The following is a 44,604-nucleotide window of genomic DNA, read 5'->3' on the forward strand; positions in this document are numbered from 1 at the left end:
AATGCCCTGGCTCGATAGGATGGCAAACTGTTCGCGATGTCCTCGCACACCTGTTCGCGATGTCCCCAGTCCAAACAGCCTTGTGGGAGAAGGTGGCCTCGCGAAGCGAGGTCGGATGAGGGGTGCTGGAAGGATCGTTGAATAGAAGCATAGAAGATGTAAGCGCTTCAAATCGTTTTATATTTGCGCGCCGCGTTTCTTCCAGCACCCCTCATCCGTCTCGGCGCTACGCGCCGATCCACCTTCTCCCACAAGGGGAGAAGGTCAAGCCCGACCTCAGTTCCGCGGAAAGTGGCCCGAAACCTCGGCGCCCGCCGTCGGCGGCAGCGCCAAAAAGCGGAACGAGGCCGCGAGCCCGATAGCGCCGATCGCCAGGAAGGCGAGGCGGAAGTCGAAGAGGTCGAGCACCGGCCCGCTTCTCGCGATCTGCGACAAGTTGAGCAGCGCCGCGGCGACCGCTACGCCGAACAGCATCGCCACTTGCTGCAGCATGCTGGACAACGTCGCTGCCGAGCTCCGCTGCGGTGAGGCCACATCGGCGAAGGCCAGCGTGTTGAGCGCGGTGAACTGCATCGAACGCGACAGCCCGGCAATCAGCATCAGCGCCACCACCAGCGCTTGCGGGGTCTGCGGCGATATCGCCGCACAGGCCATGATCGACAGCGATGCGATCACCCCGTTGACGACCAGCACCGAACGGAAACCGAAGCGCTTCAGCGTCGGTGTCGTCACCGTCTTCATGCCGAGATTGCCCAGAAAATAGGCCAGGATCAGCATGCCGGCATCGACGGGTCTCAGGCCGAATCCGACCTGGAACAGCAGCGGCAGCAGAAACGGCGTGGCGTTGATGGCGACCCGGAAAATGGTGCCGGCCGACAGCGTCGAGATGGCGAAAGTCTGTACCTTGAATGCCGTGAGGTCGAGCAGCGGATTTTTTGCGCGCGCCAGATGCCGCACGGCCAGCCAGCCGACCAAGGTGCCGGCGACAAGCAGCGCTACGGTCGGCATGGCGCCGTCTTCCGGATGGGCGATGCGCTCGAGGCCGTAGAGCATTGACGCGAGCCCGACCGAGGTCAGAAGGAAGCCCGGCCAGTCGAGCGGCCTGGTTTCGGAGTCGCGGTCGCCGGGAATGAAGCGGGCGACCAGCGCTAGTCCCGCTGCGCCGAGCGGAATGTTGATGAAGAAATTCCAGTGCCAGGAGAGATACGTGGTGATAAAGCCGCCAAGCACCGGCCCGATCACCGGCGCGAACAGCGCCGGCCAGGTGATCAGCGCGGTGGCGTTGAGCAGCTCGGACTTCGAGGCGTTGCGCAGCACCAGGATTCGGCCGACTGGCGTCATCAGCGCACTACCCAGGCCCTGCACGGCACGCGCGGCGACGAACTGAGTCAGGTTCTGCGAGATGCCGCAGGCGATCGAGGCCAGCGTGAACAGCGCGATCGCCACGAGGAAGATGTTGCGCGCGCCGAAACGGTCGGCGAGCCAGCCCGACAGCGGCACGAACACCGCCATGGTCAGCATATAGACGGTGATGCCGATGCTCATCGCCACCGCCGGCACGCCGAAGGATTCTCCCATCTGCGGCAGCGATGTCGAGATGATCGTCGAATCCAGAAGCTGCATGAAGAAGGCGACGGCGACGATCAGCGCCACGCGCCGCGCCTGCCGCGCCGTCGTCGCGGTCTCGACCAAGGCTTTGTTTTCGGGAATGGCGGTCATGCGCAGAACTGTACGAAAGTTTTTCCCGCGCCACTGGGAACCAGGCAATTGTCCGGCAAATCGATGACGCACCGGTTTGAACAGCATTTGGGCGGCGCCGTCCAGACATGGACCAACAAACTTTCGTGTCGTATCGCAACCTGTTATGCGATGACTGAACCTCGCCATCGAACTTTGACGCTTCGCGATTTCGTTTCGGCTCTTCTGACTAGGAACGCCCCCTTCATCAGGACCAATCTGCGCATGAAGCCCATCTACATCGATTATCTCAACGCCCTCGACATCGAAGCGCTTGATATGACCGATGCCGAAATCATCGAAGCGGTCGAGGCCGGCCTGATGGCGCAGGGCAACGGCCAGACGGTGATCGAGCCGCGCGTCCATCTCGAGCCGGACCCGTCCTTCAACGGCCATTTCAATGTCCTGCGCGGCTACGTCGCGCCGCTCGATGCGGCCGGCGTCAAGATTGTCGGTGACTATGTCGACAATTACCTGCACGGCCTGCCATCAGAATTCGGCATCCTCAATCTCTTCGATCCGCGCACCGGCACGCCGCGCGGTATTCTCGACGCCACTGGGATCACCGACATGCGCACCGGTGCCGTCACTGCCATCGGCGCAAAACATCTGGCGAAAAAGACGTCGAAGATCCTCGGCCATATCGGCGCGCGCGGCACCGCCTACTGGAACGTGCGCCTCCTCGACCACCTTTTCGACTTTGACGAGATCCGCGTGCATTCGCGCCGGCCGGAAAGCCGTGACGGCTTTGCCGCCAAGCTGTCCACCGATCTCGGCAAGAAGGTCACGGCGGTCGCCGACTGGCGCGCTTGCGTCGAGGGCGCCGACATCGTCGTCGAGGCCTCGCGGCTGCCGGAACCGCAGCCGCTGCTGAAGACCGAATGGATCAGGCCCGGCGCGCTGGTGATGCCCTACGGGACGATGAGCGCGGTGGAGCTGTCGTTGACCGACATCATGCAAAAGATCGTCGTCGACGACTGGGGCCAGTGCAAGGCCGGCAAATTCGGCTCGCTGCGCGCCCATGTCGAGACCGGACGCCTGAGCGAACAGACGCTGCACGCCGAACTTGGCCAGATCGCCGCCGGTCTAAAGCCAGGACGCCAGAGCGACGACGAGACGATCCTGTTCTGGCATCGCGGCCTGTCGCTCTCCGATATCGCGCTGGGCAAGGCGATGCTGGCCAAGGCGCAGGCCCAAGGCATCGGCCAGCGGCTGCGCTTCGCATGAGTGCGCTCGTCCTCACCGGGGCCGGCATTCGCGTCGAGGATGTCGCGGCGGTTGCCCGCGACGGACGCAGGGTGGAAGTAGCCCCCGCGGTCATGGAGAGGCTGGACAGGGCGCGAAAAGTGCTCGACCGCGCCGCCGCTTCTGGGCAGCCAATCTATGGGGTCAACACCGGTCTCGGCGCCAATCTCGGCACGTCGGTCAGCGGCGACGCCAGCGCCTTCCAGCGCCAGTTGCTCGAAGGGCGCAGCGGCGCGGTGGGTGACGCGCTGCCGCAAGACATCGTGCGCGCGACGATGCTTGCCCGTGCGGCGATGCTTTCGGCCGGTGGGTCGGGCATTTCGTCAGAGGTTTTCGTCGCACTCATCGACGCGCTCAATGCCGGCGTGCATCCGGTGATGCCGTCGCTGGGCTCGATCGGCGACAGCGACCTGCTGCTGATGGCAACGCTCGGTCGCATGCTGACCGGCGACGGCGAAGCCGACTTTCAGGGCCGGCGCATGCCGGCGGCCAGGGCGCTGGCATTGGCGCGCCTTGCGCCTGTCAGCCTCGCCCCCAAGGACGGGCTGTCGCTTATAAGCGCCTCGGCGGTGTCCGCCGGCAGCGGCGCGCTGGCGGTGGCCGACGCACTGACCGCCTTCGCGCAACAACAGCAGGCGGGCGCGCTGACCATGGAAGGCATCGGCGCCAACCAGACGATCCTCGACCCACGCTTGCAGGCGGCGCGACCAGCAACCGGCCAGCAGCAGGCGGCAAAAGGCTTGCGCGATCTGCTGGCACGCGACAAGGCGCCGTCACCGACGACCTTGCAGGACCCGCTGTCGATCCGCTGCATGCCGTCGATCCATGGTGCGCTGCTGCAGGCAATCGATCAGGCCAGGCAAGCCGTCGAGATCGAGCTCAACGCCGCCGCCGACAACCCGCTGGTGCTGGGCGACGAAGACATGGTGCTGTCGACCGGCAATTTCCACACCCCTTCGCTGTCGCTGGCCTTCGAGACGCTTGGCCTTGCCATAGCTCAATGTGCGGCTGCCTGTGCCGCCCGCTTCATCCAGCTCACCGGCTCAGGCCGCAACGGCCTGCCCAAATATCTGTCGCCGGTCGGCGGCGCTTCGGCCGGCTTCGTGCCGCTGCAAAAGACAGTGAGCGCGATTCTCGCCGCCATCCGCCACAAGGCAAACCCGGTGATGCTCGACTTCCTAGCCGTCTCGGAAGGCGTCGAGGACCATGCGACCCAGGCACCACTGGCCGTCTCGAAATGCGCCGACATGATCGAGCTGTGGCAGCGGCTGATTGCCTTCGAGCTGATAGCGGCCGCACAGGCCGTCGACCTGCGCGATGGGCTGACGCTGGCGCCGGCGACCGCCGCGATTCATGCCGCGGTGCGCGCGCTCGTCCTGCCGCTCAGGGAGGACAGGCCCCAGGGCATCGACGCCGAGGCGCTCTACGCCGCACTCGCTGGTGGAAGCTGGCAGGCCTAGCTAGTTTGCGCCGCCCTGCTCAAGCCGCGCTGTCGACCCTTTTCATGAACAGACCGAGTTGGTCCGGGTCCATGTGCACCACATGCTTGTCTTCGGGATAGGCCAGGCTGTTCACGTCGGCGACATATTCGGAAAAGGCGGCAACGCGTTCCGCCTGCAGGCGGTCATATTCGGCGGCAAAATTGCGGTAGACCTTGGAATGGCGGGGCATGTGGCCGCGGTTCTGCCCAAGGATATCGTCGGCGAATAGATATTGCGCGTCACAGCCGGTGCCCGCCCCCATCGACAGCATGATCAGCGAGGTCCGTTCCGAAATTGCCTTGGCCACCTCGACCGGCACGACTTCGATCTCGGCACCGATCGCGCCGGCGGCCTCGTACTGTTTGACCGCTTCGAAAATCTGCATGGCGCTGTCGGCGGTTTTGCCGACGGCCTTGAAGCCGCCGGTCCAGGTGGCGCGCGATGGGATCAGGCCGACATGGCCGATCACCGGGATCGCGTCGTCGGCAAGGCGCTTGACGGTGGCGAAGCCGGCGCTGCAATAGACCGCGTCGGCGCTTGCCTTGTAAAGCCGGAATGCCCAGCGCACGAAATCGTCGGCTGTGCCGATCTCATAGAAATTGTCGCCCGGCATGGTGAACAGGCTGGGTGCGGCATCGCGGTATTGCGGGTTGAGCACGAGCTCCGGCGGTACCGAGACGATGTCCACCCCGGCTCTTTCGGCGGCCTCGGCCTCGTCCATCGTCAACACGCGCAGCATGGTCAGCTGCCGCTTGCCCTTCATGGCGCGCAGGTCGGCGATCGTGGGTCTTTTACGGCTCATCGATTTTGGTTCCTTGTTGCGTATACGGCAGGCCAGTCAGGATTCAATTTGCATGATATTTCCGAAAACCGGGTCCCACTTTTCGGGATCATGCTTTAGATCTGGATCATCACCTTGCCAGCTTCGACCTTGACCGGATAGGTCTGCAGATTGACACAGACGGGAGCCCCTTTGGCCTGGCCGGTCTTGTAATTGAAGCGGCCATTGTGCTTGGGGCATTCGATGATGTCGTCCATGACAAGCCCGTCGGCCAGGTGGGCCTTCTCATGCGTGCAAAACCCGTCGGTGGCAAAGAATTCGTCATCAGGGGAACGATAGATCGCGAAGGTGCGGCCGCCATGGTCGAAGCGGATGACATCCTCTTCGTCGACGTCGTCCGCGGCGCACGCTTCGACCCAATCGGCCATCTCTGTTTCTCCCGAAATTCCTGCATTGCGGCGGCGCGCGGTGCCTATTCAGCTGCTGCCGACATGTTCACTTCGTGGAACTCGCCGCGATAGGGCCGTGCCGTCGGAGGCAGTTCGCGCTTGAGGAAATAGTCCTCGTATTTGAGTTGCCTGAGCAGGACCGGCCAGACCTCGCGATAGGCATGCCACATCGACGGGTTCGGCTCCGGCAAATCGTGCTTGATCAGTTCGTGCAGCCTGGGCAGCGCGTGATAGGGCACCATCGGGAACATGTGATGCTCGACGTGGTAGTTCATATTCCAATAGATGAACCGGCTGATCCGATTCATGTAGACGGTCCGGCTGTTGAGCCGATGATCGACCACATTGTCGGCGAGACCGATGTGCTGCAGCAGCCCTGTCAGCACCATGTGCCAGGTGCCGTAGAGGCGCGGTACGCCGATGAGCACCAGCGGCACCCATGACCGCATAGTGAGGGCGAGCGCAATCGTGGCGACGTAGATGGCGACATGCCAGCGCGCGGCGATGACGGCCTTGTGCTGTTCCATCTCGGGAACGTAGCTTTTCTCGTCGGGCGTCAGCTTGCCGAACGCTTGACGTACCAGCGCCGGAAGCGAATAGCGAAAATCAAGGATGCCGGTGAAAGCGAGCGCCGCACGCAAAAGGTCCGGCGGGCGCATCACGGCGATCTCGGCATCGCGTCCGACGATGATGGTGTCGGTGTGGTGGCGGGCATGGCTCCAGCGCCAGGTCACCGGATTGCGCATCAGCATGAAGCTGGCGATTTGGTAGACCACATCATTCATCCAGCGCGTCCGGAAGGCGGTGCCATGGCCGCATTCGTGCCAGCGCGAGTCGCTGGAGGAGCCGTAGAGCACGCCATAGACGAAGAAGAACGGCACGCACCACCAGGTGCCCCAGAAATAAACGCCGCCGGCAGCGGAACCCAGGATGGCGGCGATCCAGATGATCGTGTCGCGGATCGCCGGGCCGTCGGAACGTTGCATCAACTCCTTGATGACCTTGCGCGGGACGTCGGTATGGTACCATTCGGCCGAGGCCAGTCCCGTCTCGATCGCCCTGCGCGTGCTTTCGCCAACCAGGCTGTAGTCGCGCTTCATTGTGCCAGCCATTGTGACCTCCAATTCCTGGTGGGCCGCGAACCCTCCCCGCTCCAACCGGAGCGAGCCTCCCAACTGGTGCTTCGCGTCGTCCTCGCCATCATCACGATCTGCCTCCGAGCACCGGAAAATTGCCTGACGGCCGCGGATAATCCTGCTGCGGCTGCCTGGCGATGTCAGCGATCCGGCTTTCAGCGGCGGCGATGTCGCCGGCGCCGTCGAGAACCCGGAACACCGCATTGTAGGAGCGGCTTTCGCCATGCTCCAGCCAGATCATCTCGCCGCGCTCGCGCGCCGACAGATTGCCGAGCACGTGATGCGTCGACGGCTCTATGCCCAGCGCATACTGTCCCGCCTGGAAATTCTGCCATTCATAGGCGCAAGGCAGTTGGTCTTTGCGCGTGACGACTTCCAGGCCAAGGCCAAGACGGTCGTTGACCACGGCCACCGGCACCTCACCCTTGGCGTCGGCGCCGAGTTCGTGCTGCCAGACCTGTTCCATGAAACCCAGTTGCGGCGCCGGCACTGTGCGATAGCCGACCTTTTGCGCCTCGTAGCGCTCGCCGGCATGGCCCGCCCAGACAACGTCGCGAATCGGCGCCAGATAGCGCGAGCCTTCGTCGAGCACCGGATGGCTGACGTTGATGTGATAAAAGTACATATGCGGCGTGCGGTTGAAGCCGTGATTGACGACACGGTCCGACAGCCGGATCTCGTTGCCGCCGACATCGGCCTCGATCCGCCGCAGCAGATGCAGATCCTCGCCGAACACCGTCGATTGCTGGACGATCGCCTCGGCCCACAGCACACAGCGGTCGCTGTCCCACGCTTCGCCGTAGCCGACCAACCGCGCCGGGATGGTGCTGACGCGGCCATGCAGCGAATGGCGCACCGTCTTTTTCGGCGGATAGTTGTAGCTGTCGGCCGGAACCTCGTCCATGAACAGGATATGGTCGAGGCCGCAGGTCAGCAGCAGGCCCGAAAACGACCGTGCCCAGGCCAGCCCCTCCTCGCCTTCATACTCGTGCAGGCCGGGATGGCGAAAGCCGCTCGGCGAATGCCAGCCGATCGCCTGGCCCTTGAAGTCGCAATCGGCGACATCAAGCGCCCGGTCGACCAGCGCGGTGAAACGCAGGCCGGAGCCGGTGCGGAATTCGAGCATCCGTATGCCGCGCTCCACCCCGTCGCCAAGCGTCATCAGCCGCACGCCGGCGAATTGCGACAGCATGCCGGACCGCTCCGAGACCTGCCGGCGCGAAAGCGTCTTGCCGTAAAGCTCTACCATGTGACGGCCAGTTCCTTCACTTTGCTCTCGTCTCCTTGAGCAGGGCCGACATGTCGGCGCCGGTGATGATGCTCTCCACCGTCAGCAGGTCGGTATCGGCGACCGTCTGCTCGGCGACGATCTCGCCGCGGCGCATGACGATGATGCGGTCGGCGACCTGAAAGACGTGATGGATGTTGTGGGTGATCAAAAGCACGGAATGACCGGCGGCGCGCACCTCCTTGACGAAGCGCAGCACGCCGTGTGTTTCCTCGACGCCGAGATTGTTGGTCGGCTCGTCGAGGATGATGACCTTGGCGGCGAACTGCATGGCGCGCGAAATGGCAATCGACTGGCGTTCACCACCCGACAGCGTGCTGACCAGCGCATCGGCATCGAGCTTTTTCGAGATGCCGACGCGCTTCAAAAGTGCCGCGGCGGCATCGCGCAGCTTGGCGAGGTCGAGCGGCGCGAACACGCCCAGCCATTTCAAGTTGACCGGCTCGCGACCGAGAAAGAGATTGCGCGCGATGCTGAGGTCCGGCGCCAGCGACGTATCCTGGTGAATGGTCTCGATGCCGAGATCCATGGCGTCGCGCGTCGAGCGGATCGAGACTTTTTGGCCGCGCACATAGATGTCGCCGCGGTCGACGGGAAACACGCCGGAGATCGCCTTGATCAGCGTGGATTTGCCGGCGCCATTGTCGCCGAGCAAGGCCACCACTTCGCCCTCATTAAGTGTGAAGGAGGCGCTCTTCAGGGCGCGGACGCTGCCGAAGGACTTTTGCAGGTTCTGAAGCCGAAGCACTTCCATGGTCAGCTCCTGGCGGCGTTCTTCTGCAGCAACGCGTGCAGGATGAGCATGGCGAGGATGATGACGCCGACGAAGATGTTGTAGGCGAGCCCGGGCACGCCGATCAGCACGATGCCGTTGCGGATGCTGCGCAGCATCAGCGCACCGACGATCGTGCCCAGGATGGTGCCGCGCCCGCCGGTCAGCGCCGTGCCGCCAACCACCACCATTGCGATCACTTCGAGCTCGTAGCCGGTGCCGGCCACCGGCGAGGCGGCAGAGATGCGGAAGGCGCTGATCATGCCGGCCAGACCAGCCAGCACCGAGGTCAGGATGAACAGCCAGATCTTGACCGCATCGGCCGGCACGCCGCGCGCCACCGCGGCGTTGCGGTTGGAGCCGATGGCGCTGATCCAGTTGCCGAGCTTGGCGTAGTGCAGCACGTAGATCGCCAGCAGCGACAGGGCGATGAACCACCACAAGGACGTATAGAAACGGAACGTTCCGATATTGAAGCTGCCGGCCAGCAGCGTCACGAAAAAGCCTGGCTGGTCCCAGGATTTTAGCGGAAAGCCTTGCGTGATGTAGAGCGCAGCACCCCGCACGACGAGCAGCATCGACAGCGTCACCAGGAAGGAGGAGATGCCAATCTTGGTGACGATCAGCCCGTTGATGGCGCCGATCGCCACGCACAGCAGCAGCCCGGCAAGCAGCGCCACACCGATATCAACCTGGCCGCTCTGCACCAGCAGCATGACGATGACCGGCGCCAGCCCGAAAACGGCGCCGACCGAAAGGTCGAACTCGCCTGCTGTCAAAAGCAGCGTCATGCCGAGCGCGATGATGCCGAGCTCGGGCAGGAAGGCCATCATGTTGGAGATGTTGAGCGGCGACAGGAAGTTGGCGTCGGCGATGGCGAACACCGCCAGCAGCACCATAAGGATGACGAGCGAGGAGAATTGCGGTGAGCGAATCAGGCTCGACCTGCGTTTCACGTCAGGCATTTCCTCTTCTGCGGCAATTGTCATGACGGATCGGACCATACTTCAAGGCGGCGCCCGCCGCCTGCGCGGCGGGCGTCAGTTTCCATCACTTGTCGTAGAGTTTCAGGATCGGCTCGACGCTTGTCGCGTCGTAGAGGCTGAAGGTGTGAATGTCGTAGCCGATCGGTTCACCCGAGGCGGCAAGCCCGAGCAGCGCCACCGGCATGAAGCCTTGCGCCGACGGGAACTGCCAGGCAGCCGCGTTGACGAAGCCGGCCTTGACGGCTTCGGCGGTTTCCCGGGAATTCCCCCAGCCGACGACCGGGATCTTGCCGGCCGGCACGCCGGCGCCGTCGAACACCCGCTTGATGCTGGCCGCGACGGAATCGCCGAGCGCGATGATCGCCGGCGGATTGTTGGCGACCATATAGTCGGTCATCTTGGCGATGATGCCGGCCGGATCGGTGCCGCAATCGACCACATCATATTTGATGCCGAGCGGATCGAAGACGCTGGCGATGCCTCCGGTCTCGAGCTGCTGGTAGCTGGCTCCAGGCACTTCCACCGGCAGGAACACCTTGTCGCCCTGCTTCACCATCTTGTGGTCGACCAGGTACTTGGCCCAGATGGCACCGGCCTCCTTGAGATCGGCGCCGACATAGGCCTGCCTCCCGGTTGCCGGATCGTCGGTGTTGAAGAACACGATCGGGATGCCGGCAGCCTTGGCTGCCTTCACCTCTTCCGTCCACAGCCCGGGCTGCGCCGAAGTGGTGGCGATACCGTCCGGCTTGGCGGCGAGTGCTGAGCTGAAAGCTTCCTTCTGCGCCGCCATGTCGCCGCCGCTGAAGGAGATCTTGCAGGTCACCTTGAGCTGGTCGCAGGCCTTGGTGGCACCGGCATTCCAGTCGAGCCAGAATGCATCCGACGGGCCGCCATGCGACAGCAGATAGAACGTCTTCTCCTGCGCCAATGCCTGCGAGCTGAATGCGAGACCGGCGAGCACCGTCGCGGCCGCCGCCAGTTTCAATCCGAATTTCAACATTTCTCTTCCTCCATTATATTTCCTCCCGGCGGAAAGCGCCGCCGCGGCGACGCAGGACTCCTGTCAGAGCCCGTTGGCGCGGAACTTGCCGTCGAGGAATTTCTTGGCCCGCGGCACGTCATCTTCCGAGAGATGCTCGATGATGACCGGGATGTTCGGGTGCTTTTCGGCAAGCCGCTTGAGATAGAGATCGTAGTTCAGCGAACCGAGGCCGGGCGCCGGCAGCTCGATCTCGCCTACACCGCGGAAAGTGTGGCTCTCCAGCGCGTCCTCGTCGCCGATGTCGGCGTGCTTCTCCGACTTATCACCGCCCGAGCGCTTGACGTCCTTGGCGTGGGCTATTTTGATTTTGTCGGTCAGCGTGTCGAACACCTGGTTGAGGATCTGGTCCATCCTGTCGATGTTGTGCGTCTCGAAATAGTTGGTCGGGTCCATCAAAAGGCCGAGGCCCGGATGGTCGACCTGCGCGAACATCTTCACCGTCTCCTCGACCGAGCCGACGACGTTGTTGACATAGGTTTCGAGCAGGAAGACCGCGCCGTGGTCGTAGGCCGTCTGGGCAAGGTCGGCGATGACCTTGCGGCATTGCTCGAAACCTTCCTCGGTCTTGTTCTTCGGATGGTGCACCCAGTCGGACTCGGTGTTGTAGGTGCCGGTTTCCGAGATCACGTAAGGCGTGCCGAAATGGCGCGCATTGCGGATGATCTCCTTCAGATAGCCGACGCGCCTCTCGCGCTCGCCCATGTCGGGATGGATGATGTTGGTGTAACCCGACACACAGCAGATCGGCAGATTGTGGTCGCGGAAGGTGTCGCGAACCGTCGTGGCCTTGTCCTTGGTGATCTGCCCGGCCGACAGGTCAACATCCTTAAAATGCAGATCGAGCTGCACCGTGTTGAAATCGAGCGCGCGGATCTTTTGCGCGGTTTCCTTGAGGCCGTACGGGAAATAGCCCGTGAAGATACCTGCCTGCATCATGATGTGAAGTCCTCCCTGTAAGCGATTCAGTTGATTGAGTTTGTCGAGATTTCGGAAAGCTTGACCGTGCGACCCTCATCGATCGAGCGATAGCCCGCTTCGATCAGCGCCATGGTCTTGACGTTGTCGGCGACGGAAAGTGCGGGCGGCTCACCCGTCTTCACTGCGTGCTGGAGCTGCTCCATCACGCCGATGAAGGCATGCGGGAACCACATTGTCTCCCAGCTGGGTGTCACCCATTCGCCGCCGGTGGTCGCGGTCGAGGCATAGGTCAGCGTCGAGGCAGAACCCGTCGGCCAGCCGATCGTGCCCTTGGCGACGCCCTTGGTGCCGTCGACGCGCCAGTTGATGTGCTGGTCGTCCTTGTAACCCTCCTGGCGCGGGCCGGACCAGACATCCTCCAGCGACACTGCGAGCACCCCGGACGGAAACCGCAGCGTCGAAACGGTGATGCCGTCGGAATGGTCGAACTTCGTGCGCGGATCCTTACGCGTCAGCGTCGTAATCTCGTCGGGATCACCGAACAGGAAGCGCAGCACGTCGAGATGGTGGACGCTCATATTGGCAAGCGTCAGCCGGTCATAGTCCTCGAGGAATGTCTGCCAGTGCGGGATCGCATGCATGTCGATCTGCGCGAAGACGATGTCACCGAGCGCGCCGCTATCCATGATCTGCTTCAGCACGCGCATCGACTGGTCGTAGCGCATGTTCTGGTTGACCGAGAGGATCTTGCCAGCCCTGGCCGCCTCGTCGCGCAACTCGATCGCATCCTTGAGCGACAGCGCCAGCGGCTTCTGCGCCAGGATCGCCTTGATGTGCGTCTGCTTCAGCGCATGGCGGATCAGCGCCGGCTGCTGGTCGGGCGGAAACGCAAGGTCGATGATCTCGACATTTTCGTCCTCGATAAGCTGTTCCGGCGTATCGTGGACGGTCGGGATCTCCCAGCGCTTGGCGACCTTCTCAGCACTGGCCTTGGTCCGCGAGGCGATCGCCACCACGGGAAACCCAGCTTCGTGATAGGCGGCAAGATGGCACTCGGCCATGATCATGCCGGCGCCGACGCAGCCGATCCTGAATTCCCTGGTGCGGACTTTAACGTCCGGCTCGAAGCCGTTTCCCGCTATTTCTTCGCTTGCCATATGTTCCTCCCGAAGCTCGTTCCTTGCAGCCGCCGTCATCTTGCCAGCGCTCCCCCGCTTTGCCCGAAATAATGCACCCTGCCCGGCTCGCAGGATATCGCCACCATGGCATCCGGCCTGATGTCCGGCTGGCCGCGCAGCAGCGCCCTCAGGCGCGCCTGCCCGGCAGCGAGTGTCACGACGGTATAGCCGCCGAGCGGCTCGACCTCGAACACTCGCGCCGGGCGGCCCGCGCGCCCATCCGATGTTCCATCCCGATCCAGCCAGGGCCGGACCTTGATGTCTTCAGGCCTGAGCCCGATCTCGACGGCATCGGCCGGCGCGGCCTTATCTGCGATGCGGATCGTGCCTTCGGCTGCCTCGACGCCGCCCTCGCCGCGTAGCAACTTCAAGATGTTCATCATCGGCGAACCGAGCAGCCGCGCCACATAGGTGCTGGCCGGCCGGTCATAGATCTCGGCCGGCGCGCCGATCTGCCTGATCTTGCCATTCTCCAGGATGGCAATACGGTCGGCGACCGACATCGCCTCTTCCTGGTCGTGCGTGACATAGATCAGCGTCTTGCCGAGCTCACGCTGGATACGTTTCAGCTCGACGCGCGTCTCCTCGCGCAGCCTGGCGTCGAGCGCCGAGATTGGATCGTCCATTAGATAGGCATGGGGGTCGCGCACCAGCGCCCGAGCGATCGCCACGCGCTGCCGCTCGCCGCCCGAAAGCTGCGCCGGCGGCTTATGCAGGATGTGGCCGATATGCAGCTTGGCCGCGACGTCTGCGACACGCTTTTCGATTTCGGCCTCGGCGACCCGGCGTTCGACCAGGGGAAAGCGGACATTGTCGCGCGCGCTCATATGCGGAAACAGCGCCAGGTTCTGGAACACCATGGCGACATTGCGTTCGGCCGGCGACACCGTGTTGACCGGTCTGCCGCCGATCAGGATTTCGCCGGCGTCCGGCGTCTCCAGCCCGAGCACCAGACGCAGCACCGTCGACTTGCCCGACAGCGGCGGGCCGAAGAAGCAGAAGAACTCATTGTCGTTGACAGTGAACGAGGCGTCGTCGACGGCGAGCGTGTCGCCATAGCGTTTCGTCACATTGCGGAAGACGATATCGGCCATGGTCTCAGCCCGCCTTCATGGCAAGGCCGGTGGCGGCGTCGAACACACGCACGGACGCCTGGGCCGGCGCGACAACCGCTGTCTGCCCGATCGCCAGCCCGACGTCATTGTCGAACATCGCCTTCACCGTGCTCTCGCCCTGGCCGAAATGGACGATGGTGCGCGCGCCGATGCGCTCGATGAACGTTACCGGCATCGACAGGCCGCGGTCTGAGAGAATCACCTGCTCAGGCCGAAAGCCGTAGAGCACATCTTCGCGCGCGGCCCTCACCGCCGGGGCGAGATTGTCCGGCAGCGGCGGCGTGACACCGAGCGGCCCGAGATCGATGACCAGGCCACGGTCGCTTTCCGCCGGCCTGCCCTTGAGCAGGTTCATGCCCGGCGCACCGATGAAGCGGGCGACAAAGACATTGGCCGGATCGTTGTAGACCTCGAGCGGCGTGCCGACCTGCTGCAGCACGCCATGGTCCATCACCGCGATGCGATCAGCCATGGTCATCGCTTCGAGCTGGTCGTGGGTGACATAGACCATGGTCTGCCGGAACTGACGCTGCAGCTGTTTCAGTTCGGTCCGCATCACCGCCCGGAAGGCGGCGTCGACATTGGACAGCGGCTCGTCGAGCAGGAAAATCGCCGGCTCCGTGATCGCCGAACGGCCGATCGCCACGCGCTGCAATATGTTGACCGACAGCCTGTCGGCCTTGCGGTCGAGCAGCGGAGTCAACTGCAGCATCTCGGCAATCGCGCCGACGCGGCGGTCGATCTCGGCCTTTGGCGCGCCACGCATTTTTGGGCCGTAGGCAAGGTTCTGTCGCACGCTCATATGGGTGAAGATCGCATAGTTCTGGAAGACGAAGCCGACGCCGCGCCGTCCCATCGGCACGCCGGCCATGTCGCGCTCGCCGAACAGTATCTTGCCGCTGGTCGGCTCTTCCATACCGGCGATCATGTTCATCGTCGTCGACTTGCCGCAGCCCGACGGCCCGAGCAGCGCCATGAACTCGCCGTCGGCGATGGCGAGATCCATCGTCTTCAAGGCGGTGGAGTCGCCAAACTTCTTGACCAGGTTCTGCAGATGGATCGCGCTCATGCCGGCACCTCGCGTACCCGGGCCATGCGCTTCATCGCAAACACCGCGGCGATGGACAGCACGATCAGGATGGCCAGCGCGATCGCCGCGACATAGCCCCAGATCAGGTCCTGGGTGGTGAGCTTGTAGATGTAGACGGAGATGGTCTCGGTGGCGACGCCGGGACCGCCGCCCGTCATGATGTAGAGCGTGTCGAAGATCTTGAAGTTCTCGATGATCCTGATTGCCAGTGCGATGATGATGATCGTCTTCATCTTCGGCAGCACGATGGTGACGAAGCGCTGCCAGGGATTGGCGCCAAGCAGCGTCGCCGCTTTGATCTGGTCCTCGGGCACGCCGACCAGGCCGGCAAGCAGGATGAGGAACATCAGCGGCGTCCATTGCCAGATGTCGGCGAGCATGACGGCGATGAGCGCCAACGTCGGGTCCGACAGCCAGGCGATGGTGACGGGAAAGCCTGATAGCGCCGACAGGATGTCGTTGACCGGTCCGCCTGACTGGAACAGCATGAAGAACATGTAGCCGGCCACCGCCGGCACCACCATCATCGGCATCAGCAGGATCGAATAGAAGATCCGCTTGCCCGGGAACTCGTCGGCAAACAGCGTGGCGAGTGCCAAGCCGAGCAGGAATTCCGCTGGCACGCAGACGATCATGACGATGGCCGTTCTCTTGAGCGCGCTCCAGAAGCGCGCGTCGGCGGCAAGGTCGGTGTAGTTGGCGAAGTTGTTCCACAGCGACCAGGCGCTCCACCAGCCGAGGCCGGACAGCGGCGACCAGTCGGTCAGGCTGATATAGAGCTGCATCAACAGCGGAAACACCGCGATGAACAGCACCAGGATCTGCGCCGGCAGTGTCAGCCGGAAACCGAGCTTTACCCCTTCGTCCCGAAGGGTCGGCTTTGCCTGGACGGTTTTCATCACGTCCTCCGGAATCGTGGCAGTGACCGCGCTCATTGCTTGAGCGCCCCGAAGGTCAGCCCGCGCACCAGATGGCGCTGGATCGCGATGCCCATGATGACAGGCGGCACCGCCGCGATCAGGCCGAGTGCCGCCTTGGCACCGTAGAGCTGGCCGGTCATCGAAGACGACAGCGAGGCCATGTAGACCGGCACCGTCACCCATTCGCGTGTCGTCAAAAGCAGCGCGATCAGATAGTCCGACCAGTTGAGGATGAAGACGAACAGCGCGGCACTGGCCAGCGGCGCGCGCATCATCGGCAGCGTGATGCGGGTGAAGACGCGCAATCGCGAGCAGCCCTCGACCAGCGCCGCTTCCTCGATCTCGCGCGGCATGTCGTCGAAGAACGTCTTCATCAGCCAGAACGCAAAGGGCAGCGTGACGATGCCGTAGATCAGCGACAGCCCCCACCAGCTGTCGGTAAAGTTGAGAAAGGCCCACATGATCATCACCGGGGTCATCACCGCCATCGGCGGAAACAGGCGGAGCTGGATCAGCGCCAGCGGCAGGTTCTGGCCCGAGCCGAAGCGCGACAGCCCGTAGGCCGCCGCGGTGCCCGCCGACATGGCGATCGCCGTTCCGAACACCGCCGACAGCAGCGATGACAGGATCGGTTTCAGGGCGGTACGGTCGAGCGCGGCGATCAGGTTGTTGGTCGATTCACCGAAGACGAAGCGGAAATTGCTGAGCGTCGGGTTCTTCGGCCACCAGGTCAGGTCGGCGCCGGTCGCCGACCATTCGGCGATCGGCTTGAAGGCCATCGAGACCATCCACAGGATCGGCACCAGCGTCACCGCCATAGCAGCAAGGATCGCTGCATAGCGGAATATTTCGAAAGGAACGGAACGCTTCATTTTGCAGCTTTGCTGGTACCATCGTTTGCGGAGGGGAAGAGCAAACTCCTCCCCTACATTCGTATGCTGGGAGGAGGATCAGCTGATCGGATCGAGAACGGTGGGCCAGGCCTCCTTGTTGGTCTTGATGGCTTCGAGAAGCTTCTCCTCGCCGGTGCGGCGGGCGATCTTCTTCCATTCGGCCTCGGTGTCGACCATCGCCTGCTCGGCGGTCTTGGCCTTGGTCAGCGCGGCAACGAGGTTCTCGTCCAGCGCATTGTGGAAGGCGGTGGCGCCGGGATAGTTGATGGTCGGCACGGTGCGGGCGACCGTCTCGCGCACCACATCCATGTGATAGGCGTGATAGGTCTGGCGGACCAGCGGGTCGGAGAAATCCGACAGCCGGAACGGATCGAAATAGCCGCCCGGATTGGCGGTCATCCAAGCATAGATGCGGCTCGATCCGAGCCACTGCAGGAACAGGTAGCAGGCCTCCGGATTCTTGGCCTGCGAGGAGACCGAAGCCGATAAATTGAGCCACAGCACCGAACGGCTGATCAGCTTGCCGTCGATCTCGCGGCCCGGCGGCAGCATCGAGCCGATCTTGCCGGTGACCTGCGAATCCTTGTTGCCGGCATTGTCGAGGAATTTCGGCAGGTTGGAGAAAGCGCAGGTCATGGCGGCGCCGCCCTTAGCGAAATTGCCATACTGCTCCGGCCAGCCCCACGAGATCGCATCCGGCGAATGATGGGCCAGCGATGCGATGTACTCGTTGGTAGCAGCTATGCCTTGCTCCGAATTGATCAGCGGCTTGCCGGTGTCGTCGAACAGGAACTCATTGGGCGAAGCCATTGAGACATAACGCTGATACCAGTTGGTGTAGCCCCAGCCCTGGTTGCGCAGATCGGTTGAGCCGAACAGGCCCTTGTCGGGGCGCTGGAAGAAGGCCGCGATCTCGTCATGCTGCTTCCAGGTCCTTGGCGGCGCCAGTTCGTAGCCATGCTTGTCGGAGAAGGCTTTCTTCTCGGCCGCGTCGCCGAACAGATCGGTGCGATAGACCCAGGTCTGGAAATCGCCATCCAGCGACACGCCATAGGTCGAGCCGCGATACTGGTTGAGCAGCGAGACGCCCTTGGCGCCGTTGACATAGCCGCGCTCGGGATCGTCCCATTCCGGCTTGTACTGGGCGACGAAGTCGTCGAGCTTCAGGATGCCGCCGGTTTCGGCTAGGTCGCCGAGACGGTTCCATTCGACCGCGTAGATGTCATAGGCTCCACCCTTGGTGGAGATGTCCTGCATCGTCTTGGTGAATTCCTGGCCGTTCGGCACGCCGACGATCTCGAGCGGAATGCCGGTTTCCTTCTCCCACAGATCCTTGATCGAGGGCGCGCCGGTGGGAAACGGCTGCGTCAACTGCCCGATCGAGCCGTCGGACAGGCCGAGCACGATCTTGGCCGGCGCCTTGCCGGCACCCTTCATCGCCTTGGCCGCCTCGATGGCGCGGCCTTCCGGCGTGTCGGGACCATACTGATAGCGCTCCGAGCCGTCGAAGCCCGTCGGGCCGCCGATCATGCCCGGCGCCAGCGCGTCGGCCGCATAGGCGCGGCTGGGACGGATGAATTTCGGTGCGATACCTGCGGCGGCAACAAGCACGGCCGCCTTTCCACCGGACGCCAGCAAACGGCGCCGCGACATGCGGATCATATCAGACATTGGAAGTCCTCCCTCGAGGGCCTTGTTCCTCCACGGCCCTCATGATGGATATTGACGGCACTATAGGAAGGCTGTCAACATCATAAATAATCAAAACACGTCATAACATCGCAAATGAGGCAGAGGATGCAGTCCAGCGAGGTCAGCCCACGGCACCTAGTGCTTGAATTTGAGGGAACCGAGCGCCGCGCCGATCCTTTTCGGCCCGGCTCGACGATTTGGTGTAGCGCGCCGGCTTGCGCATCGGCTAAGGCCGGATACATCATTTCCCATCAGAATCGCGGATGACAATGAAATCGTCGTCCGCCATCCGATCCGCTAATCCGCGATTTTGATGCGCCTGTAGCGCACCAGCAATGAGGTGATCGACTGTGCGGTCCACCCTGACAGACATAGCCCGGGAAGCCGGCGTTTCAGCCGCGACGGTCGACCGTGTGCTCAACAACCGCGCCGGGGTCAGGGCGCGCACCCGCGAGGTCGTGCTGGAAACGGCGCAGCGGCTAGGCTACATCGCTGAAAATTCGAACGGCCCGATCCCGCGCAATGCACCGCGCGGCGATGTCATACGGCTCGACTTCGCCCTGCCCGCCGGCACCAATTCCTTCATCAAGATGCTGCACCGGCACATCGAGGCGCAGGCGCAGTCAAGACCGGACCTCGATGTGCGCGTTGCCACGATCGAAGGCTTCAATCCCGACCGGCTTGCCCGCCTGCTGCAGGAATTGCGCGGCCAGACGCAAGGCGTCGGCGTCATCGCGCTCGACCATCCGACGGTCCGCGAGGCGATCCGCTCGCTATCGGCCAGCGGCGTCAAGGTCGTCACCATCGCATCCGATATCCTGCACGTGCCGAGGGTCGCCTATATCGGCATCGACAACCGCGCCGCCGGCCGGCTCGCCGGCTACCTGCTCAACCGCTTCATGGCCGCCGATCGTCCGGGCAAGGTCGCGCTGTTCGCCGGCTCGCTCTCCTATCGCGGCCATGAGGAGCGCGAGATGGGCTTCCGCCACATTCTGACGGAAGAATCGCCCAATCTCGAGATCGTCGAAATGCGCGAAATGCTCGACGATCGGGAAAAGGCCTATGCGGAGGCCTCGGCCCTGCTGGACCGGCACCCGGACCTGGCCGCGATCTACAATGTCGGTGCCGGCAACACCGGCATCGCCCGGGCGCTCAAGGAGCGCGGCCGCGCGCTGTCGACGGTCTTCCTCGGCCATGAGGTGACGGAGGGCACCAAGGATCTTCTGCTCGACGGCACGCTCGACGCCGTCATCGACCAGAACCCGCGCGTCGAGGCCCGCGAAGCGCTCAACACCTTGAGCCATGCGATCAGGGACTTGCCCTACGAGTTGCACCAGCCGAGGCTGCAGGTAATCTTCAGGGAAAGCATCCCGGAGATCTGAACGGAAGCTCCCGGGATTAAGAGAGGCCGCGCCAGCAAGCGCGGGCTGTGGCGCTGCGGCGATCAGGCTAATCTTGAGCTCGATGCCGTGCGGGCTATTGTCTTCGGGGACGATTAGGACCGGGATCGCCTCCGCATGCCGAACGGTTCGTCCTTCGGCTGGTTCGCGGCGGAAGCGGCTGCCGCGAGGATCGTTCGCGAGCACTGGCGCGACACGCTCGGGCTTGGCCGCGACGAGACGCTCGCTGCGGCCTATTGGCGGCGGGGCGCGGCGGGACCGATGGCCGGCTAGATCTTGCTCACCATCGCTTGCGCATTCTCGCCCAGGCCGATCGCGATCCGGTCGCCGGAGGCAATGCCTGATATGTCGCAGACGACCAGCGGCATGCTGATGTCGTAGAGGAACTCGGCGACGATGGCGCCGACGGCAAGGATCGGGTCCGGCCGCTCCAGCAGGATGCCGGCCGGCGCGGTGCCCCTGCGGATGGCCTCGGCGAGAACCGAAGACGAGGACGACGATCCGCGCCCGGATGCCATCACCAGGATCTTGCCGGCGACATTTTGGCCAAGACCAGGATGCGAGTGGTCGATGATTTCGCCTGTTTCGACGTCGATCCCGCCCCAGAAGCTGAGCACGTGCGAAAGCACCATCGCCGTGCCTTGCGCTTCGCCGGCAAGCTGGAACGTGCCAACTCTCCTCAAGACCGACTTTTCCAGCCCTTTCATGGCGCGCTCCGCACGACATGCCCGGCCGCTGCCGAGCGGACGCAATCTTCCATATCGCCGAACACCACTGACACGCCGATATTGCCGGGCGCGTAGTGTGCCCATTTGCCGGAATTGGTCATCACCACGCCGTCGAGACGCTCGAGGATGGTGGTGACATAGGTGCAGGTATCGGTCACCGGAATGAGGCTGAACTTTTGCGCATCGTCCAGCTCGCCCTCATCCTGCAATCTCTTCAACGTGGCGCGTCCGGTGTTGACATAGATCGGAACGCCCCTGCCCGGCGCGACCTCGCGCAGCAGCGGCAGCAGGCGCATCCACTCGTCATGGGAAAAATGCGGCGTGCCGAGCGACACGGCTGCAAGGGGTGCGCCGTCGGGGACGCTCGACAGCCTGGCCAGCGCATGGTCGATGTCGGCGCGAGAGATCCGGATCGTCGTCTCCGGCGCCATGCCGCGAATTGCCTCGTCGAGCGTCTTTGCTTCCGGCGTGATGCCCACCGCATGAAACAGCGCCACGGCGCCCGCCGTTGCCGCCGCCGCACCCAGCGCCTTCAGCTGGTCCTCGTCGCGCGGCTGCGGCAGGCCCGATATCACAGGAATGCGGTCGCCACTCGCCTGCCCGATGATCAGCCCCACGCCAACGAACAGGGCATCGGTAGGCTCGAAACAACCGGTCAGCTCGAACAGGATCTGGCCGCGTCGATTATCGCTCAAATGCAGGCCCCAGGCCGGCGCGCGCCCGGTCATCGCGCAGCACAAATCGATGAAATCGCCATAGCGGTTGGTCCGCGCGCCGATCACCGAATTGGCGAAGACGATCGCGTTGGACTCGCCCCAGGCGATCTGCTCGCCGAAAGCCGGGCGGAACCGGGTCTGATAGGGCGCGCAGGTGAAGGTCGCCTGGCAGCCGAGCTCCAGATGCGCCTTCATCAGTCGCCGCGCCGGCACTTCTTCGGCTGCCGGCATCTTCACCAGCCCGGGATGGATGAGGTCGAACGAGCCGACATTGAGTGTTGTCGGCACCCGAACGCGGCCGCCGCCCTCGACCAGCCTTTCGACGAAATCGAGGCTGGCTTGGCCGTGATAGAGGCAGCCATCGATATGGGCTCCTGCAATGTCCAACAGCTTGCGCGCGCCGACTGCGTTGGAAAAGGCGACCAGGATCTTCATCGCTGCGGCCACGGCCGGGCCCTGCTCGCCATCGAGCATGGACTGATCCTCGGTCGTCAATTCCAGCATCATCGGTATGCTCCGGCGCCCCACTATGCCCGACAGATGGAGGGACAGCACCCCCTCTGCCCGGCAGGGCAGAGGGGGTGGGAAGGATCGCCAACTTTCGAGTTAGCTCCCAGCGATCAGCACCGTGCTCTCCGGCGACCAGCGCAGCACCACTTTTTGCCCCTCCGCCAACCTTTCAATGCCGGTGTTCTGCACGATGACCTTGAGCGTCTGCCCGCCGCGATCGACGAAATAAGTGCTGTTGTTGCCGGCGAAGATACGCTTGGAAACCTGCCCCCGGAGCATATTGGCGTTCGGATCAGACGTCCCTGAATCGGTGGCGATGCGGATGCGTTCGGGCCGCACCGCGCAGCTCGCCCTGGCGCCGGCGGCAAGCGCCGCGCCTGCCCCGGCGGCGATCGCCGTGCCGTCGGGCAAGCGGATGCCGGTGCCGGTGGTCTCGCCGCGAAAGATGTTGGCGTCGCCGAGGAAGGTGGCGGCGAACTCGCTCTTCGGGCTGTCGTAGATCTCCTCCGGCGGTCCTTCCTGCACCAGCCGACCGTCGCGCAGGATGCCGATGCGGTCGCTCATCGTCAGCGCTTCTTCCTGGTCGTGGGTGACGAAGATGGTGGTGATGCCGATCTCGCGCTGGATGCGTTTCAGCTCGATCTGCATGTCGACCCGCAGCGCTTTGTCGAGCGCGCCCAGCGGCTCGTCGAGCAAAAGCACGCGCGGCTTGGTGACGATGGCGCGCGCCAGTGCGACGCGCTGGCGCTGGCCGCCGGACAGCTGATGCGGCCGGCGGCTACCGAGCTTGCCGAGCTGCACCAGGTCAAGCGCATGCTGCACCTCGCTGGCTATCGTTGCCCTGGCTTCGCCACGCACCGACAGGCCGAAGGCGACATTGTCACCCACGTTCATATTGGGAAACAGCGCATAGTTCTGGAACACCATGCCGATGCGCCGCTTCTCGACCGGCACCCGCTCGACGCTCTCGCCGCCGATGGCGATTCGGCCGGAGTCGGGAAAATCGAAACCGGCAATCTGCCGCAGCAGCGTGGTCTTGCCGCTGCCCGACGGCCCAAGCAGTGCATAGAAACCACCGTCGGCGAAATCGATGGACACGTCGTCCAGCGCCTTGTGCGCGCCGAAGCTGCGCGACAAATTCGATACCTGCACGCCGGCCATTATTTCTCTCCGCCGAATTTGAAGAACCGTGCCGTAAGCAACATCAGCGCCATTGAGACGACGATGATGATCGTCGAGACGGCATTGATCTCCGGCGTAAAACCTTTGCGGATCGCGGCGTAGATTTCGACCGGCAACGTCGTCTGGCCCGGCGTCGACAGGAAGTAGGAGACCACGAACTGGTCGAACGACACGGCAAAGGCGAACAGCCCGCCGGCGATGACGCCCGGCATGATCCAGGGCAGCGTCACGCGAGAAGTCACCTGCCACTGGTTGGCGCCGAGCGAACGCGCCGCCTCTTCCAACTCCGGCGCAAATGTCTGCAGCCGGGCCGAGACGACGACGATGACATAGGGCAGCGCCAGCGCGACATGGCCGAGCAGGATCGCAAACAGGCCACGCCCGATGCCGACGCCGAAGAAGAAGATCAGCATCGCCGTGCCGGTGATCAGCCACGGAATGGCGATCGGTGGAAACAGCAGCGCTTGCAGGACTTTCTTGCCGCGAAATTCATAGCGGTAGAGCGCCAGCGAAGCCGCCGAGCCGAGCACCGTGGAGATGATGGTGGTGATGATGGCGATCTCTATGCTGTTCCAGGTGGCGGAGATCAGTTGATCGTTCTGCCACAACGAAGCGTACCACTCCGTCGTCCATTCGAACGGCAACTGGTAGAAGGGCGAGACGTTGAACGACATCAGCGCCATGATGATAACAGGCAGGTAGAGGAAGGCGAGCAGCAGCCAGATGTAGAGGCGGCCACACCATTCCAGGATACGCGTCGTTGCCATCACGCAGGCCTCCGCAGCACCGGTGACGCCAACGCCAGGATGACCAGGACGACGGCCAGCAGGATGAACGACAAGGCAGCGCCGAGCGGCCAGTTGAAGACGGCGACGAACTGATCCTCGATGATCGTGCCGTAAAAAGTGCCGGTGCGCCCGCCGAGGATGCGCGGTTCCATGAACGAGCCGACGACGGGAACGAAGATCAGCGCCGCACCGGCGACCAGCCCTGGCATGGACAGAGGGATGATCACCCGCCTCAACATCTGCAGTCTTGAGGCGCCGAGCGAGCGCCCTGCCTCGATCAGCGAGTCATCGATGGCCTGCAGCGTCAGATAACAGGTCAGCACCATGTAGGGCACATAGGAGTGCACCAGCCCGATGATGACGGCCGGATAGGAATACATCAGGTCGATGTTAATCTTGAACGGCAGCACGGCGTTGAGCGCGGTGTCGAGAATGCCGCCTTCGCGCAGCACCATCGCCCAGGAGAAGATGCGCACCAGCCCGTTCGACCAGAACGGCAGGATGACGAGCAGGAAGATCGCCTCGCGGCTGCGCCCCTTCAGCACCTTGGCCAGCACATAGGCCGCGGGATAGCCGATGACGACGCACCACAGCGTTACCTCGAGCCCGAGCCTGAGCGACGCCAGCAGCAGCGTCAAATACAGCCGCTCTGAGAAGAAGGTGGCGTAGTTGTCGAGCGTGAACGCCCACACCTTCCCCGCCAGGGGCAATTCGGTCATGAAGGAGAAGAAGACCATGGCCGACAGCGGCAAAAAGATCGCCACCGTCAGCCAGAGATAGGCAGGCAGGAGCAACGGCAACGCCGATCGCAATCCGCTCCTCGAACCGGTCGCGACCTGTCCAGCCATATGCTCCTCCCGAAAAGCCGGCCGTTACTTAACGTTGACCTTGATCTCCTGCCACAGCGCCAGATAGGCCTCGCGCTGCGCATCGGTGATCGGCGCCTGGAACTGGATGCGTTTGGCGACATCAGGGTCGCCCATCACCTTGCGGTTGAACGCATCTTCGGGAAGGGCGGCAACCGCCTTGGTGTTGGCCGAGACCGGCGCGCCGACCTTGGTGACCCATTCAACGTAGAAGCCGGGATCAATCATGTAGTTGATGAAGGCCTCGGCGCCGGCGACGTTCTTGGCACCGACCGGAATGGAAAAAGCGTCGAGCCAGGCGACGGCGCCTTCCCTTGGGATGACCAGCGCGACCGGCAGCTTGAAATGCGTCTTGGCCCGGTCGGCCGAACCGCTCCAATAGGTGCCGATGTCGATCTGGTTGGAGGCGACCATCTGGTTCCAGTCGTTTTCCGAGCTCCAGAATGTCTTGATCTGCGGCATCAGCGAGGTCAGCTTCGCCTTGACCGCTTCCATATCCTTGATGTCGTTTATGTTCTGGCCGGTGGCGATGGCGCCGAACTGGACCGCTTCGACGGCATCGTCGCGAATGACTACGCGGCCCTTATGCGCCTCGTTCCACATCTCGGTGATGCTGGTCGGCGGCGTCTCGAAGGATTTCTCGTTGATGGCGAGCGCGGTCAAGCCCCACACCCATGGCACGCCATAGACCTTGCCATCGCGGGCGAGCATCGGCGAGCCTGCCTTGTCCGGGCTGATGTCGGCATAGTTGGGAATCTTCGAGACGTCGATCGGCTGGATCAGCTTTTCCGCCATCGCCTGGTCGTTGAAGGCCGCGTTGATCATGACGACGTCGTAGAGGCCGGGATTGGTCCTCAGCTTGGTCAGCATTTCCTGTTCGGAATTGAAGAAGTCGTTGACGACCTTGTTGCCGGTCGCCTTCTCGAAGGCGGCAATGGCCCAGGGCTCGTCGGCGCCGTAGCCCTTCCAGTTGAGCACATGCACCTCGTCGGCCCTGGCGGCCAGCGTGAGTGCCGAAGCGAAGACGGCGGTTGCTGTCACAAATGCAGTCAATTTTGGCATGCGCATGTTCGTTCCTCTCATTGTTTGCCCGGTTGGCGGGCTTGTTGCGTCATTTATTCTGTCATAAATGGGCCTTTTGCTTCCGGCCGTGCACGGATCGATCGTCATGGCTGAGGAATGTCTGGATCTCCTCGTCGGTCGGCGCCGACGACCCGCCATGGCGGGTGACCGAGAGCGCCGCCGCCGCATTGGCGTAACTTGCCGCTTCGAAGGGCGGCACGCCGCGCGACAGCGCGCTGACGAAGGCGCCGATATGCGTGTCGCCGGCGCCGTTGGTATCGACGGCGGCAACCTTGAAACCGGGCACGGCCTGCGCGGTGCCGTCAGCCAGCCGCACGAAGCAGCCTTTCGCCCCGGCGCGGATGATGACCCCCTCGGCGGTCGGGCAGTGATTGGAAAGAAGCCGGGCAGCAATGGCCTCGACAGCGCCGGGGCCGGCAATCTCGGCCGCTTCCGTTGTGTTGCAGCTCAGCCAGTTCGTGCGCGCCAGCACCCGGTCGAGAATGGCGCGCGGAATCTCCGATATGACAGGCGTCGGATCGAAGACGAAGGGAATTTCCGCCGGCAGCGCCTCGATCCAGTCGGCCAGCGCGTCGCGGCTCCCGACATAGCTCAGCGTATAGCCGGAGACGAACACCCAATCCCCCGGCGCAACCCGGACGGGCGCCATCATGCCGAGGCTGAGCACACTCTCGGCACCAGGCCATGACACGAAGGTGCGCTCGGCGTCGCCGCTGATCATGGCGACGCAATTGCCGCTGTCCATCACGGGTGATGGCGGGGTCAGCGTTGCGATGCCCTCGGCGGCCAAGGCGGCGCGCAGGAAGTCGCCATTCGGTCCGCTGCCGAGCTGGCCGCCGAAGACGACCTTCATGCCGGTGCGGCTGGCCGCGACCATCATGTTGAAGCCGCCGCCGGCGACCTGGGCAAAGCTCGATGCGGTCTTTTCGGTGCCGGGCGCCGGCAAGGCGTCGATGCGGTAGACATAGTCGACCACCGCGCTGCCGATATGGACGAGACGCCCGCTCATGTCAGGCTGAGCTCCGCTCATGCCGCCGCATCCTTGCCTGAACCGCGTTTCGCCATCCGCACCGCGACCAGATCGGCGGCGAGCGCGCGCACCTGCGCCATGTCGAGCCCTTGGAGCCGGGCGATGTGTTCCTGCGGCAATCGGGAAAAGCCGGTGCAGGCGCCTGCCATGCCGGCGGCAATGGCGCCGATCGTGTCGGTGTCGCCGCCGAGATTGGCGCTGATGACGGCCGCCTGCCAGGGATCGCCACCGGCTATTTCCAGCACCGCGAAGGCCGCCGGAATCGATTCCTGGCTGGCGACGCCGGTGCCGACCAGGTCGATGATCAGCCGGATGCCGTCAGTGACAGCCTTGCCGCGGACGAGGCTCCTCGCCCAGTCGATCCGCGCGGCGATATCGCCGCCGGTGACCCAGTGTCCGAGTGCCGCCCCTTGCCTTGCCGCCACAACCGCACGGTCCGAGGCTGCTCGCCAATCGCCGCCGGCAACACCGCAGCTGACGGCGGCAGCGACGGCTGCGGCCGAGGCAATGGCGATCGAGGTGTTGTGCGTGGCGCGGCAGGTTTCCGCCACCTTGGCGACCAACCCGTCGAGCGGCTCCAGCGGCATCATGATGCCGACCGGCGCGATGCGCATCGCCGCGCCATTGGTATCGCCGCTGCGTCCCGCTTCCGCGGCCGGCACGCCGCGATTGATGGCGTCGATGGCGCGTTTGGTCGAAGGTCCGAGCAGGTCGTAGCTGCCGCGCGCCTTGACCTCGCGCTCCCAGTCGAGCAGCGCGCTGACCCAGCGTGTGTGATCGAAGCTGTCGCCTGAACCAACCAGGACACGACCGAGCAGCAGCGCCTGTTCGGTGTCGTCGGTAACAGTGCCGGCGACCAGGCCCTTCGACACCGGATGGTCGGCGACAGGCGCGACGAAATCCTCGACATGGCCGTAGAGCTCGGCGATGCGGGCCGGCGACAAAAGCTGCGTCGGCATGCCGAGCGCATCGCCCAGCGCACCGCCGATAAGCGCACCCATCGCGCGGTCGATCGCCTCGCCCGTCTCCATTCTCAGCGTGTCCATGCTCAGAACTCCAGGTGCAGCGCGAAATGCGCCGGATTGAGCAGGCTGGTGACAAATTCGATGGCGCGGCCGTCGGCGGCGCGCGTCAGGCGCCGCGTGCGCAGGAACGGCGCGCCGGGCGCGCAGTCGAGTATGGCCGCGTCCTCGGCGCTCAGCATCTCGATGTCGGCCCACTCCTCGCCGTGATCGGGGACGAGCCCCGCCGCGCGCAGCGTCTGGTGCAGCGAGCCCTCGCGCAGGCCGCGCAGCGGCACGTCCTCCAACTCCGGCGACAGCGGCAAGCGGCTGCGCTCGATCGAGATGGCATGGCCGTCATCGGCGTTGGAGCGCACCCGGTCGACGGCGATGAAGAACGGGCTTTCGACGCCGAGCCTGGCGGCGAGCTCGGCATCCTGCATGACTTCGAGCCTGAGCGTGCGCGTGTCGGCATTGGCGCCGGCATTGGCCAGCGCCCGCGACCAGCCGACGGCGTCGTCGACCGGCATGCCGTCGAAGGTGACGAACGAGCCGATGCCGACCTTGGTGGTGATCAGCCCGCGGCTCGACAATTCCTCGAGACCCTTGCGGATGGTGTTGCGGCTGACCGAGAAGCGCTGGACGAGCTCGTTCTCGCTCTGCAGGCGGTCGCCGAAGCCGAGCACGCCGGAGCGTATCTCGTGTTCGAGGACGGTGGCGATCCGTTCGGGCTTGCCCGTTCCGGGAGACGACGGAGTCGTGCGACGCGCCATGGAATACCTGTTCAGTAAACCTGTATAGTCCTGTTCAATATCGTGACATGGCAGCCATGTCAACGGCTCGCTGCCAGCACGCTTTCGGGTCCCCGGCATTTGCCGGGCAAGTTTGCGCTGCTGATCACGACGGTTCGTCGCAGGCTGGAATTTTATGGGAACCTTCACCAGCCCCGAGCGGTTTTTTCTGTAGTCGCGATGCGGCGACAACCGAAAAAATGGAGACAAATGGAGGCAAACCATGCTTACGAAGATTCTCGCGGCGTCCGTACTCGCCGCTGGTCTGGCCACGTCTGCGATGGCCCAGACTGCCAGCGACCCCGACGCTGAAATGGGTACCGGCAGCGACAGAAGCGTCGTAATCGACCCGGCCCCGATCGATCCGAACCTGGCCGATGAGCCGGATGCTGTCGATCGCGGGATTACCGGTAGCATTATTGCGGGCCCCGACGGCACGAATTCCAATGCCGATCGGAACTGTCCTATAGGCCCGCAGGGCGCGCTGCCTGATGCCACGCACAAGGCTCCCGGCACGGTCTCACCGACCGTCAACGACAGGCACTGCGGCATGTAGCCGAGATCGATTTCGGGAACTCACGCTTTCGGCCGCGGGACAGAGCTTCGTCCCGCGGCCGAAGCGTTATTGTTCTAGCTCGCTGAACCTTTGCGCGGCCGAGCAGTCTTTGGCTTGGTGTCCTTTGGCTTGGTGTCCTTTGGCTTGGCCTTGGCGGCCGCCGGCTCCTTCGGTCGAGCCGCCTTAGCTTTCGGCCTGCTCTTCTCACCGTCGACCTCGGCAGTGGCCTGGTCCCAGTGCTGCTGATGCGCACCGTCGGGCCGGCCGGCTTGTTCCCAGATCGCGTGAGCCCGCCGGCGAATGCGTTCCTGCCTGTCGTCCGTCACTGTTGCCTCCATCGGTTCGGTTCAAGGCCTTGGGCAACAGCTGTCTTAGCCCAAGTTCTCATCGGCGTCATGAGTTCGGATCGACGTCATGAGTTCGGATCAAAGTCTTGGGGCTTCAGCCCTATTCGGACAGAACCGCGACACCGAGGAGTGCCGCCTTCTTGGTGATCAGCCCCGCCAGATCCGCGTCCGAGCGATCCGTTCCAGTTTGCTCACGCACGGCTGCAATCAACTCCTTCATCGACAACAGGGCAGTGCCCCGTTCAGCAAGCAGCTTGTCGACAGATGCGGCCACATTGCGTGACTCGACATGCGGCAACATGGAAATGGCTCCTTCCCGCGACAAGACGATCAGCAGCCGGCTGCCTGCCGGCGAGCCGCCGCTCCTCTCGCGTCTTCCCGAGAGAGCGGCGGGTGAAGGTCAGTCAATGACCTTCACGATCCTGCGCGTGCCGGGATCGACCAGCACGGTGCGATCGTCGACGACCACGTATCTGTATTGCACGTCGGGAACGTCGATCGGGTGAAGCTCAACCGTGTCGGGCACGGTGGAACCGATGTTGAGCTCCACTCCCAGAAGGCTGATCGACGCCAGCGGGTGCCTGTCCACATATTCGCGAATGACCGTCTGCTGCTCGGGCGTGACAATCACCTGGTCTGCGGTGGCCACGCCGACACCGGTGAGCAGAACCAGCCCGGCGGCGGCAGGAACAAGGTGGATCTTCATCGTCTTCTCCTGTTCTTGTTGGCGGACTTCGCCTTCCACGGGTGGCAACAGTAGATCACAATCGGGACGGCGGGCCCTCTTTGGAAACGCTCACGCAACCTTCTTGTTCCGTGAGCGGCGGCTAATCGGCGCCGCAGTGGCGCCGCCCGGATGCGTTGCTGCGACCGACCGCAGTGGCCCGCGTTCCTTTCACAGGCACGCGGGCCGATCGGTTTGCCCGATCAGCAGCGATACCGGAGGGGGTGATATCGACTGCTTCGAAAGGAACATTTAGCGAGAACTAATGTTCCGCCCCCCAGCAAAAAAGCCTGCCGGCGTCGGGCTCCCGTCAGGCGCCGAGGCGGCAAATGCGCCAACCTATTGTTTCGGCGGCTGCGCCGGCACCTCGCCGGGCTTGAGCACCGGTGTCCTGCCTTCGTCCGGCGGCGGTGCGGCCATGCCCTGATCGCCGGTCGGCGGCGGCAGCAGCACGCCGTTGCAGGGATCAAGCGTGTCGGTCAGGCTGTCGCCGGCACCGTTGTTGGCGGGCGGCTCCTGCTGCTGGCCGTTCTGCGGCTGGGCCTGGCAGGGGCCGGCAGGCGCCTGGTCTTGTGTCTGGTCATCCGTCTGGGCGGCAGCCGGCGCCGCCAACGCCAGTGCGCCGAGCACGCCGATGATCAACGCGCTCGGCAGGAATGCGAAAGGTTTCATGTCGAACTCCTTTCCCGCGAACCTCCTTGCCAAAGCAGGTGGGCGGCGATTGGTTCCCGCATGCGGCAAACGCGCGCCCGGCTCCATGTGCAGGTTCAATCGACCGGCACGACAGTTTTGGGCGGCAATGGGGCGACTTCCGTTGAACACGCAAAAAACCGCCCCGTTTCCGGGGCGGGCGCAGCATGTTGGTGAATCGTTAATCAGCGATTGCTACTGTATTGGACCATGACCAAAAATCTCGGAAACGCCGAAAGGAATGCCCCAAAGGAACCGGCAAGGCGTTCCGTCTTCAGCCAGCTGGCGCCGGCCCTGTTTCCCCTGGTGGTCGTCGCGCTTAGCTATCTGGTCGGCTGGCAATTCTTCGGCTTTTAGAGCATCGGCCGCCTCGGTGCCGCGCGAAAAGACGTCGCGCGAAGAGATCTTGGATCAGGCGCCGGCTGCTTCTAATTCCTCTGCACAGAGGATTTGGTCTTTGACTGAGCCTGAAAGGGACTGCGGACGGTCCAGCTGCACAATCTCCAACGTCTGCGATTAGCCGTAAGCCCCGCGCCTTCGTCTTCCTAGGGCGAAGCAAGGAGCGAAGCGACGCGGCGCAGACCCTAGGATCCATGCCGTTACCCAAGCCGAAGAATGCAGCGGACCAGAACCGAACGCTACCACCCCGTTCCGCGAAAGTGCTCGAACCACTCTGGATTGCTCTTCTCGATCAGGTCGATCTTCCACTGGCGTGGCCAACGCTTCAGCGACTTCTCGCGCTGGATGGCGTCTCGAATGTCGAAGTGCTCCTCGTACCAGACCAGACGCTGCACGCCGTAGCGGCTGGTGAAGCGCGAGCCTTCGCCAGATTTGTGCTCCGGCATGCGGCGGCCGAGATCGTTGGTGACAGCGATGTAGATCGTGCCACGCTTCTGGCTCGCGGTCATATAGGCATAGCCGGTCATGGTGGAAGGGTAGCTGGCACCGTTGCGGATGCAAGCACCGTTCTTGGCCGCTGCATTCTTCGGCTGATGTCACGGAATGGATCCCAGGGTCTGCGCCGCGTCGCTTCGCTCCTTGCTTCGCCCTGGGATGACGAAGGCGCGGGGGCTTACGGCTAATCGCAGACGTTGGAGACTGGCGGTTGCAGTCTGGTCGGGCAGCGACCGTCCACAGGGCTCAGCCAAAGAACCAAATCTCGGCACAGAGGAACTAGTCCGGGAAATCGAAAACCGGTTCCTCGCATCGATGGACCCGGCATTGACCGTCAAGCGTCATCACATAGGAGGCGACAGGCACTTCGGGCCAGTCGCACTCATTGCCGTATTGGCGGACATATCGATCATAGGTGTTGCGGCCGGTGGACAGGACGACGGCGCGCCGGCTCTGGATCAGCTGCTGCGTCTGTTCGCATGTCATGGTGCGCGCATCCGGCCGGCCGTAAGCCATGCTTGTGGCGGCGAGCAGGATCGCTGCAGCTGTCGAGACGATTGGGCGAGCTGGCATGGTAAATCCTCTCAAGGGTCGTGCCCAACGCGCACCTTCGCCCGTGGTTCCGCAACCTTCACCCGGGTCTCCCGCAAGAGGCTGTCGCTGCGGCGCAATAATGCATGTCGCGCAAAAGCTTGCCCTCGGGCTTGACCCGAACTTCCTGACGCACTCATCCTAGGGCGAAGCAAGGAGCGACGCGACGCGGCGCAGACCCTGGGTGTTTGATCCTGGACTTTAATGGCGCATCATCGCAATCCGAGAACCGGTTCCTCGCATCGATGGACCCGGCATTGACCGTCAAGCGTCCTCACATAGGAGGTGACGGGCGCTTCGGGCCAGTCGCACTCATTGCCGTATTGGCGGACATATCGATCATAGGTGTTGCGGCCGGTGGACAGGACGACGGCGCGCCGGCTCTGGATCAGCTGCTGCGTCTGTTCGCATGTCATGGTGCGCGCATCCGGCCGGCCGTAAGCCATGCTTGTGGCGGCGAGCAGGATCGCTGCGGCTGTCGAGACGATTGGGCGAGCTGGCATGGTAGATCCTCTCAAGGGTCGTGCCCAACGCGCACCTTCGCCAGTGGTTCCGCAACCTTCACCCGGGTCTCCCGCAAGAGGCTGTTGCTGCGGCGCAATAATGCATGTCGCGCAAAAGCATGCCCTCGGGCCTGAACCGAGGGTGTGCAGCGGTTTTGCGATAACGACATGCATAAAACAACAACCTAAAGCGCGTCGCCCGGTCAAACGCGACGCGCTTTAAGACAGGCGCGATCTCATTCCTCCTTCTCCGGCTTGAACCGCCTCACCACCACCTCGAAGACGATGTCCGAGATCCACATCGCCGAGACGCCGATGAGGAACGCTGCGGCCAGCGTCGTGGTGCCGTCGTCGGGCGACGGTATCGGCACGCCGGTAGCGCGGAAGTAATGCACCACCGGCAATGTCAGGTAGGCCGCCGCCAGCGCGCCGCAGATCGGCGACGCCACCATCTCGCGGACCTTGTAGCGGTGGCGCGACAAGGCGCGCAAAATGCCGCCGGAAAGGCCGGCGACCACCACCGGCGCCTTGATGCCGAGAGCATCGAGAAACTCCTGTATCATGGCCGCCACCCGCACCACCTGGCGCCCTTCGCGTTGTAGGCGTTCACCTCGTCGAGCTCGGGCCGCGTCATGGCGGCGACGACGACGGCGGAGGGACGGCGCGGCTGGTTGTGGTCGCACCAGACCTGACGCGCCGGCGAAACCGGCGTTGTGCATCCGGCGAGCAACAGGCCCCCAAACAGCAGGCTCTCGAGCAGCAGACCGATCATCAGTGCCTTGCCCATCGCCTCGCCTCCCGCCGTGCGGCTTCGTCCGACAGGTCGCGCGCCGCGCGTTCGGCATCGGTCGCCTCGCGGTCCATCTCGAGGCGATCCTGTGCGGCGGCGAGTTTTTCCGCCGCTCGCCTGGCCGTATCCTTGTTGGCCCGGCTGATGCCGCCGGCGACAAACAGGCCGATGCCGCCGACCAGCGCGGCGAGTATCGCCATGATCGTCGTATTGCCGGCGAGCGCGCTCAGCATGGAAAGCACCCACATCTCAATTGCCCTCCACGGCAGGCTGTCGTCTGACGAGGCCGGCAACGCCGTCGCGGACGACATTCATCAGGATCTTGAGCAGGGTCAGCACCCCGGTGATCTTGAGCGCCAGGGCAGCGTCGATGCCGAACAGCGTCCAGTCGAAGCCGACCAGGCCGGTGAGCAGCAGGATCAGCATATTGATCAGATTGTGCGCGGCATTGGTATTGAACCACGTCATGGCTTTACCTTTCGAAACAAGGACAGGATTGCGGCGACCAAGGGAGCCAGGACTGCGGCCCAGAATCCGGACAGCGGTCCGGGCAACGGTCCGGGCCGCACTCCAGCCTCGCCCGGCTCGTGCTTTGGCCCTGAAGACGCAAGAATGTCCGGTTGCGGAGCCTGCGGGATCGGAACAGGCGCTGGAGGCTGCGCTGGGGCAGCGGCCGGCGTGTCCTTGATCCCGGACCATTTGCGGAACGCCTCGGCAAGCCTGATATCGTAGACGTTCTTCCCAAAGGATGCGCCGTTGTAACCCTTGGCAAAGCCGGCCCAATCATGCTTGCGCAATTTGTCGTCGAGCCGGTTGGCGGCGATGAAATTGACCGCCGCCGCCAGCTGCAGCGCTTCGTCCTCCATCATGGCTTCGACCATGGCCTGCACGGTGAGGAAGCCGGCCGCCTTGAAATTCTCGCCGAGAACCTGGCCGAGGCCCCACGACGCCGATCTGAGCGCCGCCGTCTCGTCGATGGCGCAGGCGGCTTTCAGGCGGGGGTAGCTGTCCCGGGGATAAGGCTTTTCGCCCCATTTGGCATAGGCAAGGCCGGCCGCGACAGCTTGCGCCTGCTTCGCCCCCGACAGGTTGCGGAAAAACACATGCGGCTCGAACAGGATGACCGGCCGGCCATGGGCGTCGAAGCCATGCCCGCTGGTTTCGACATCGAGAAAGGCGTGGATCTCATCCTCGCCGACGCCGATCCTGGCGCCAAGTTTTGGCAGATCGAGGTCGTCCAGGCGCCTGGCGGCGCCCTTGAACGTCATGTCCATGGTCGTGTCCTTTCCGCCCTCGCGGGCCGGTTGATGTTTGCAAGCGATTGTGTGAAAAAAACCCCAAAGGGGAGGACAGCGGCCGATGTCGCAAGATGAAGGAACGGCGCGCTGGACGGTGAAGGCCGAGCTGTGCGCGGTCGGCCGCGACAAGCCGCTGCTTGTGGCGCTGGCAGCGATCCTGTGCCTCTATTGCGGGCTGGTCGCCGGGCCGATCCTCTATGCGTTCCTGGCCATCCAGGGCATGGCGGATTTCTTCAAGTGATCGTGCTGACCGCTTGAGAAGCTCGATCCGTCCTGCCACCTGGACCGAAATTGGGATGAGACTGCGGCCAGGAACCGTTCATACCCCGTGGGACACCGGGAGGGCACGTGACAATAAGGATCAGGCTTCCGGGCGGGACACTGAAGATCAAGAAAAAGGACGAGCTGCGCCGCCGCGAGCAGAAGCGCCAGGTCCCGGTCTGGCGGGTCGGAGACTACTTCATCGTCTGGTGGCCGGGCAGCATGTCAGGGCGCCCGCCAAATCGATGATCCCGAGCCTGTGCCCGGGGCCCTTCTGGAAACAGTCCCAGAAATAGTCAATGACCTGTTGTTGACTTTTACGCTACGGAAGCTCTCTAATTGCTGCGCTGCACAATGGGGATGGGCTGATGGCGGTTCGGATCAAGTTGCCGGGCGGCACCTTGAAGATGAAGGTGTATCGGGAATTGCGCGGGCGCGAACGCAGCCGCCGCATTCCTGTCGTCAAGATAGGTTCGGTCTATTTCACCTGGTGGTCGAACCGGCCGCGTCCTTTAATCGGCCAGCCGGATGCACCCGGACGATCCGGACCAACTCCAGGCAACGCGTTGACGCTCTGAATCTCATCGAGCGCCTGCGCCCGAACCTCTTCCCGGGAAGAGTCAAAAAACCCATCGGCTGTTGACTCTTCCCTGGGGGAAGTTCTCTAATTGCTGCATCGCACATCATCATTGCCTTGCCGGCGGGAGTTGAACCGATGGCAGTGCGTATCAAATTGCCGGGCGGCACCCTGAAGATGAAAGTCTATCGCGAATTGCGGGTGCGCGAACGCGAGCGCCGTGTGCCGGTCATGAAGATAGGTTCGCTGTATTTTATCTGGTGGTCGAACAGCCAGCCTCACGACAAGCCACAAGACAGCTGTCATTAGTCTTTGCAGTCTTTGCGCCATTCGCCTGCGCGGCGGCGCGGGCTACGGCGTGTCTTTTGGACGCGCAAGCAAGCCAGCCGGCAGCCAGACGCCGCCGAAATTATCGACCCACAAGATCACTCGGTACAAGTCTATCTGCGGTTGGCGAAATGCTACCTGCACTGGCTCGTTGCTAGGGGCCGTGTCGAGCCGAACGAACTAGAGCGTGAACTACCTCACGATCACGCTTGCAAAGCGGAGGTGCTTGCCGCAAATGATGACCGCCCAACGGATCTGCCCCTGACGATGCGAACTAACCTGCCGGTGGCACAAACCCTCAAGCGCTTTTTGGTCCAAGCAATCGATGGCCGACACATCCCTGCGCCAATGATGGCAGCCGACGACGAGCACGATGCGCAGGCAGCATTGAAGGAGCTTAGTACGCGAATGCCACAACGGCACCTCATGCTCTGCGACGGTTTGCAGGTTATCGCCGAGAGGCAGCAACAAACACGATACGGAAGACACTGACATGCCTTTTGTGCCGCCCTTCCTGCAACGCCTAGCGGGCGCCAATGTCGGCGCTGGCACGAAGGTGGCCATTCAGAGTGTCCGCACTGCCCGCCGTGGCCATCACTCGATCGGCGAGGACGGGATCATCAACTGCTACTTCTCGTTTGATCGACCAGAAGCGCGGATCACGATCGGAAGGCGCTGCTACATCGGCAAGAGCCACCTAGTCGCTGCAGAACACATCACTATTGGCGATGATGTCGTTATCTCATGGGGTACGACGATCGTTGACCATAACTCGCACTCGCTGGATTGGAAGCAGCGCACAAGCGATGTCGCCGAGTGGCATCAAGGCAAAAAGAACTGGTCGGGTGTCGGCATCGCGCCGGTCACAATCGATGAGAATGTCTGGATCGGCTTTGGCGTGACAATCCTGAAAGGTGTCACGATCGGCAAGGGCGCGGTCGTCGGCGCAGCGTCTGTCGTCACGAAGGACGTAGAGCCCTTCACGATCGTTGCCGGAGTTCCTGCTAAAAAGGTCCGCGACCTTTCAGAATCAACTATTTAGTGCTGCATAGCGCTCCGGCCATGTACGCCATGTTCCGCACCGCAGCCTTGGGCGCGACCTTGAGAAATTCGGTCCGCAACTTGTATTTCACCCATCCTTTGTACCGCCCGGCCAAGTGCTGTTCATAAGCGAGATCGTGAGCAAACGTCATCAGACTATCGACCTTGAGCCCGGAAGTATTGAGCAGATTTTCGAACGTCAGCGGCGTGTAGAAATTGATATGCCCATACGGCCCGGACATCCGAATGGCGCGATTGAGGTTTCTCGTATGCTCCAGCGGCACCTCGATGTAGAGCTTCTTGCAGACCCTCGCCGCCTCCATCAAAAACATCCGTTCGTGCTCGACGTGTTCGACAACGTGGATGGCCAACCCAAGGTCGAACGACTTGTCGGAGTGCGGAATGTGGTAGCCATCAAAAACATCGAGGCTCTTCAGACTAGGGATTTTCCGTGCCTTGATGGCCTCAATACCCGAGGTCGAAATCTCGACGGCCCCGAGTGTCTTTGCCAGATTTCGCTTGTTGAGCTTGTGCAGCACAGCCCCTTCACCAGCCCCGATGTCAAGGACCTTTTCGACGGTCTCCCCCGGGAGGATCGCTTCTATATGGCCGACTGATTGCTGCGAAGCAATTTCGCGTTTCGCGGCTACTTTGCCATCTGCGTAATAGTCATCATAGATCGCTATAATGCTGCCGGCGTCCGCCATAGAGAAATCCTCCTAAGGATCGCCCCCGCCAAGCCAACCGTGCCATAGCGCGCGAACCGCGTCCAGTACGGACTAGGCGCCTCCCAGCCACACTTCGACGAGCCCTTCGGCATCGTCCTTACGCACTGCGATTTCTCGACTATAAGTCGGGTCATTGGGCTTCGTAATCAGGATCTTCTTGCCGACGATCACCCATTCCTCACCTTCTTCAAGCGTCGCGATCACTTCACCCTTGCGATGAACTGCGAATGGCATGGTCTTATCCCCTTTCCGCGACGTATTCGATGAAGCGCAGCGCATTGCTGTCGTGGCCGGCATCGTTGTAGTGCAGGCCCTCTTGATAGGCCCCCGAGTTGACATAATCGAACCCGTCAATCGGGACCGTCAGCACATTGCGCGACCGATAGGTTTGACGGATCGCACCAAGCGCTGCGTCGTAAGTGCGACCGCCTGTATAGCTGCTATCCCAAGCGGATGATGGCCGTGTTGGCGGCATGGCCATCATGCGAGGAGCGCCGGCCGCCTCCAGCGTGTTGATAATCGACGTGATATTGGCCGAAATCGTCGCCGGCGGCGTGCTAAAGCTGTCATTGATGCCCAGAGCGAGGACCGGCACAATTTTGCCGCCAGCATAGCCGCATTGTGCGACCGCAGAAGCAAGGCGCGGCGCGTTGAAGGATGCGAACGTATAGCTTCCGTGCGCAGCGCGCAGCGTCCGCAGGCGCGGACGCGAGCCGGCCGCCTTGATGCCGAGACGGATAAGCCCAGTGATCTCCACCGGTCCGCCTACGGCCGTAAGGGTATAGTTTCCGCTCGCCGCCTGCGCTGTCAGGGACGGGCCGGAATATTGATCCAGCGCCAGAGCGCCGGCAGCGTTCACAGTCTTGTAGGCCGCTCCACCGTTGAAGGCGAACGCGAGCGAGCCTTGACCGGCGTCCTGGGTGTAATGGACGTCGACCTGCTCATAGGCGCCCGTGAACGTCAGCGACGCGCCATCCGCAAGGATGATGCTTTCGCCGAGCGGCCCGCGCGTTCCCGTCGACACGGTTCCGCTGGTCGTGACGCCATAGAAGGCGGGCGTATAGGTTGAGCTAAGCCGCAACGCCGTCATGCCAGGCTCATCATGCGCAATGCCGAGATTGGCGAACTGCGTAACTCGATTGAACCAGTGGGCCGAGCCATTGCTGGCCAGAGCCCAATGACCGATGCTGTCGGCGATCAGGCAAAGCACATCGTTGTTGGCGATGTGCTCCGCCATCTTGGCCCGGAAGCCATCAGAAAGATTGAACAGCGACGGGCGAGCCGGAACGAAAAACCTCCTGCCACCGACAAACGGCTTTCCAGGCCCCCAAAAGCCGTCGCCAGACTTAGGCATGGCCGTCAGCGCGAAGCTGCCGGGCGGGACGTAGGGATTTGGGTGAGCGGCCCCGGCCGAAGCAAAGATCGCGGTCGCGTCAACGACGCCATTCGGGTCGGCGTCTGCCAGCAGGTTCATGCCGGTGTTCTGCGCGCCGCCGGTCAAGGCCCTTGCTGCATCCGCTATAAGACCGGTCTTGATCGTGAAGCGGACCTCATAGCGGTGCTGGGTCGAATTCGACACGCTGGCGCCGTTCGACAGCGCCCCGTTCCTGAGCCAAACGGGAATGCCTTCCGGATTGACGCTGTTCTGAAACTTGTAGCCGCCGCCGCTGATCGCCGGATATTGTTCGGCCGCAATCGGGATCGAGAGAGGGATAGAGGGAACGCCATTTGCAAGAGTGATTGGCGTGGTGCTGATCACGTTGACGGTTGGTCCTGCCAAGACCTCGACAACATGGATCAGTGCAGCACCCGCGCCGCTCGCCCCGACATCGACCTGAGTGATGCAGCCAGCGGCGGGAGCCGGCGTTTGCATGACAATGCTGTAGTTCGCGGGCGTGTTCGCACCGGTGTTGACCAGCGACGGCCACCCGGTATCCAATTCCGAACCGACAACATCGACAAGACCTTTTGCGGTATCGTAGGCGGCGCGCGCCTTTGTGCCGACTTCACCCGTGAAAGTTGCTTTCCATTGCGGGCCGTTTGTAAAACCGATGGTCTTGGCGGTGTGCGAGGTCGGCAACGCCGCCGTAAACCACTCGCTTTCGCCGTTCGCAATTGCCCCGGCCGTATAGTACCAGGTGCCCACGCCTGTCCGCTGTAAGCCCATGACGCTGCCGGCCGGCTTCAGGATCGAGAGCCCCGAGTTGACGGAGGACGGGCCGGTAACGACAGCGATAGTTTGTTCAGAGACCAGAGTTAACGTGCCATCGCCCTCGACGTGGGCAAAGACGATATGAATTGTTCCCGGCCCAGCGCCGAAGCCGAGTTCTACACTCGACAGAAATTCATCTACCGTCGATAGTGACCCCGGCCAGTAATAGATGCTGCTGTTGGAGACCACCGTGCCGCCGACCGAACCAGTGATCGCAACCGGCCCGACCGTCCTCGATCCGATCAAGGCGATGACTTCCGCCGCCGAAGGACGAACGCCCGTGTCGACGGCAACCGGCCCGGCCGCCACAGTGTACATTCCAAGGATACCGGCGCTGACTTCGGTCCAAAAGTATTCACCAACCTCAGCATTCCGGGCGAGGACCGCCGCCGCACTTGCGCCAGCCAATCCCGCCGACGCCGCGAAGCTGAAGTTTGGCGCCACAGTGTAGGAGCCGGGCGCTGTGATCAGGATCTGCGTCACTGCGCCGCCAGCCACAACGAAGCGGCCGGCGGCACCCGAACCGGCGCCGCCGGTAAACGCCAAATCGAACGTGCCGTTGGTGCCACCGGCCCCCGCCGTGATCGCACCGCTGCCGACGACACCAAAACCGATCGCCGCCGCCGTCGTCGGGAAAATGCCCTTGCCATACAGCGATGCGTCGCGCGCCGCCTGCGCGCTGGCCAGATTGGCCGCGGTGGTGACGACATCGGCGGCGGTTTGCCCGGCATTGGTGACAGAGCTGGCAGCGCTGGCGGCTGCCTGGCCGGCACTGGCCTCGGTGGCATCCTTCAGCATCTGCGTCTCGTCGCGCAGCGATTCGACATCCTCGACCACCTCCGCAATGTCGGGCGGCACGAACGGGGCAATGGCGATGGCATCGCTGCCCACCACCGGCTCGTCAGCGCTAAATTCAAACACCCGCCCGGCATTGATTGTCCCAACCTGGGTGTGAACCGTCGTTCCCTTCTGCAAGGTGCGGGCGGTGCGGGCGTCGGCGGCGCGGAACCATTCGCCCTCGCTGACCGTGTAGATGCCGTTCTGTCTTTGGTCGGCCTGGTGCTTGACCAGCACGCGGTCGCCAACCTCGCACGGCACGCCGTCGATGGCCTGCAGGCCACGAAGGAGGATGTTGGCCGTGGTCGCCAGGCGCACGGGTTCGCGTTCGCCGGTCAGAAGTCGAACGGCGGCAGTTGCAGGTCGAGCCATCAGGCTTCTCCATGAAAAAAGCCCCGCGAAAGCGAGGCTTTAAGTGCGCTATGATTTCAGGCCGGCCCCGGGCGCGGATCAGGCCGGCGGTGTTGTCTCGAGAGAAAAACCCGTTGCGGCCTATGGCAATCCGCCAACGCGCCTCCCAACGCGCCTTTTTGTCCAGCCGGCGATTGCCAGCCCGCACGCCATGCCGGCGCAGTCGGCAACCCAGTCGAACCCATCCAGATCGCGCCCTATCAGTTGCGAGCCCTGAAGAACCTCGATCGCCGCGCCGGTGAAGGCGAGGACAACAATCAGCTTTGCCTTGTGTTCCGGCCAGCCGAGGCTTCCCAGCACCGCCAGCACGGCGAAGGCGATGGCGTGATGCAACTTGTCATCGTAAAGCGTGACCGCCGTGCCGAAATCCGGCAAGAACCGCGCCGGCAGAAGAGTGAGCAGGAGAACGCCGGCCAACATGACCGGAAAAACGATCCTTGCCAGCATCGGATAAGACTCTAAGCGCAACAAGATAGGGTCAGCCCTTCATCTGAAGCCTGGACGGGCCAGGTGGATTTCCGTTCCAATGATCGCATCAGCGCTTGGAAATTTCAAATCCAGAACCACAAGCCTGTGTTGTAAGAAAGGCCGCCGTCGCTCTTAGAGACTGTTTCGAAATTCGCTCTGGCGAGTCATATGATGGTGGTTTCGAGAACCGGCGCGCAGCGGACATTTGGGTCCGTGAGCACCGGAAGCGGAGAAAACGCCATCAGATGGCCGCCAGAGTAGAGATTCCAAACGGTCTCTTATCGCCCTGGAAACGACCACATACCTGCGTGCATTGCCAGCGGCGATTTCAGGAACTTTGGGTTTTCCCATGAAAAAGCCGGCGGCCAATGCAACAGGGGCAGGCAACGCGAAAATCTAGCCCGGCCGCCTGGTTGCGGACATCAGTTTTGCGCCACCGAGGCGCCAGCCTGCCAGGCGAGCGCAACCCTATCGTCGGGCCTGAGATCAGCAAGGCGGTCGTCGCCCGAAGCGGGTGAATTCGGGTTTTTCGCCGACAGATCGGTGCCGCCTTCAGCGCCGGTGGTTTCACCGTTGATCGCGCCGTCGGCGGCCTTGGGCTCGGCGCCAAGCAGTTCAACAGCGCGGCCCGGATCCTTGGCGATCATCGCCTGGGCGAGCGCCTTTGCCGTGTTGCTGCGCCAGGCAGTTTCGGCCGCTTGCCTGGCGACCGGGTTGCCCATCTTGGCGATGAAGTCGAACCCGCTCTGCCTGATCGCCTCGAACGCTGCGGTGTCGTCCGGGTCGCTCTGCGCGATGGCGCTTGTGTAGGAGTCCTGCGCCTTGGACCATTCGGTCTGCTCATAGGCCTGGCGGCGCGCATATTGCTGTGCGGCCATGCGTGCCGAGCCGGCCAGCCTTAAAGCCTCTTTTTTCCTGATGAAGTTGGCGCGTTCGCTCTCCGGCACTTTCGGCACGGTGCTGTCGAAGATCTTGTCGAACAGGCCGGACTTGACGACGCCGTCGGTGCGGGGATCGACCTGGCCATACATGCTGTCATGCAGGCCGCGACCGTCGGCCGGCGCATTCCGGATCGCCTCGTCTTCGGCCTGGGCGATCTGCCCGTTCAACTCGCGGCCGATGACCTCGGCGTCGAAGGCGTCCTGCTGCTGCTTCTGTTGCGTGAACCGCTCGGCGACAGCCGAGAGCTCGGCGCCAAAGCCTTGCATGGCGGCGCCGACCGGCGAGCCGCCGGGATAGGAAACCACGCTGCCGGTATCGAGCCGGCGCTGGGCAAGCTGGAGGGGGATGGTCGCCATCAGTAAAGCCCTCCGCCCGGCGCCGGCGGAAAGGCGCTCTTGCCGAATGTCACCGCCTTGCTCGGGTCGTAGAGGCCGGAAAGGCCGGACACGAGGTTGCCGCCAGCCCTAAAGATCGAGGCCGCCGCCGACTGCTTGCCGGAAAAACGCGAGATCGCCGCCTGCGTGGTGAGATTGTTCTGGCGCAGCTGCGAGCCGTACTGGATCGCCTTGATGTCGAGCTGGCCCTGCCTGGCGTTGGCCGCCAGCACCTCAGTCGGCGAGCCTGCCATGGCGACGCCCGACGCGCCGGCCTGGGCGCGCGCCTGCGCTTGCAGAAGGTCCTGCTTGTGGCGCTCCTGGCCCTGTTCGAAGGCCGCGGCTTGCGCGTCGGCCCGCGCCTGCTGTTCATAGGCCCTGGCCTGGTAGTCGGCCATCTGCCTCGACTGCTGGCCTTCGACCAGAGCGCCGCCGACCGAGAGAGCCGTGCCGATAAGGGCAAGTGTGCACATGGTCAGCCGCGGCCCCGGCCACGAAGCGAAAATCTGCCCGTGATGCCTCCAGCCGGCGCGCCAAGCGCCGGGCGCGGGTCGAGCGCGCCGCCGGGGCTGAGGAGGGACAGAAGCATCTTGTCGGCCTGGATCGCTGCCGCGCTGAGACGAGCGGGTGCTGCCGCTCGCCGCCCGGCAATGGCGGCGCGCCGGATGGCAGTCGGGTTGATTTTCAGGCTGGCAACGCCGGCGGCGTCGAACTGGCTGTTGGCGGTGGCGACGGCGCGGCGCAAGGCATCGGCGTCGAACAATTGCTGGCGCAGCTGTTCGATCAGCCATTGGGCCATGCGCCAGCGCTCGTCGAGGGAAGCGGCGTTTGCCCTGATCTCGTCGGCAAGTGATGCGATGTCGACGCAGGCTTCACTTTGCGCGGCGGCGGCGCGGCGCTTGTCATCGGGGATTGGGGTCACGGGAGGGTCCTTTTAGGAGGGTGATGGGCGGTTCGCGCAGCTGCCGATCTCCCCCCTCGGGGGGAGATGCCCGGCAGGGCAGAGGGGGCGCGAAGGAACGCGGCCTTGGGTTTAACGTTTGATCAGCCGAGAATTGGCGCGAGGAAGCAATTGCGGTTGATTGATAGGCCGGCGGAACAGCGCCGCCCTCTGTCCTGCCGGACATCTCTCCCTTGAGGCAGGGCTATCGCAGGTGGAAAGCCGAGGCTTTCGCTCTACGATGTACCCCCACCCCTAACCCCTCCCCACAAGGG

54 protein-coding genes are annotated in these 44,604 nt (G+C 63.3%); 11 read left to right on the forward strand and 43 right to left on the reverse strand.

Going from position 1 to position 44,604, the window contains the following annotated elements; all coding sequences use genetic code 11:
* Positions 1–276: 276 nt before the first annotated feature.
* Positions 277–1,719, reverse strand: a complete 1,443-nt coding sequence (locus AC0L3I_RS32720; protein WP_473529662.1) for a DHA2 family efflux MFS transporter permease subunit — start codon at positions 1,717–1,719, stop codon at positions 277–279.
* A gap of 243 nt (positions 1,720–1,962) precedes the next feature.
* Between AC0L3I_RS32720 and AC0L3I_RS32725 the strand changes: the two genes are divergently transcribed.
* Positions 1,963–2,964: an ornithine cyclodeaminase family protein gene (locus AC0L3I_RS32725; protein WP_473529663.1), complete on the forward strand. Its 1,002-nt coding sequence runs from the start codon at positions 1,963–1,965 to the stop codon at positions 2,962–2,964.
* The gene (locus AC0L3I_RS32730) at positions 2,961–4,442 is read left to right on the forward strand and encodes an HAL/PAL/TAL family ammonia-lyase (RefSeq protein ID WP_473488138.1); all 1,482 of its coding nucleotides are present in this window, start codon (positions 2,961–2,963) and stop codon (positions 4,440–4,442) included. Before AC0L3I_RS32725 ends, AC0L3I_RS32730 begins: the two co-directional genes overlap by 4 nt.
* A 19-nt stretch (positions 4,443–4,461) precedes the next feature.
* On the opposite strand, the gene AC0L3I_RS32735 is transcribed toward AC0L3I_RS32730, so the two are convergent.
* From AC0L3I_RS32735 to AC0L3I_RS32800, 14 genes are all read right to left on the reverse strand, one after another.
* Positions 4,462–5,265 (reverse strand): 3-methyl-2-oxobutanoate hydroxymethyltransferase, encoded by an 804-nt coding sequence (locus AC0L3I_RS32735; protein WP_473488139.1) that lies wholly within the window; start codon positions 5,263–5,265, stop codon positions 4,462–4,464.
* Between the two features lie 95 nt (positions 5,266–5,360).
* Positions 5,361–5,672, reverse strand: coding sequence for a MocE family 2Fe-2S type ferredoxin (locus tag AC0L3I_RS32740; protein ID WP_473529664.1), 312 nt, complete (start codon positions 5,670–5,672; stop codon positions 5,361–5,363).
* A 44-nt stretch (positions 5,673–5,716) separates the two neighbouring features.
* On the reverse strand, positions 5,717–6,805 hold the full coding sequence (locus AC0L3I_RS32745; RefSeq protein WP_473529665.1) for a fatty acid desaturase family protein: 1,089 nt from the start codon (positions 6,803–6,805) through the stop codon (positions 5,717–5,719).
* Between the two features lie 91 nt (positions 6,806–6,896).
* On the reverse strand, positions 6,897–8,078 hold the full coding sequence (locus tag AC0L3I_RS32750) for an aldose 1-epimerase family protein (RefSeq protein ID WP_473488141.1): 1,182 nt from the start codon (positions 8,076–8,078) through the stop codon (positions 6,897–6,899).
* Between the two features lie 16 nt (positions 8,079–8,094).
* Entirely contained in the window at positions 8,095–8,877 is a 783-nt protein-coding gene (locus AC0L3I_RS32755; protein ID WP_473488227.1) for an ATP-binding cassette domain-containing protein, read from the reverse strand.
* A complete protein-coding gene (locus AC0L3I_RS32760; RefSeq protein WP_244603137.1) occupies positions 8,874–9,854 on the reverse strand; it encodes an ABC transporter permease in 981 nt (326 codons plus the stop codon). Before AC0L3I_RS32760 ends, AC0L3I_RS32755 begins: the two co-directional genes overlap by 4 nt.
* Positions 9,855–9,939: 85 nt before the next feature.
* Entirely contained in the window at positions 9,940–10,875 is a 936-nt protein-coding gene (locus tag AC0L3I_RS32765) for a sugar ABC transporter substrate-binding protein (protein ID WP_473529666.1), read from the reverse strand.
* Between the two features lie 63 nt (positions 10,876–10,938).
* Positions 10,939–11,853 carry a sugar phosphate isomerase/epimerase family protein gene (locus tag AC0L3I_RS32770; protein WP_473529667.1) on the reverse strand — a complete coding sequence of 305 codons (915 nt, stop codon included), beginning with the start codon at positions 11,851–11,853 and terminating at the stop codon, positions 10,939–10,941.
* 26 nt (positions 11,854–11,879) lie between these two features.
* Positions 11,880–12,992, reverse strand: a complete 1,113-nt coding sequence (locus AC0L3I_RS32775) for a Gfo/Idh/MocA family protein (RefSeq protein ID WP_473529668.1) — start codon at positions 12,990–12,992, stop codon at positions 11,880–11,882.
* A gap of 35 nt (positions 12,993–13,027) precedes the next feature.
* The gene (locus tag AC0L3I_RS32780) at positions 13,028–14,107 is read right to left on the reverse strand and encodes an ABC transporter ATP-binding protein (protein ID WP_473529669.1); all 1,080 of its coding nucleotides are present in this window, start codon (positions 14,105–14,107) and stop codon (positions 13,028–13,030) included.
* 4 nt (positions 14,108–14,111) lie between these two features.
* Positions 14,112–15,197: an ABC transporter ATP-binding protein gene (locus AC0L3I_RS32785; protein ID WP_473529670.1), complete on the reverse strand. Its 1,086-nt coding sequence runs from the start codon at positions 15,195–15,197 to the stop codon at positions 14,112–14,114.
* Positions 15,194–16,153 carry a carbohydrate ABC transporter permease gene (locus AC0L3I_RS32790; RefSeq protein WP_473529671.1) on the reverse strand — a complete coding sequence of 320 codons (960 nt, stop codon included), beginning with the start codon at positions 16,151–16,153 and terminating at the stop codon, positions 15,194–15,196. Before AC0L3I_RS32790 ends, AC0L3I_RS32785 begins: the two co-directional genes overlap by 4 nt.
* Entirely contained in the window at positions 16,150–17,010 is an 861-nt protein-coding gene (locus AC0L3I_RS32795; protein ID WP_473529672.1) for a carbohydrate ABC transporter permease, read from the reverse strand. The genes AC0L3I_RS32790 and AC0L3I_RS32795 overlap by 4 nt, the downstream gene beginning before the upstream one ends.
* A 78-nt stretch (positions 17,011–17,088) precedes the next feature.
* The gene (locus AC0L3I_RS32800; RefSeq protein ID WP_473529673.1) at positions 17,089–18,702 is read right to left on the reverse strand and encodes an extracellular solute-binding protein; all 1,614 of its coding nucleotides are present in this window, start codon (positions 18,700–18,702) and stop codon (positions 17,089–17,091) included.
* Between the two features lie 371 nt (positions 18,703–19,073).
* On the opposite strand from AC0L3I_RS32800, the gene AC0L3I_RS32805 reads away from it, so the two are divergent.
* The gene (locus AC0L3I_RS32805; RefSeq protein WP_473529674.1) at positions 19,074–20,105 is read left to right on the forward strand and encodes a LacI family DNA-binding transcriptional regulator; all 1,032 of its coding nucleotides are present in this window, start codon (positions 19,074–19,076) and stop codon (positions 20,103–20,105) included.
* 135 nt (positions 20,106–20,240) lie between these two features.
* Entirely contained in the window at positions 20,241–20,396 is a 156-nt protein-coding gene (locus tag AC0L3I_RS32810) for an SIP domain-containing protein (protein WP_473529675.1), read from the forward strand.
* Here AC0L3I_RS32810 and AC0L3I_RS32815 read toward each other — a convergent pair.
* The 9 genes from AC0L3I_RS32815 to AC0L3I_RS32855 all read right to left on the reverse strand — a co-directional run bounded on the left by AC0L3I_RS32815 (position 20,393) and on the right by AC0L3I_RS32855 (position 28,800).
* Positions 20,393–20,830: an aconitase X swivel domain-containing protein gene (locus AC0L3I_RS32815; RefSeq protein WP_473529676.1), complete on the reverse strand. Its 438-nt coding sequence runs from the start codon at positions 20,828–20,830 to the stop codon at positions 20,393–20,395. The genes AC0L3I_RS32810 and AC0L3I_RS32815 overlap by 4 nt on opposite strands.
* Complete coding sequence (locus tag AC0L3I_RS32820; protein ID WP_473529677.1) at positions 20,827–22,074, reverse strand: aconitase X; 1,248 nt, start codon at positions 22,072–22,074, stop codon at positions 20,827–20,829. Before AC0L3I_RS32820 ends, AC0L3I_RS32815 begins: the two co-directional genes overlap by 4 nt.
* A gap of 99 nt (positions 22,075–22,173) precedes the next feature.
* Entirely contained in the window at positions 22,174–23,238 is a 1,065-nt protein-coding gene (locus tag AC0L3I_RS32825; RefSeq protein WP_473488154.1) for an ABC transporter ATP-binding protein, read from the reverse strand.
* A complete protein-coding gene (locus AC0L3I_RS32830; protein WP_123152071.1) occupies positions 23,238–24,026 on the reverse strand; it encodes an ABC transporter permease in 789 nt (262 codons plus the stop codon). Before AC0L3I_RS32830 ends, AC0L3I_RS32825 begins: the two co-directional genes overlap by 1 nt.
* On the reverse strand, positions 24,026–24,895 hold the full coding sequence (locus AC0L3I_RS32835) for an ABC transporter permease (protein WP_473529678.1): 870 nt from the start codon (positions 24,893–24,895) through the stop codon (positions 24,026–24,028). The genes AC0L3I_RS32830 and AC0L3I_RS32835 overlap by 1 nt, the downstream gene beginning before the upstream one ends.
* Before the next feature lie 24 nt (positions 24,896–24,919).
* Positions 24,920–25,981 carry an ABC transporter substrate-binding protein gene (locus tag AC0L3I_RS32840; RefSeq protein WP_473488156.1) on the reverse strand — a complete coding sequence of 354 codons (1,062 nt, stop codon included), beginning with the start codon at positions 25,979–25,981 and terminating at the stop codon, positions 24,920–24,922.
* A gap of 55 nt (positions 25,982–26,036) precedes the next feature.
* A complete protein-coding gene (locus AC0L3I_RS32845; protein ID WP_473488157.1) occupies positions 26,037–27,005 on the reverse strand; it encodes a PfkB family carbohydrate kinase in 969 nt (322 codons plus the stop codon).
* Positions 27,006–27,022: 17 nt separating this feature from the next.
* The gene (locus tag AC0L3I_RS32850; protein ID WP_473529679.1) at positions 27,023–28,072 is read right to left on the reverse strand and encodes an ADP-ribosylglycohydrolase family protein; all 1,050 of its coding nucleotides are present in this window, start codon (positions 28,070–28,072) and stop codon (positions 27,023–27,025) included.
* A gap of 2 nt (positions 28,073–28,074) precedes the next feature.
* Positions 28,075–28,800 carry a GntR family transcriptional regulator gene (locus tag AC0L3I_RS32855; protein WP_095493143.1) on the reverse strand — a complete coding sequence of 242 codons (726 nt, stop codon included), beginning with the start codon at positions 28,798–28,800 and terminating at the stop codon, positions 28,075–28,077.
* A gap of 241 nt (positions 28,801–29,041) precedes the next feature.
* Here AC0L3I_RS32855 and AC0L3I_RS32860 point away from each other — a divergent pair, with 241 nt between their 5' ends.
* On the forward strand, positions 29,042–29,374 hold the full coding sequence (locus AC0L3I_RS32860; protein WP_473529680.1) for a hypothetical protein: 333 nt from the start codon (positions 29,042–29,044) through the stop codon (positions 29,372–29,374).
* Between the two features lie 74 nt (positions 29,375–29,448).
* Here the strand turns inward: AC0L3I_RS32860 and AC0L3I_RS32865 are convergent, their stop codons facing one another.
* The 4 genes from AC0L3I_RS32865 to AC0L3I_RS32880 all read right to left on the reverse strand — a co-directional run bounded on the left by AC0L3I_RS32865 (position 29,449) and on the right by AC0L3I_RS32880 (position 31,117).
* Positions 29,449–29,700, reverse strand: coding sequence for a DUF2934 domain-containing protein (locus tag AC0L3I_RS32865; RefSeq protein ID WP_473529681.1), 252 nt, complete (start codon positions 29,698–29,700; stop codon positions 29,449–29,451).
* Between the two features lie 121 nt (positions 29,701–29,821).
* Positions 29,822–30,022, reverse strand: a complete 201-nt coding sequence (locus AC0L3I_RS32870) for a hypothetical protein (protein ID WP_473529682.1) — start codon at positions 30,020–30,022, stop codon at positions 29,822–29,824.
* 99 nt (positions 30,023–30,121) lie between these two features.
* Positions 30,122–30,427, reverse strand: coding sequence for a DUF1236 domain-containing protein (locus AC0L3I_RS32875; RefSeq protein WP_473529683.1), 306 nt, complete (start codon positions 30,425–30,427; stop codon positions 30,122–30,124).
* Positions 30,428–30,784: 357 nt separating this feature from the next.
* Positions 30,785–31,117, reverse strand: a complete 333-nt coding sequence (locus AC0L3I_RS32880) for a hypothetical protein (RefSeq protein ID WP_473488162.1) — start codon at positions 31,115–31,117, stop codon at positions 30,785–30,787.
* A gap of 228 nt (positions 31,118–31,345) precedes the next feature.
* On the opposite strand from AC0L3I_RS32880, the gene AC0L3I_RS32885 reads away from it, so the two are divergent.
* Positions 31,346–31,492 carry a hypothetical protein gene (locus AC0L3I_RS32885; protein WP_473529684.1) on the forward strand — a complete coding sequence of 49 codons (147 nt, stop codon included), beginning with the start codon at positions 31,346–31,348 and terminating at the stop codon, positions 31,490–31,492.
* A 281-nt stretch (positions 31,493–31,773) separates the two neighbouring features.
* Here the strand turns inward: AC0L3I_RS32885 and AC0L3I_RS32890 are convergent, their stop codons facing one another.
* From AC0L3I_RS32890 to AC0L3I_RS32925, 8 genes are all read right to left on the reverse strand, one after another.
* On the reverse strand, positions 31,774–32,061 hold the full coding sequence (locus tag AC0L3I_RS32890; protein ID WP_473529685.1) for a GIY-YIG nuclease family protein: 288 nt from the start codon (positions 32,059–32,061) through the stop codon (positions 31,774–31,776).
* A gap of 247 nt (positions 32,062–32,308) precedes the next feature.
* Positions 32,309–32,602 (reverse strand): hypothetical protein, encoded by a 294-nt coding sequence (locus tag AC0L3I_RS32895; RefSeq protein WP_473529686.1) that lies wholly within the window; start codon positions 32,600–32,602, stop codon positions 32,309–32,311.
* 230 nt (positions 32,603–32,832) lie between these two features.
* A complete protein-coding gene (locus tag AC0L3I_RS32900; protein WP_473529687.1) occupies positions 32,833–33,123 on the reverse strand; it encodes a hypothetical protein in 291 nt (96 codons plus the stop codon).
* A 236-nt stretch (positions 33,124–33,359) separates the two neighbouring features.
* Complete coding sequence (locus AC0L3I_RS32905) at positions 33,360–33,686, reverse strand: hypothetical protein (protein WP_473529688.1); 327 nt, start codon at positions 33,684–33,686, stop codon at positions 33,360–33,362.
* Complete coding sequence (locus AC0L3I_RS32910) at positions 33,683–33,910, reverse strand: hypothetical protein (protein ID WP_473529689.1); 228 nt, start codon at positions 33,908–33,910, stop codon at positions 33,683–33,685. Before AC0L3I_RS32910 ends, AC0L3I_RS32905 begins: the two co-directional genes overlap by 4 nt.
* Entirely contained in the window at positions 33,895–34,161 is a 267-nt protein-coding gene (locus AC0L3I_RS32915) for a hypothetical protein (protein WP_473529690.1), read from the reverse strand. Before AC0L3I_RS32915 ends, AC0L3I_RS32910 begins: the two co-directional genes overlap by 16 nt.
* Before the next feature lies 1 nt (position 34,162).
* The gene (locus AC0L3I_RS32920; RefSeq protein ID WP_473529691.1) at positions 34,163–34,381 is read right to left on the reverse strand and encodes a hypothetical protein; all 219 of its coding nucleotides are present in this window, start codon (positions 34,379–34,381) and stop codon (positions 34,163–34,165) included.
* Positions 34,378–35,187, reverse strand: coding sequence for an N-acetylmuramidase family protein (locus AC0L3I_RS32925; protein WP_473529692.1), 810 nt, complete (start codon positions 35,185–35,187; stop codon positions 34,378–34,380). The genes AC0L3I_RS32920 and AC0L3I_RS32925 overlap by 4 nt, the downstream gene beginning before the upstream one ends.
* A gap of 85 nt (positions 35,188–35,272) precedes the next feature.
* Here AC0L3I_RS32925 and AC0L3I_RS32930 point away from each other — a divergent pair, with 85 nt between their 5' ends.
* The 5 genes from AC0L3I_RS32930 (at position 35,273) to AC0L3I_RS32950 (ending at position 37,418) form a co-directional block, all read left to right on the forward strand.
* A complete protein-coding gene (locus tag AC0L3I_RS32930) occupies positions 35,273–35,452 on the forward strand; it encodes a hypothetical protein (protein ID WP_029351723.1) in 180 nt (59 codons plus the stop codon).
* 107 nt (positions 35,453–35,559) lie between these two features.
* A complete protein-coding gene (locus tag AC0L3I_RS32935; RefSeq protein ID WP_165848536.1) occupies positions 35,560–35,721 on the forward strand; it encodes a hypothetical protein in 162 nt (53 codons plus the stop codon).
* 119 nt (positions 35,722–35,840) lie between these two features.
* Positions 35,841–36,050, forward strand: coding sequence for a hypothetical protein (locus AC0L3I_RS32940; RefSeq protein ID WP_473529693.1), 210 nt, complete (start codon positions 35,841–35,843; stop codon positions 36,048–36,050).
* Positions 36,051–36,187: 137 nt separating this feature from the next.
* Positions 36,188–36,358, forward strand: a complete 171-nt coding sequence (locus AC0L3I_RS32945; RefSeq protein WP_473529694.1) for a hypothetical protein — start codon at positions 36,188–36,190, stop codon at positions 36,356–36,358.
* Positions 36,359–36,869: 511 nt separating this feature from the next.
* Positions 36,870–37,418 carry an acyltransferase gene (locus AC0L3I_RS32950; RefSeq protein ID WP_473529695.1) on the forward strand — a complete coding sequence of 183 codons (549 nt, stop codon included), beginning with the start codon at positions 36,870–36,872 and terminating at the stop codon, positions 37,416–37,418.
* Here AC0L3I_RS32950 and AC0L3I_RS32955 read toward each other — a convergent pair.
* From AC0L3I_RS32955 to AC0L3I_RS32985, 7 genes are all read right to left on the reverse strand, one after another.
* Entirely contained in the window at positions 37,411–38,124 is a 714-nt protein-coding gene (locus AC0L3I_RS32955; protein WP_473529696.1) for a class I SAM-dependent methyltransferase, read from the reverse strand. The two genes, AC0L3I_RS32950 and AC0L3I_RS32955, sit on opposite strands and share 8 nt — an antisense overlap.
* Before the next feature lie 72 nt (positions 38,125–38,196).
* On the reverse strand, positions 38,197–38,379 hold the full coding sequence (locus tag AC0L3I_RS32960; protein WP_473529697.1) for a hypothetical protein: 183 nt from the start codon (positions 38,377–38,379) through the stop codon (positions 38,197–38,199).
* A gap of 4 nt (positions 38,380–38,383) precedes the next feature.
* On the reverse strand, positions 38,384–41,566 hold the full coding sequence (locus tag AC0L3I_RS32965; RefSeq protein WP_473529698.1) for a hypothetical protein: 3,183 nt from the start codon (positions 41,564–41,566) through the stop codon (positions 38,384–38,386).
* Between the two features lie 120 nt (positions 41,567–41,686).
* Entirely contained in the window at positions 41,687–42,052 is a 366-nt protein-coding gene (locus AC0L3I_RS32970) for a VanZ family protein (RefSeq protein WP_473529699.1), read from the reverse strand.
* A gap of 443 nt (positions 42,053–42,495) precedes the next feature.
* On the reverse strand, positions 42,496–43,371 hold the full coding sequence (locus AC0L3I_RS32975) for a hypothetical protein (RefSeq protein ID WP_473529700.1): 876 nt from the start codon (positions 43,369–43,371) through the stop codon (positions 42,496–42,498).
* Positions 43,371–43,862, reverse strand: a complete 492-nt coding sequence (locus AC0L3I_RS32980) for a hypothetical protein (protein ID WP_473529701.1) — start codon at positions 43,860–43,862, stop codon at positions 43,371–43,373. Before AC0L3I_RS32980 ends, AC0L3I_RS32975 begins: the two co-directional genes overlap by 1 nt.
* Before the next feature lie 2 nt (positions 43,863–43,864).
* Positions 43,865–44,311, reverse strand: coding sequence for a hypothetical protein (locus AC0L3I_RS32985; RefSeq protein WP_473488181.1), 447 nt, complete (start codon positions 44,309–44,311; stop codon positions 43,865–43,867).
* Positions 44,312–44,604 lie beyond the last annotated feature (293 nt).

It is taken from the genome of Mesorhizobium sp. WSM4840, assembly GCF_055811755.1.

What these genes read in the sequence shown, in the direction of transcription:
- AC0L3I_RS32720 (WP_473529662.1), bottom strand. Translation starts at nt 1,719, where the DNA reads ATGACCGCCATTCCCGAAAACAAAGCCTTGGTCGAGACCGCGACGACG.
- AC0L3I_RS32725 (WP_473529663.1), top strand. Translation starts at nt 1,963, where the DNA reads ATGAAGCCCATCTACATCGATTATCTCAACGCCCTCGACATCGAAGCG.
- AC0L3I_RS32730 (WP_473488138.1), top strand. Translation starts at nt 2,961, where the DNA reads ATGAGTGCGCTCGTCCTCACCGGGGCCGGCATTCGCGTCGAGGATGTC.
- AC0L3I_RS32735 (WP_473488139.1), bottom strand. Translation starts at nt 5,265, where the DNA reads ATGAGCCGTAAAAGACCCACGATCGCCGACCTGCGCGCCATGAAGGGC.
- AC0L3I_RS32740 (WP_473529664.1), bottom strand. Translation starts at nt 5,672, where the DNA reads ATGGCCGATTGGGTCGAAGCGTGCGCCGCGGACGACGTCGACGAAGAG.
- AC0L3I_RS32745 (WP_473529665.1), bottom strand. Translation starts at nt 6,805, where the DNA reads ATGGCTGGCACAATGAAGCGCGACTACAGCCTGGTTGGCGAAAGCACG.
- AC0L3I_RS32750 (WP_473488141.1), bottom strand. Translation starts at nt 8,078, where the DNA reads ATGGTAGAGCTTTACGGCAAGACGCTTTCGCGCCGGCAGGTCTCGGAG.
- AC0L3I_RS32760 (WP_244603137.1), bottom strand. Translation starts at nt 9,854, where the DNA reads ATGCCTGACGTGAAACGCAGGTCGAGCCTGATTCGCTCACCGCAATTC.
- AC0L3I_RS32765 (WP_473529666.1), bottom strand. Translation starts at nt 10,875, where the DNA reads ATGTTGAAATTCGGATTGAAACTGGCGGCGGCCGCGACGGTGCTCGCC.
- AC0L3I_RS32770 (WP_473529667.1), bottom strand. Translation starts at nt 11,853, where the DNA reads ATGATGCAGGCAGGTATCTTCACGGGCTATTTCCCGTACGGCCTCAAG.
- AC0L3I_RS32775 (WP_473529668.1), bottom strand. Translation starts at nt 12,992, where the DNA reads ATGGCAAGCGAAGAAATAGCGGGAAACGGCTTCGAGCCGGACGTTAAA.
- AC0L3I_RS32780 (WP_473529669.1), bottom strand. Translation starts at nt 14,107, where the DNA reads ATGGCCGATATCGTCTTCCGCAATGTGACGAAACGCTATGGCGACACG.
- AC0L3I_RS32785 (WP_473529670.1), bottom strand. Translation starts at nt 15,197, where the DNA reads ATGAGCGCGATCCATCTGCAGAACCTGGTCAAGAAGTTTGGCGACTCC.
- AC0L3I_RS32790 (WP_473529671.1), bottom strand. Translation starts at nt 16,153, where the DNA reads ATGAGCGCGGTCACTGCCACGATTCCGGAGGACGTGATGAAAACCGTC.
- AC0L3I_RS32795 (WP_473529672.1), bottom strand. Translation starts at nt 17,010, where the DNA reads ATGAAGCGTTCCGTTCCTTTCGAAATATTCCGCTATGCAGCGATCCTT.
- AC0L3I_RS32800 (WP_473529673.1), bottom strand. Translation starts at nt 18,702, where the DNA reads ATGTCTGATATGATCCGCATGTCGCGGCGCCGTTTGCTGGCGTCCGGT.
- AC0L3I_RS32810 (WP_473529675.1), top strand. Translation starts at nt 20,241, where the DNA reads ATGCCGAACGGTTCGTCCTTCGGCTGGTTCGCGGCGGAAGCGGCTGCC.
- AC0L3I_RS32815 (WP_473529676.1), bottom strand. Translation starts at nt 20,830, where the DNA reads ATGAAAGGGCTGGAAAAGTCGGTCTTGAGGAGAGTTGGCACGTTCCAG.
- AC0L3I_RS32820 (WP_473529677.1), bottom strand. Translation starts at nt 22,074, where the DNA reads ATGATGCTGGAATTGACGACCGAGGATCAGTCCATGCTCGATGGCGAG.
- AC0L3I_RS32825 (WP_473488154.1), bottom strand. Translation starts at nt 23,238, where the DNA reads ATGGCCGGCGTGCAGGTATCGAATTTGTCGCGCAGCTTCGGCGCGCAC.
- AC0L3I_RS32830 (WP_123152071.1), bottom strand. Translation starts at nt 24,026, where the DNA reads ATGGCAACGACGCGTATCCTGGAATGGTGTGGCCGCCTCTACATCTGG.
- AC0L3I_RS32835 (WP_473529678.1), bottom strand. Translation starts at nt 24,895, where the DNA reads ATGGCTGGACAGGTCGCGACCGGTTCGAGGAGCGGATTGCGATCGGCG.
- AC0L3I_RS32840 (WP_473488156.1), bottom strand. Translation starts at nt 25,981, where the DNA reads ATGCGCATGCCAAAATTGACTGCATTTGTGACAGCAACCGCCGTCTTC.
- AC0L3I_RS32845 (WP_473488157.1), bottom strand. Translation starts at nt 27,005, where the DNA reads ATGAGCGGGCGTCTCGTCCATATCGGCAGCGCGGTGGTCGACTATGTC.
- AC0L3I_RS32850 (WP_473529679.1), bottom strand. Translation starts at nt 28,072, where the DNA reads ATGGACACGCTGAGAATGGAGACGGGCGAGGCGATCGACCGCGCGATG.
- AC0L3I_RS32855 (WP_095493143.1), bottom strand. Translation starts at nt 28,800, where the DNA reads ATGGCGCGTCGCACGACTCCGTCGTCTCCCGGAACGGGCAAGCCCGAA.
- AC0L3I_RS32860 (WP_473529680.1), top strand. Translation starts at nt 29,042, where the DNA reads ATGCTTACGAAGATTCTCGCGGCGTCCGTACTCGCCGCTGGTCTGGCC.
- AC0L3I_RS32870 (WP_473529682.1), bottom strand. Translation starts at nt 30,022, where the DNA reads ATGTTGCCGCATGTCGAGTCACGCAATGTGGCCGCATCTGTCGACAAG.
- AC0L3I_RS32875 (WP_473529683.1), bottom strand. Translation starts at nt 30,427, where the DNA reads ATGAAGATCCACCTTGTTCCTGCCGCCGCCGGGCTGGTTCTGCTCACC.
- AC0L3I_RS32880 (WP_473488162.1), bottom strand. Translation starts at nt 31,117, where the DNA reads ATGAAACCTTTCGCATTCCTGCCGAGCGCGTTGATCATCGGCGTGCTC.
- AC0L3I_RS32885 (WP_473529684.1), top strand. Translation starts at nt 31,346, where the DNA reads ATGACCAAAAATCTCGGAAACGCCGAAAGGAATGCCCCAAAGGAACCG.
- AC0L3I_RS32890 (WP_473529685.1), bottom strand. Translation starts at nt 32,061, where the DNA reads ATGACCGGCTATGCCTATATGACCGCGAGCCAGAAGCGTGGCACGATC.
- AC0L3I_RS32895 (WP_473529686.1), bottom strand. Translation starts at nt 32,602, where the DNA reads ATGCCAGCTCGCCCAATCGTCTCGACAGCTGCAGCGATCCTGCTCGCC.
- AC0L3I_RS32900 (WP_473529687.1), bottom strand. Translation starts at nt 33,123, where the DNA reads ATGCCAGCTCGCCCAATCGTCTCGACAGCCGCAGCGATCCTGCTCGCC.
- AC0L3I_RS32905 (WP_473529688.1), bottom strand. Translation starts at nt 33,686, where the DNA reads ATGATACAGGAGTTTCTCGATGCTCTCGGCATCAAGGCGCCGGTGGTG.
- AC0L3I_RS32910 (WP_473529689.1), bottom strand. Translation starts at nt 33,910, where the DNA reads ATGGGCAAGGCACTGATGATCGGTCTGCTGCTCGAGAGCCTGCTGTTT.
- AC0L3I_RS32915 (WP_473529690.1), bottom strand. Translation starts at nt 34,161, where the DNA reads ATGTGGGTGCTTTCCATGCTGAGCGCGCTCGCCGGCAATACGACGATC.
- AC0L3I_RS32920 (WP_473529691.1), bottom strand. Translation starts at nt 34,381, where the DNA reads ATGACGTGGTTCAATACCAATGCCGCGCACAATCTGATCAATATGCTG.
- AC0L3I_RS32925 (WP_473529692.1), bottom strand. Translation starts at nt 35,187, where the DNA reads ATGGACATGACGTTCAAGGGCGCCGCCAGGCGCCTGGACGACCTCGAT.
- AC0L3I_RS32930 (WP_029351723.1), top strand. Translation starts at nt 35,273, where the DNA reads ATGTCGCAAGATGAAGGAACGGCGCGCTGGACGGTGAAGGCCGAGCTG.
- AC0L3I_RS32940 (WP_473529693.1), top strand. Translation starts at nt 35,841, where the DNA reads ATGGCGGTTCGGATCAAGTTGCCGGGCGGCACCTTGAAGATGAAGGTG.
- AC0L3I_RS32945 (WP_473529694.1), top strand. Translation starts at nt 36,188, where the DNA reads ATGGCAGTGCGTATCAAATTGCCGGGCGGCACCCTGAAGATGAAAGTC.
- AC0L3I_RS32950 (WP_473529695.1), top strand. Translation starts at nt 36,870, where the DNA reads ATGCCTTTTGTGCCGCCCTTCCTGCAACGCCTAGCGGGCGCCAATGTC.
- AC0L3I_RS32955 (WP_473529696.1), bottom strand. Translation starts at nt 38,124, where the DNA reads ATGGCGGACGCCGGCAGCATTATAGCGATCTATGATGACTATTACGCA.
- AC0L3I_RS32960 (WP_473529697.1), bottom strand. Translation starts at nt 38,379, where the DNA reads ATGCCATTCGCAGTTCATCGCAAGGGTGAAGTGATCGCGACGCTTGAA.
- AC0L3I_RS32965 (WP_473529698.1), bottom strand. Translation starts at nt 41,566, where the DNA reads ATGGCTCGACCTGCAACTGCCGCCGTTCGACTTCTGACCGGCGAACGC.
- AC0L3I_RS32970 (WP_473529699.1), bottom strand. Translation starts at nt 42,052, where the DNA reads ATGCTGGCAAGGATCGTTTTTCCGGTCATGTTGGCCGGCGTTCTCCTG.
- AC0L3I_RS32975 (WP_473529700.1), bottom strand. Translation starts at nt 43,371, where the DNA reads ATGGCGACCATCCCCCTCCAGCTTGCCCAGCGCCGGCTCGATACCGGC.
- AC0L3I_RS32980 (WP_473529701.1), bottom strand. Translation starts at nt 43,862, where the DNA reads ATGTGCACACTTGCCCTTATCGGCACGGCTCTCTCGGTCGGCGGCGCT.